This is a genomic window from Siphonobacter sp. BAB-5385, assembly GCF_002261125.1.
Taxonomy (GTDB): Bacteria; Bacteroidota; Bacteroidia; order Cytophagales; family Spirosomataceae; genus Siphonobacter.
On sequence record NZ_NMPS01000038.1, the window covers coordinates 1 to 57,671 of the forward strand.

The window sequence follows — 57,671 nt, forward strand, 5'->3', positions numbered from 1 at the left end:
ACTAAAGCAAAAGCCCCGACATGAATCGGGGCTTTTGCTTTAGTATATAATAAAAAGGATCGCTGACGAAACCTCGCACCTCCTCCAACAACCACTAACAAACAACCATTAACTTTATTTCATCTTATACACTTCGCTTCCCGCCAGCAGGAAACAGCCTAGTCCATAATCCTCAAAATCGGGTACGCTACTGACGGTTACGGGCTGACCATCCTTTGGTTCTTTCCCCGTTCCCTGTACGTAACCCAGAAAACCGTTGGGTTGTACGGATTCCTTGATGAGAGCGTTCCAGGCTTTCACGACGATGGGTCGGTAGGTTTTCGCGGGAATAATGCCCTGATTAATACCCCATGCCATACCGTACACGAACAGCGATGTACCTGTGGCTTCTTTTCCGCCGTAGTTATTCGGGTCGTGTAAGCTGGCGTTCCAGAAGCCGTCCGTTCGTTGAATGGGAGCCAGTGCACTAAGCATATCGACCAGCATGGTTTGGTATTCCTGCCGATGGGGAGCATCTTTCGGAATGATTTGCAGCACGCGTACCAGAGCAGCCACAACCCAGCCATTCCCCCGCGACCAGTAGCAGTCTTCGCCATTGGGCTCTTTGTAGGGCGGCACAAAATCCTTATCCCGCCACCAGAGTTTGTCCTGCGGATTGTACAGACCTTTGCCGCCTTCTACCTCTTTGGAGTGCTTGTACATTTCATGCATCCGCTCGTAGTAGGCCGGATTCTTGGTGATTTGTCCCAGCTTGGCAAATACGGGCATGGCCATCTGAATGGCGTCAATCCAGGTCCAGTCGCTCACTTTCGACGTGGCCATCATGCTGTCGATGCTGGCTTTGATGTCGTGCATGCACTCCGTCTTCTGGGGATTCATTTCATACAGAGCCAGATACGTCTGGCCGCAACACTGGTTATCGGCATTGCGGGTTTTGATGCCACCGCGAAGCCCCCATTTGTGTGATTCGCCCCAGCTGTAGGCATAATCCAGGTATTCTTTCTTACGATCAATGTCGTGAAGAGCCAGTAGCCCTTCGTAGTACACGGCCCGGGTCCAGATGTTACTGGGGCGAGCAATATTGGTTACAATTTCTTTGCCCGTATCCGGCCATTTTTTCATGAAATAGGCATTGGCCCGCTGCATGGGCTCCAGAATATCTTTCGTCTTGGAAAGCTTCTGAGCCTGGAGACTCGTACTGAAAAGAAATACGCCCAGAATGGGCAGGAATTTTAGCTTCATACATCAACAGCGTTTAGCATAAGACGGGCACTCCATCAGGTATCCCTCCTAGCCTGACTTATTTTTTGATCAGATATCGGGTCAGTTTTAATCCTTTGGTGGCCCGTACCCCTTCTACGACCGCAGCGGCGTTGAGCTTCGCTCCGGCGAGTGAGGTATGGGTATGGTCGATTTCGGTAAAATGTTCTTTCGTGACCCGTTCCTGCCCGATTGCTTCGTATTGCTTCGCTACGATTTCGTTGAGATCGATAAACCTGGCCCCCGTTTGCTCGGCTACCTGTTTCGCCCAAAGACCGTAATCCTGCGATCCCCGGGCTACTTTTCCCTCCTTCCAGACGTTTCGCGGTACCAGCGAGAGTACGACCGGAATGGCTCCCTTCGCCTGAGCCTCGGTGATGTACTTTTTCATGTACCAGCCGTAGGTATGAACCGTTTCGGGGCGTTTCTGAATGGGATTGTAAATGTCTTTGGTTTCGTCACCAATGCCCCGGATGGTACCACGAGCCCGGGCCGTATCATCCAAAGCTCCGGCATCGTTATGACCAAACTGCATCAAAACGTAATCGCCGGGTTGCAGGCGGGCCAGAATTTTCTCCCAGCGGCCTTCGGTATGAAAGGTTCGGCTGGAACGACCGCCAATGGCGTGGTTTTCGATGTGAATGCGGGTGGTATCGAAGAACTCAGGCAGAAAATGGCCCCAGCCCCAGAGGCCTTTATCGCCCTTATCGGACCCATTTTTTACGGTCGAATCACCAATCAGATACAGGGTTGGTCTAACCGTAGGCCGGGCAGCCAGAGCAACGATAGCGACCAGAAATAGTAAGCAAAGCCGTTTGAGCGAAGTCATCGTATTAGGTTATAGGTCATTAAATATTGGCTCCATGCGTAACGTAAGAATCCGTCGAGCTGCGTTTCGTCCCGTAGGTTTGCAACCTTCCGCAGGTACGGCATTCATTTTTCTTCAGCCCGGAAAGATGTCTCCGTATGAGCATTGGCTGAAAAGCCTGTTAGCCCTCTTAATTCCCATCCGGCTTCACATTCTCAATGAAAGGACTGGCTGGAAATTTCCATTGTTCATAGGAGGTGGGTCGAGCCGGATCAAACGCCGGGGTATCCTCCGTCAGCTCACTGGCAATATCCAGTTGGGCCGCTTTAATACCACTGATGACACACTGAACCAGCAGATACGCTCCGTAATTACTAAAGTGCGTATTGTCGTGAATATCCTTTGTCACGCCGGGCAAGGTCCCCGCTGGTACGTGGACAAAAGCTTTTTCCGAATCCTGCGGTCCCAGTGCTTCCCAGAGGGTTTTGCTCATCGCATTCAGGTCGATCAAGGGTACGTTTTCCTCCTTTGCCGTTTGTCGCATGGCTTCGGGAAAATCGCCGAGCGTATTGATGATACGCCCCTGTTGGTCAAAGTTTCGGCGGTGCATGGATGTAACCAGCACGGGTTTCGCTCCCTTTTCCCGAACCGCCTTGATGTACTGTTTGAGCAAGTCCTTATACCCTACAAAGGGTTGTAAATCACTCTGTTTCTGATCATTATGAGCGAACTCTATGAACAGATAATCATTGGGTTTGATTACGCTCAGTATTTTCGCCAGTCGTTTTTCCGCCAGAAAACTCCGCAGGGATTCCCCCGATTCGGCGTGATTGGCCACAACGATTTTTTTAGGCCTGAAAAAGCGGGGAATCATCTGACCCCAGGCGGCGTAAGGTTCCTGGGCCTGATCGACTACGGTAGAATTTCCGGCCAGATAAATCGTCTGGGCCTTCGTATTCGGACGAATTTCCAAGGCGGCCACTTTCGGTAAAACGTCCGTAAATTCAAACGTAAGCTGGTCGTCCCACTGGAAGTATCCCTTTTCACGCGGTTTCAGTCGTACGGAATCGGTATCCGTGATTCGGGCGGTACGGACATTCACCGTGAACGTTTTCCAAACGAATTTACGGGGTTTGGTTTCTACCTTTTCCAGCATCAACCGTCGGTTTTCTGCCTTAACCGTCGTGTAGGAAACATCTTTTTCATCCCCCAGCAAAAGTTTCACGTCATACGTACCCTGGGGAAGCTTGACGGAAAAAAAGAAGGGCTGCGTACTCGTCACGTAATCGCGTATGTAGCGAACGGCGTATAAACCCTGTACCGGAGAACCCGGCAGAAATCCGTACCCCCGCTCAGGCGTGTACTGCATTTCAGGCGTCACCTTCGTATAACCACGAGCCACCGGGCCCGCCCCAAAGTCAAAGCGGTACGACTGGGCCATTGTCGTGGTAACACCGAGCGAAAGAATACCCAAAAAGGCTAATCGAAACATAGAAAAATGATAATAAATACAAGAATACATGCAAAAGCGATCCCTTAGCAACCCGTACTATCAGGGCTGCGGGTTTTGAGTTTATCCAGACCTTTGGAAGTATACCTATGAAAAGCGTTAGACTGAACGGGTACAAAAGTCCGTTTAATTACTTCAATAGCAACATTTTCTTTGGGATTGAACACGGATGCTTGCCAGTATTTTTTCGGACGGTATACGAACGGCCGCTTTTCAACTGAATTTACCCGTTTCGTTCAACTTTGGAAGCGTCCGTTTCTGTAACTGAAATGGCTAAGTAGTTTTTATATAGCATTCGAAGGCCTACTAACAGCAACCCGTGCTGCTTCCCGGTTTCAGACAGCCGGAAATCTATTTAGTAAGTGTTGGTATTTTTAATGATTAGTATAATCTAGTGTAGCCACTAATTAAGTCTCTGTTGCATCAAGCCGTTCGTTTATCTGGAAGAGTAATGAAGAGAAACAAACCTGTTATTTTTTCAGTAAATATCATTTAGCTATCAGTTAAATTAATAATCTTAATTAAAATTAGTATACTGAAATTCCGTAATACCTTTTAGTTTAAATCAATTTTCTAACAACTAAATTCTCACTATTAATTCCCACTCATTTTCAATAATTTAATGCGTTATATAGAACATGATCAGTGCATTAAAACTTACCTTTTACACAGCACTTATGATAGTTACAAGTATACGGTTGTTAGTATTAAAGAAAATCCCAACAACCGTATAACTGATTAAAAACATTTTAAGAAATCCATATACAGAGGGACGCTTCTCTCAACCCATTCCACCGAGGTATTATACTCAATGCCGTAGTAAGCAAAAAGCGGCTGATAATCGGCTTTCACGTATTCAAAAGTCAACTCGAATGGACGGGTTAGCTCTTCTAGTGTATATTTGTACCGCTCTCCCGGAGCGAATTCGTGCTCGTCACCCCCTAAGGATATGGCTAGTGCTATTTTCTTACCCGAAACTTTATACCCGCTTTTACTCCCATACGCCCAGCCATGCGTCAAAACTTCATCCAGCCATTTTTTGAAAAGTGGAGGAGAATTAAACCAGTAATAGGGAAACTGAAATATAATTTTATCGTACTGCTCCAGCATTTTCTGTTCGGCTTCAACATCAATTTTCTCATCCGGGTACCTTTCATACAACGAATGAACTACGTATTGTTCAGGAAATTTATTCAACTCTTCCATCCATCGCTTATTAACAACTGAATGGTTAAGATCCGGATGAATAACGATCACTAGTGTTTTCATGACAGGCTTATTTTAAAGTACTCTGGCAAAGTAAAGAGCAATTCATTTAAGTATGCATAACAACACCCCATTGTGAGACACTATAAAAAATGTAAGTAATGACCAAGGTTAAAGCAGCTTCAACCAATTTTGCGAATAAAACTGCACTAGCGGAGGAATGTCCGGAGGTGTATGCTGCCAACATTATTGGCGGACAATGGGCACTGGTCATCTGTTCCTGGTTAATCAATGGTAAGCTGAGATTTAGCGAACTCAAAAAACGGTTGCCCAACATCAGCGAACGGATGCTGACGCTACAACTACGAAAATTAGAGGAAGATCAAATGGTCACGCGAACCGTCTACGCCGAAGTTCCGCCACGCGTGGAATATGAGCTGACACCCATTGGCTACGAATTGAAGCCCATCATTCAGCAACTCGAAAAATGGGGACAGAAACACAGGCAACTCAAGGATGCTAGGGACTCTTTTTGACGATGCTGTAGTACACCCTTTCAACTTGTACTTTTACTTTCCCATCCACCCACTCGTAGCCCAGATCACTTAAGCTAGTCTTCTTTTTTAAACAAAAAGTAGTAGGACCTGTTTATTTAGCAGCTATATAGATGACGTTTTCACACCAAGGACACACAAATGGACATTAAACAAATTTTTACCAACAACCAGGACTGGGTTCAGAAGAAGCTAGATATAGACCCTTCCTATTTCAATGACTTATCTAAAGGCCAAACGCCGGACATTCTTTACATCGGTTGCTCCGATAGCCGCGTATCCGCCGAAGAACTGATGGGTTTATCTCCGGGTGATGTCTTTGTGCTCCGGAACATCGCCAATATGGTTCCCAATACCGATCTGGGCGTAATGTCGGTGATTAACTACGCGGTAGATCACCTCAAAGTCAACCACATTGTCGTTTGCGGTCACTACTATTGCGGTGGGGTGCAGGCAGCTATGAAATCCGCTGACTTGGGAATCCTGAATCCATGGCTAAGAAATATTCGTGATGTATACCGAACTCACAAAGAAGAGCTCAATAAAATTGAGGACGAAGAAGCACGGTATAAGCGACTGGTAGAGCTGAACGTAGAAGAACAATGCATCAATGTTCTGAAAACGGCTGAAGTACAGAGAGCCCGTCGGGATCGGGATCTTACGGTTCATGGCTGGGTCTTTGACGTACACTCGGGTAAACTGATCGATCTGGAAATCGACTTTATCAAGTTACTGGAAAATATCCGGGAGATTTATCATCTCGACTAAAATAGACGGGATTGCTTCCCTTTATAACAACATTTTTCAAACAGCTCCATCCTGATGGAGCTGTTTCTGTTAGTACCCCAGTAGTTTAAATCCTTACCAGGCAAAAGCCTCGGTCGATGCCGGGGCTTTTGTTTATAAATCAATATGGCAGTTAATCCACTCGCCATCGAGCTTAGCTCCGAATTTCTTGTAGAATTCAATGGAAGGTTCGTTCCAGTCCAGTACCTGCCACATCAGACCCGAGCATTGGGTTTGCCGGGCTTCTTCCACGGTGGCTTCGAGCAGTCGCTTGCCTAAACCGTACCCGCGATACGCTTCTTTGATGATCAGATCTTCGAGGTACAGCCGTTTGCCTTTCCAGGTCGAATAACGGTAATAATACAGCGACATGCCTACTACTTCACCATTCACTTCCGCTACAATGGTACCGTATAAGGGTTGCTCGCCAAAGCCGTCTTTCAGTAACTGCTCGGGTGTATTTTTGACTTCCTGTAAAGCTTTTTCGTATTCCGCCAGCTCTACAATTAATTGATAAATGGAAGGTACATCTGCGGGCGTCGCCCGGCGAATAATCGTACTCATGCGAAGCGGTTTGGATTTACGGTTTTCAATAGGCGTCGTTGTACATTTTCAGGTTTGATGGAAGTTTTAGTTTTCAGTGTATTCGATGACAAATGATGCCTGAACGCCCTTGCCAGCCACTGAAAACTAAAAACTCTAAACTGAAAACTTAGAACCCTACCCCTGACTATAGGCTTCCCATTTTTCCATGACAGCCACGATGTCCGGGGCCAGGTCGGAGTCAAATTGGAGCCATTCTTTCGTTTTCGGATGTTCGAAACCGATGGATTTAGCGTGTAAGGCCTGTCGGGAACATAACGCGAAACAGTTTTCAACAAACTGCCGGTACCGGGTAAAAATGGTTCCTTTCACGATCCGGTCACCACCGTACATGGCATCGTTGAACAGCGGATGTCCCAGATACCGCATGTGAGCCCGAATCTGGTGCGTACGACCCGTTTCCAGATTGCATTGAACCAAACTCACGTACTTCAGGCGTTTCAGCACTTTGTAGTGGGTAACGGCAGGTTTTCCGTATTCCCCATCGGGATACACATCCATCACTTTCCGATCCCTGGAGCTACGCCCGATATGACCGCGTATTGTACCCGTGTCCTCTTTCGGTTCACCCCAAACCAACGCGTAATAGGTTCGTTCGATGGTATGCTCGAAAAACTGCCGGGCGAGGTGACTCATGCTGTAATCGTTTTTGGCAACGACCATCAACCCCGAAGTATCTTTATCGATGCGGTGTACCAGCCCCGGACGAATCTCGCCATTCCGTCCCGTGGGCAGGTGTTGAAAGTGATAAATGAGGGCATTCACCAGTGTACCATCCCAGTTTCCGTAGGCTGGATGAACCACCATACCCGCGGGTTTGTAAAGTACCAGTATATCGTCGTCTTCGTAACGAATATCCAGCGGAATATCCTGCGGAATCAGTTCGTTTTCAGCCCGTGGGGGCTTGGGTAAGGAAATGACAATCTCATCCAGCGGTTTCACTTTATAACTGGGCTTGATTGCCTTGCCATTTATTTTAACACCTTCCGCTTCAATACCCGCCTGAATTTTAGTACGGGTGGCATTCGGAATTTTCTCCGTCAGAAACTGATCAATACGGGTCAATTTCTGACCCGCATCCACCAGGATCCGGTGGTGTTCGTATAATTCGTCTTCTAATTCTTCGGGTTCAGTACTCATACCCCATCAAGTCTTTGGTAAAACAAACCCCCACCTTCGGAAAGGCAGGGGTTTTTAATTTTTGTATCAGAAAAGAGCATATTTACTGCCCGGTACGTGCCTGTAAAAGGGTCAAAACCACATCCAGTTTACCAGACATCGTATCTACCTTTTCAGTTAAGACATCGACTCGTTCCGTCAGCGTATCCAGTCGATTCTCTACCTGATCTAGTCGCTGATCTATTTGATCCAACCGAACTTCCACCCGATCCAGTCGGCTCTCTACCCGATCTAACCGAATTTCTACCCGATTGAGCCGGACGTCCACCTCTTCAAGCTTGGTTTCTACCCGATCTAATCGAGATTCCACCCGATCCAGTCGTGCGTCAATCCGGTCAAATCGCTTGTTGACATCCGTCGTTAGCTGGGCTAAACCCGTGGCTATCGTTTCAATTTGCTTGATGTGATCCACGGCCAGATTCTCCAGTTCTTGTACTCGCTCTTCCAAATACATTGAAACTTACAGTCAAAAATATTCATAAATCCTTTCGTGACGGTTCAATTTATTCAGTTGGGCGGTACTTGTATTTTTTTCAGCGTCTGATTATCCTACGCTTCCTTCCAGGCTAATTTCGAGCAGTTTCTGAGCCTCCACCGCAAATTCCATAGGCAGCTGGTTGAGAACTTCCTTGGCGTATCCGTTTACAATCAGAGCAACGGCGGCTTCAGAAGGAATCCCACGTTGGTTGCAGTAAAACAACTGATCTTCTCCAATTTTAGAAGTCGTAGCTTCGTGCTCTACCGTTGCCGTGCTGTTCTTCACTTCGATATACGGGAACGTATGGGCTCCGCATTTATCACCCAGCAATAACGAGTCACACTGGGAGAAGTTACGAGCATTTTCGGCCCGCTTCATGACTTCCACTAAACCCCGGTAGGAGTTCTGCGAGCGGCCTGCCGAGATTCCCTTCGAAACGATCCGTGATTTCGTATTCTTTCCGATGTGAATCATTTTGGTACCCGTATCCGCCTGCTGGAAATTATTCGTAACGGCTACGGAATAAAATTCACCGATTGAGTTATCGCCTTTCAGAATAACCGAGGGGTATTTCCAGGTTACAGCCGAGCCCGTTTCCACCTGCGTCCAGGAAATTTTGGCGTTCGCACCATCGCAAATACCGCGTTTGGTTACGAAGTTATAAATCCCTCCTTTACCTTCTTTATCGCCGGGGTACCAGTTCTGTACCGTCGAATACTTGATTTCTGCGTTTTCAGCAGCAATCAGTTCTACTACTGCCGCGTGTAATTGATTTTCGTCCCGCATCGGAGCCGTACATCCTTCCAGATAACTAACGTAGCTACCTTCATCGGCTACGATCAGCGTCCGCTCGAACTGACCCGTACCTGCCGCGTTAATCCGGAAATACGTGGACAATTCCATCGGGCAACGTACGCCTTTGGGGATGTAACAGAACGAACCATCGGAGAACACGGCTGCATTCAGAGCCGCAAAGAAGTTATCTTTCGCGGGTACTACGGAACCCAGGTATTTCTTCACCAGCTCGGGATGCTCATGAATGGCTTCCGTCATGGAACAGAAAATGATACCGCGTTCGGCCAGATCTTTCTTAAATGTAGTAGCAATAGACACCGAGTCAATGACAGCATCCACTGCTACACCCGAAAGTCGCTCTACCCCAGCGATCCGCTCCTGCTCTTTCAGAGAAATACCCAGGCGTTCAAAGGTACGGCGTAATTCAGGATCAATATCGTCCAACGACTCCACCGTTTTCTTCTGCTTGGGAGCCGAGTAATATTTAATGCTTTGATAATCGACTTTCTGGTAATCGACATTAGCCCAGTTCGGCTCTTTCATTTCCAACCACAGGCGGTAGGCCTTCAACCGCCATTCCAGCATCCACTCGGGTTCATTCTTTTTTGCCGAAATAAATCGTACAATATCTTCGCTAAGCCCAACCGGAGCTTCGTCGGCTTCGATCAGGGTTTCAAACCCGTATTTATATTCGGAACTGGTGATTTCTTCTAGGATATCTGCTTCCTTCGCCATGTTTGCTTGTCAGAGATTTATGCAAAAATATAACAAAACCCGCGGTAGAACGTTCCTCCAGGAGGATAAATTTACCCCTGCACGGGTTCGGCGAAGGGAACGGGCCTTGAAACGCTCTCTTCCAGCGATATAAACGTTTCGGTCCGCTGAATTCCGGCCACTTTCTGAATCTTATCGTGCAGAACTTCCCGCAGGTGCGTCGTATCCCGGCAAACGATTTTGGCGAAAATGGAATAAATCCCGGTCGTGTAATGAATATTTACAACTTCAGGGATTAGCGAAAGCTTTTCGGCTACTTCGGCGTACAAGGAGCTTTTATCTAGGTATATGCCCAGGAAAGCGGAAATATCCCAGCCAAGCTTGGCATGGTCAATCATTAGTGTAGAGCCTTTCACGATGCCCATTTGCTCCATTTTCCGCATACGTACGTGTACAGTGCCGCCTGAAACAAAAATTCGCTTCCCGATCTCGGTATAGGGCATGGTGGCATCCTGCATGAGCAGGCCCAGAATCTTCAGGTCTACGTTATCAATCTCGTAATTTCGATCCATCGGTTCAGTAATTTCATTAATAATTAATCAATAATACGAGCTAAAAATTAATAATATCGTAAATTTTATAAATTTTTACTACAACTCTTGCAAAACGCTTTTGGATTACCGTACCTTTGTCATGTCAAAAGCGACAAGCTGTTCCACACTGTAGGGTGATGAAATTGGCAGCCATGCCCTCCTGTCTCGGGGGTGAAGAGTTCGGGAAAAAATCAGTATAAAGCCGGGCAAGTCCGACTGGGGTTGACCACCAAATTTTGTGCTGCATCTAACCGCTTCGTGGAGGTTCGAATCCTTCTCCTACAGCTCTTAGTACCTTTTATTCCAAAAACATTTACAGGCATCTTTCTCACGGATCTTTCGTCCGTAAGAATTTTTTGCCTATATTATTCGGAATAGCCAAGAAATGGCAGTAGTTTTATTTGGTTTTTAGTTTGTTGATGAAGTGTAATTCTGACACGCAACCTCCCTGGGGATTGCGTGTTTTTTTTAAGCGAAAAATCTACGGTTTTTGGCTTTTGCCAAACGTTTACCAATGCTTTCCCTTTATTTCGCGTCTTTTATTCTTCCATTGTCCGCTTCCTCTGATGATTTCAAATTACGCCGTAGTACTGGGAATTCTGTGTGCCGTATTAGGACTCGTGTTTTATACTTCCACGTTTCCTTCCCTGAAAAAGTTTTACGAACTCGTCCCTCCCGTTTTACTGTGTTACTTTATTCCCGGTCTACTCACCACGGCCGGTTTGTTTTCTCCACAGGTAGTGGGCGATGAGTCAGCTATTTATCATGTCGTTTCGCAGTATTTCCTGCCCGCCACGCTGGTCCTGTTCACGCTTTCCATGGATTTGAAAACGTTGAAACGACTCGGTTTAAAAACTGTAATGGTTTTTTTGGCGGGTATTGTGGGCGTGGTAATCGGCGGGCCCATTGCGGTCTGGATCGTGAAACAGTTCTCTCCGGCAACCGTGGGTGGTGAAGGAGCGGATGCCGTATGGAAAGGTCTGGCCACCATTGCCGGGAGCTGGACCGGCGGCGGAGCCAATCAGGCCGCCCTGAAGGAAATATTCCGTCCTTCCGAAAAGCTGTTTTCGCAAAGCGTTGCGGTGGACATTATCATCGGTGAATTATGGATGGCCGTGATGATCTACGGAGCGGGCAAAGCCTTGGCGATTGACCGCCTGTTCAAAGCCGACGCTTCAGCCATCAAAGACGTACAGGTCCAACTCGAAACCTATCAGGCCCAAAACGAACGTATTCCGCAACTACGGGATTTGCTGATGATTCTGGGCCTTGGTCTAGGGGTCACGGGACTGGCTCACGTCGTTGCCGATACCGTTGTTCCTATGCTGAAACAATACCCCGTTCTGGAACGTTTCAGTCTAACTTCCAAAGTCTTCTGGATCATATCTTTCGCTACCATCACCGGCATCCTATTGTCTTTCACCCCATTACGCCAGCTTGAACACGTAGGGGCGTCGCGGATTGGCAGCGTTTTTCTGTACATACTCATCGCTACCATTGGTTTGAAAATGGACCTTTGGGCTATCGCGGATAATCCGGGCCTGTTTGCCGTGGGTATTATCTGGATTTCCATTCACGGTCTATTCGTTCTAATAGCGGCCCGTTTCCTCAATGCTCCCTTTTTCTTCATGGCGGTGGGTTCACAAGCGGCCATCGGCGGGCCTGCTTCGGCTCCCGTAGTGGCAGCGGCTTTTCACCCTTCCCTGGCCCCGGTGGGCGTGTTGCTGGCCATTTTAGGGTACGCCATCGGTACCTACTGCGGGTATCTGACGGGATTACTGATGCAATGGGCAGCCTATTAAGGAGTACATTGATAGCAGACCGAGCGTAGGTACGAGGCGAAATTTTGTACCTGCTCTAAGGGCTTTTCCCGTAAACGGGCATCTTTTAGGAAAGTGTATTCACTCCTATTTTACTTGCTATGTTTCTTCGTCGTTTGGTACTAAGCATCCTTGGTACGGCACTGGCCCTGGGTACGTACGCTCAGGAACCCTGGTCCGTGCGGATGGCTAACTCCATGCTCGCCCAGGCTGCCGATTCGTCTACGGTACAGGTTCTCAAATCCAACCACTGGAATTACGAACAGGGGGTATTGCTCAATGCCCTCAACCGGGTTTGGGAACGTACGGGCGATGGCAAATACTTTCACTACATCCAGAAAAGTATCGATGCGTACGTCAACGATCAGGGCGACATTCGCACCTATAAATTCGACGACTACAACATCGATAATATTCCCACGGGGCGACTTCTGCTCATGCTCTACCAGCAAACGGGCAAGGAAAAATATCTCAAAGCCGCTCAGTTTGTGCATAGTCAGCTGGAAACGCAGCCCCGTACCAAAGAAGGCGGGTACTGGCACAAAAAACGCTATCCCAATCAGATGTGGCTGGATGGATTGTACATGGCTGAACCCTTTTCTGCTGAGTACGCCCTGATTTTTAAGGAGCCGAAACACTTCGACGACATTGCCAATCAGTTTATTTGGATGGAAAAGAATTCCCGTGATGAAAAAACGGGATTGCTGTATCACGCCTATGACGAAAGTCGCCAGCAGAAATGGGCGGATCCGAAAACGGGGAAGTCGCCGAACTTTTGGGGACGGGCCATTGGCTGGTACGTGATGGCTCTGGTGGACGTACTGGATTATTTTCCGATGGATCATCCGAAACGTCCGGAACTGGTGGCCATTTACAAGCGACTCATGCCCGCCGTAGTCAAGTATCAGGACCCAGCCAGTGGCTGCTGGTGGCAGGTAACTGACAAAGGCGGCAAGGAAGGAAATTATTTAGAAGCGTCTGCTTCGAGCATGTTCGTGTACGGCTTGGCGAAAGGCGTCCGCACGGGTCTGTTGGATGCTTCGTACCTGAAAGCCGCCCAGAAAGGGTACGCGGGTATGCTGAAAGAATTCATTAAAACCGATGATAAGGGACTAGTACACCTCGATAAAACGGTGAGTGTGGGTGGCCTCGGCGGCGATCCGTACCGCGATGGCAGTTACGAATATTACCTGAGCGAAAAGATTCGGCTGGATGATTTGAAAGGCGTTGGTCCCTTCATTTTGGCCAGTATCGAAATGGAAACGATTCCCGAGCTTAGCGTAGGTAAGGGCAAAACCGTAGGACTGGATTACTTCTTCAACAACGAGCGGACCAGCAAAGGTGAGCGTTTTCACTATACCTGGGAAGATTACCGCGACTCGGGCTATTCACTCTGGGGCAGCATTTTCCGGGATTACGGGGCCAAAACGGTATCCGTACCCGAAGCACCAACGGCGGCTTCGCTCAAAAAACTGAATGTCTATATCATCGTTGATCCGGATACGAAAAAGGAAACCCCTCAGCCCAATTACATGACCGAGCTTACGCCAAAGTGATTGCCGACTGGGTAAAAGGAGGGGGTACGCTGGTATTACTGGCGAATGACACGTCCAATGCCGAGATCAAAAACTTCAATATTCTGGCGGGTAAGTTTGGGATTCAATTCACCGACAAAAATGTCAACATGGTGAAAAACAACGTGTACGATCAGGGTAAGTTTGTGTTTGAGGGCAATCATCCCGTATTCGGCGATACGAAAAAAATCTTCGTGAAAGAGGTGGTTACCCTAACGACGAACGCCCCGGCCAAACCCGTACTGACCGCCAATGGCGACCAGATTATGGCCGTAGCTGAAGTAGGTAAAGGCCGTGTCTTTGTTCTGGGCGATCCCTGGATTTACAACGAATACCTCAACGGTAAACGCCTGCCAATGGAATACGAAAACTTCAAAGCGGCGAAGGAGTTGAGTAAGTGGCTGTTGAAGAAGTAGTTGATGGTGGATTGTTGTAAGTTGTTGGTGGTTTTGTAGAGTGAAAGGGGTTTGATCGTATAGACCCATTCAGTTAATCAAACTACCAGTCCTTTGGTTAAAGAATCCGGAAGCTTTACTGCTTTCGGATTCTTTTGGTTTGCACCCTTCCCGGCTTCATCCCTCAAAAAAGCTAGTTCAGTCGCATCAATGATATAAATCAAAGCGAAACTCAAAAGGCTTTGGTATTTTTGCAGGAAATGATTGAACCCGGCCCGACCGGTTTTCTGCGTATGACTGTGCCTCTTGATTCTATACGACTACTCCGACAAAGGCTGGAGGAAATTCTGACTGAACAACTTCCCGAGAACGGCCAGCAATGGCTCTTCTCCCGCGTAGACCGCTCCAGTACTTCGGCCCTGCTCATGGCTTTTGTAGCCGCTCCCCGTTTCACGGGCAAACAACCCGTCTCACTTTCGGCTGAACGTCGGCAGGAACTGGCTGAACTCCGTCCCGAATTCCGGTTACTGGCCTGGCCGCTCGACCGGGTAACGCGGCTTTATCTGTTACTACAGCTGCCCCTGGAAAATCGCGAAGCATTCACTCAAGCGGTCGAAACGCTTTTTGACACCGCTGAAATGAATGAGCTGGTCGCCTTGTACGCGTCATTGCCCGTACTACCCTACCCCGAAGCCTGGCTATTTCGGGCGTCGGAAGCCGTTCGATCCAACATGGGTCTGGTATTCGAGGCACTGGCCTTGGGAAACCCCTATCCTTCCGAACAATTTCCCGAACCAGCCTGGAACCAGCTGGTCATGAAAACCATTTTTAACGATAAATCCGTGGGCAGTATCGTTGGATTGGTGGAACGGAGCAATCCTACCCTGGCCCGGATTCTGGTTGATTTTGCTCATGAACGTTGGGCCGCCGGTCGGTACGTACCCGCCCGGGCCTGGCAAATGGTCGTACCCTTTGTCAACGAAGCGATGTTGCCCGATCTACAGCGTTTGTTTACCTCCGACCGAGCAGTAGATCGGCAGGCCGCGGCTCTCCTTTGCAACGAAACTAACTTCGAACCGGCCCGTGCCTTAGGGCGACAATTTCCGGTCGAACATGCGGAGCAATTGCGTTGGGAAAACTTAGATACACAACTGGCTTAATGGCTTTTACTGTTTTATAATCGATTCTTCGGAATTGTACTGCTTATGTGTCAGCACGAATTAAACCCCTCCCATTTCGAGGAAAATAAAGAAGAAATTACCCACAGCAATTTGCAGTGGAATCAGTACCGCGAGTCGATTCAGGGCATGAAGTTCTTCGACCCGCACGTACACATGACCTCCCGTACTACCGACGACTATCAGGCCATGGCCGACGCCGGAATCGTGGCACTGATTGAACCCGCGTTCTGGCTCGGACAACCGCGTACGGGCGTGGCTTCGTTTAAGGATTACTTTAGTAGTCTGGTGGGTTGGGAACGCTTTCGTTCTTCGCAATTTGGCATCAAACACTATTGCACGATTGGTTTGAATTCCCGCGAAGCCAACAACGAAGCTCTGGCCGAGCAGGTGATGGAAGTTTTGCCTTTGTTCATTTACAAGGAAGGCGTGGTCGGCGTAGGCGAAATTGGCTTCGACGATCAGACGCCCGCTGAAGAAAAATACTACCGACTCCAGCTCGAATTAGCGAAGGAAGCCAATCTACCAGTACAGATTCATACGCCGCACCGGGATAAAAAGCAGGGTACGGAACGCAGTATGGCCATTGCTCTCGAACACGGACTGGATCCCGGCATGGTCATCATCGATCATAACAATGAGGAAACGGTAAAAAGTGTACTCGATCAGGGGTTCTGGGCGGCCTTTACCATTTATCCGTTTACGAAAATGGGCAATGAACGGATGGTTGAGGTAGTACGGCAATACGGTCCCGAGCGGATTATGGTTAATTCGGCCGCCGACTGGGGTATTTCCGATCCGCTGGCCGTTCCTAAGACGGCCGCGTTGATGAAAATGAAAGGTATTTCAGACGAAGCCATTCGCCTCGTGACGTACCAGAATGCACTGGATGCTTTCGGCAAAAGCGGTCAGATTTTTGAAGAAGAATTCGGAGGCGAGATCGATCAGAGTCAGAAATTCAACGGCAATACGATCCTGCGGGGTGGACAGCAACCACGAATCGATAAGGATTCGCTATTTATTAGCTAGGGATTTTTAGTTGTTGGTTGGTAGTTATAAGTTGTTGGCAGACATTTCGTGGCGTAGGCCTTGCGAAACCAGACACCTTAAGTATTCCTTGCCAGGCGTTTTCTCTCTGCATAAAATACGTAGATAAGGGTTTCAGCTTTCGTCATCTACTCCACTCATTCACTAACAACTCATAACGATCAACCAACAACCCTTTTCAAACCTTAAACCAAAGTTAAACTTCAAACCTCAAGCCGTCCATTTGTCAACCCTGTTGATTAAATTGCTAGCCTTTTCGGTTTGACCGTTTCGCATTTCATTCGTTAATCGTATTAATAGCCTACTAAAGTCTTGACCATTAAGCCCTACCTCCAGTTGATGCGGCCCGCCAACATTGTTACGTCCATTGCGGATGTATGGGCAGGGGCCGCCATCGCCGGGGTACTTTCGACTGTATTCGACTGGCAACCTTTTCTTGCCTTGAGCGTTGCCACGATTGGTCTGTACGGCGGTGGTGTCGTTTTCAATGATGTATTCGACGCCCAACTCGATGCCGTCGAACGTCCCGAGCGGCCCATTCCCAGTGGACAAGTACCCATCGAAGCCGCCATTTTTCAGGGTACGCTTTTGCATTTACTCGGCATTGCTGCGGCCAGTCTGTGCAGTACCGAAAGCGGTATTCTGGCGGCGGCCATTGCCGTACTTACCCTGAGTTACAATCGCTTCGCCAAACACGACTCTATCCTTGGTCCCCTCAACATGGGCTTATGCCGGGGCTTAAATCTCCTGTTAGGGATTAGCATCATGCCCGATGCCATGTTTGAATGGTATGGACTTGGATTTCTTCCCATTATTTTCATTGCAGCCGTTACCATGATTAGCCGGGGCGAAGTGCACGGCGGTCATTCGCGGACCATGTTATTCGCGGGGATTTTATTTGCCGTGGTTGAACTGGCTCAACTGTACATCGGTTATAGTCAGGGACATGTACTGGAAACCGTACCGCTGGTTTTGTTACACGCCGTCATGGTATTCAGACCTCTCCTTCGAGCGTATCAGAATCCCATTGGGCCCAATATTGGCAAGGCCGTAAAAGCGGGTGTACTCTCCCTTATTTTAATGAACGCGGCCTGGTGTATGGCTTTCGGAGCCTGGCCCCTGGCCCTGGCTACTTTACTATTGTTACCATTCTCGTTACAACTAGCCAAATGGTTCGCCGTAACATAGCGAGTTGGGAGTTTAGAGTCCAGGGTCTAAAGTTGAAAAAACTCAAAACCCTGGACTCTAAACTCTAAACTCTATAATTTAAACTCAGTCCATGGAAACCATTCAGCAGCGATTTGCAGTCACCTTTTCGTATCCGGTGATCTTCACGCAGCAGTTATTTGATCCCCAGAATGCTACACTTCGGGATTTCCTTAGTCAATACGGCGAACGCGATTTTCGCAAAAAGATATTCTTCTGTATCGATTCGGGTGTTCTAGCAGCTCATCCGACCTTACAAAGCCAGATTACGCACTATTTTGAATCCGTGCCCACGCTTTCGCTCGTTCCCGAATGGCTGATTATTCCCGGCGGCGAAGCGGCAAAAAATGCTCCGGCTCTGTTTGATCAGATCGTCGAGGCCGTCGATCAATACGGCATTGACCGGCACTCGTTCGTGGCAGCCATCGGAGGCGGTGCCGTACTCGATCTGGTGGGTTACGCCGCCGCCGTATCGCATCGGGGCGTCAAACACATCCGGATTCCAACGACCGTACTATCGCAGAACGATTCGGGCGTTGGCGTGAAAACGGTATCAATTACCGGGGTAAGAAGAACTTTCTGGGCACCTTCGCTCCGCCCGTAGCCGTCTTCAACGATACGGATTTTCTGCGTACGCTCGACGACCGCGACTGGCGTTCCGGTATTTCCGAAGCGATTAAAGTGGCTCTCATCAAGGATAAAGTCTTTTTCGAATGGCTTGAAGCGAATGCCAAAGCACTGGCTCAACGCGACGAAGCGACCATGCAATACCTCATTCACCGTTGTGCTGAACTGCACATGCAGCATATCAGCGGTGGCGATCCCTTCGAGAGTGGTTCCGCCCGCCCCCTGGATTTTGGGCACTGGGCGGCTCACAAGCTGGAATACCTGACCCATTTTGAAGTTCGTCACGGGGAAGCTGTAGCCATTGGCATAGCTTTGGATACCTATTACTCGCAATTGACGGGTCGTCTGTCCGAAACCGATACGCAACGCGTCATTCAGGTATTGCACGAACTGGGTTTCGAGCTATATCATCCCGCTCTGGCGGAACAGGATTCCGTCCATCTCATCAACGGATTACGGGAATTTCAGGAACACCTGGGCGGTCGCCTGACGATCACTCTACTCGATGCCATCGGCGTAGGCGTGGAGGTTCACGAAATGGATACTGTACTTATTCAGAAAGCCGTCGTGGCTTTACAGGGGGAAACGGTGTAAATTAGGGTTTGCAAGTGGTGTGCCGTTTGAGAAGGTTTGATTGGTTTCAGGTTTGACGATTGTTTTACTTTTGAATCAACCATTCCCCTTCAACAATCGCAAAACCCCGGAGGGGTTCCCTCTCATTAGCCAGGGGTGAAACCTCTGGTACCCCGGAACCCGGTACCTTTGCACCCCGACCCTCTACCCAGTTCGAACCTCAAACCCAAAAAGATAAGCTATGAAAACTTCCCTGGGTCATCTGACGTACTGTAGCAATATTCACCCCGGCGAACGCTGGGACGATCATTTCTCGGCTCTGCAAACCAGTATTCCACTCATTCGCCAGGCCGTTGCTCCGGACAAAGCATTTGGCATGGGTTTACGCGTGGCGGGTCTAGCCAGCAAGGATTTACTGCTGGAAAGTAACCTGAAGCCCTTTCAGGAGTGGCTGACCGAGCAGAATGCCTACGTATTTACCATGAATGGCTTTCCCTACGGAGGCTTTCACGATACGCGGGTCAAAGAAGATGTTCACGCTCCCGACTGGATTCAGCCCGAGCGACGGGATTACACCATCCGGCTTTTCCAGATTCTCTCGCAGCTGTTGCCCGCGGGGATGCGGGGCGGTATCTCCACTTCGCCGCTCACCTATCGCCACTGGTGGCCAACGGAACTCACGCGAACCGAAGCTTTTCAGCAGGCTACGCATCACATGCTCGAAGTGGTGGTTGAACTGGTCCGAATCAATCAGGCGACCGGGCAGGTGCTTCACCTCGACATTGAACCCGAGCCCGATGGCTTACTGGAAAATTCAGCGGAATTTATTGAATGGTTCAACGGCCAGCTCATTTTTGATGGCGTACCCTATCTCGTACAAAAAGCCGGATTGAGTGAAGCCGAAGCCGAAGCCGCCCTTCGGACGCACATTCAGGTGTGTTACGACGTTTGCCATTTTGCGGTGGAATTCGAAAATCCCGACGAAGCCCTCAATCGTTTTGAAGCCGAAGGTATTGGCATTGGAAAAATCCAGATCAGTTCCGCTCTGAAAGTTGATTTTGAAAATTACGTTTCGGAGAAAATGGAGCTATTGAGTCGGTTCGACGAGCCGACGTACCTGCATCAGGTGGTAGCCCAGCACCAGGGAACGCTCTTAAAATACCCCGACCTCAACGAGGCTCTGTGGGACGGTACGCCCACGGGCGAATGGCGGATTCACTACCACGTTCCGCTGTTTGTGGAGCAGTACGGCCTGCTGAATTCCACCCGCGACGACATTGTGCGGGTACTGAATCGGCAGCAACGCAAGCCCTTTACTGAACATCTGGAAGTAGAAACGTATACCTGGGGGGTTCTGCCACCCGAATCGCAGTTGCCCATCGAAGAGTCGATCATCCGGGAACTGAAATGGACGCTCGCCCAGGTGGAAGGTAATGTACGTAATCTGAATTAAGCGGATTCCTGTTTCAAGAAAATCATGCAAAAAACCGTCGTAATAGATGTCGTAGGGCTTAGTCAGAGTGTGATTGGCGAGTATACGCCATTTCTGAGTAACTACCTCAAGACGAGAAACATACAAACCATTACCCCCGTACTACCTGCCGTTACGACGACTTCGCAAAGCGTGTACGTAACGGGAAAATGGCCGAGTGAAAATGGTATCGTTGCCAACGGCTGGTATGACCGCGAAGACGCCGAAGTAAAGTTTTGGAAGCAGTCCAATCACCTGGTGAAAGGCGAGAAAATTTGGGAAGCCGCCCGTAAAGTGGATCCTTCGTTTACGGTTTCCAAGATGTTCTGGTGGTACAACATGTATTCCTCGGCGGACTGGTCTGTAACGCCCCGGCCCCAGTACCACGCCGATGGCGTGAAGGCTCCCGACTGCTATAGCTACCCGCCCGAACTACGGGATCAGTTACAGACTAAACTTGGTCAGTTTCCGCTGTTTAGTTTCTGGGGACCAAACGCCAATATTAAATCTACGCAATGGATTGCCGATGCCTCGTTATTCGTAGACGAGCAACACAATCCTACGTTAACGCTGATTTACCTGCCACACCTGGATTACTGTTTACAGAAATACGGCGTCGATTTCTCAAAAATTCAGAACGAATTAGGCGAGATCGACCGTGTCCTGGAACAGCTCATCACCCATTACCAGAAGAAAAACGCTCGCATCATTCTGCTTTCGGAATACGGCATCAACGATGTAAATCGGCCTGTCCACCTCAATCGTATTTTGCGGGAAGCGGGTTTGATTTCCGTTCGCCAGGAACGCTGGTATGAATTGCTGGATGCCGGGGTATCTGAAGCCTTTGCAGCCTGCGATCACCAGATTGCTCACGTGTACGTGAAAGACAAATCCCGGATTCCCTTCGTGAAACAGCTGTTGGAAAAAGTACCGGGCGTGAAATGGGTACTCGACGAGGCGGGCAAACGCGAACACCACATTGACCACGACCGGGCGGGCGATCTGGTCGTGATGGCCGAAACCGATAGCTGGTTTACCTATTATTACTGGTTCGACGATAAAAAAGCCCCGGATTACGCTCATCTGGTGGACATTCACCGCAAACCCGGTTATGACCCTGTGGAGATGTTCATGGACCCGGCCAATCCACTCATTAAACTGCGGGCGGGGTATAAGCTGGCTCGCAAACTCATGGGCTTCCGGTATCTGATGGATGTCATTCCCCTGGATGCAACGCTGGTCAAAGGATCACACGGTGCGGTACTGGCTCCTAAGGAGTTTCATCCGGTCCTGATTACGGATCAGCCCAGCGGCAAAGATCAGCTCGTGGCTACGGATGTGTACGATGTTATCTGGCAGCATCTGAACAACTAGAAGAATTTTATTTACGCTTTAGGAGTACCCCGGACCCATACTCCGGGGTACTTTTTTTGTGCGTTTAGCTTATAAGTCTAGTATAACTGGATAATTTTCTATAGAAAAATTACAAATAAACATTTCAATAATTATAATATTATTTCTAATCTTGTATCTACTAAGCTGATCCTCAACTCTTACTCTTCGAGTTATGGCACAAATCAAAGCATACCTTACGTTTGGTGGAAACTGTCTGGAAGCCATGAATTTTTACCAGCAATGTTTCGGCGGTGATTTCGACTGTATGACCTACGAAAACTCTCCCATGCAGATTCCGGACGACGCAAAATCGAAGATCATGCACTCGCGGCTGGTGAGCGATACGCTGGAACTGATGGCCGCCGACGACGTTCAGCATAAATCGGTCCGCTGTGGTAATATGGTTACATTGAATGTCAACTGTAACTCAAAAGATGAAATCAAACGCATTTTCAAAGTTCTGGCCCAGGGCGGTCGGGTAACCATGCCCTTACAGGATACCTTCTGGGGTGCGAAGTTTGGAACGCTTACCGATAAGTACGGCATCAAATGGATGCTTAATTGTGATTAGGGTTCATCTTCAACCTGCATTTCCAGCGATCAAGGCTCTTGATCGCTTTTTTGTGCTTTATCAACAAATGATCAAGTTATTTAACCAAATTTCATCAAATACATAAATTTTAATTCATTTTCGCATACATTTGAATACAAAACATAATCAAATGTATGGAGGATTACCTGAAAGGTCGGGGTGCCCAGCTCAATACAGCCAATCGTTTTCTGAAACAACGTTACGAGGAAGAGCCCAGCGAAGTGCTGCAACCGTCACCTCAAACGCAGTTCATTCCGGAGACGCCTAAGAAAATCATCAGTACGTTCAACAGCCCGGATTTACCCATGGGCAAATCCATCAACCCTTACCAGGGCTGCGAACACGGTTGTATTTACTGTTACGCCCGCAATTCGCACGAGTATTGGGGCTACTCGGCGGGACTGGATTTTGAAACGAAGATTATGGTGAAGCGAAACGCTGCTCAATTGCTGGAAGAACAATTTCGAAAAGCAGCATGGGTACCCACGCCCATTGAACTTTCGGGCAATACGGATTGCTACCAACCTGCCGAACGCAAATTTGAGCTTACGCGAAGTTTGCTGAAGGTCTTCGCCAAATACCGTAATCCCGTGAGCATGATTACTAAAAATGCTCTGATCTTACGTGATCTGGATGTACTCTCCGAACTGGCTGCTCACCAACTCGTTCACGTTTACATTTCGATTACTACGCTTAATGAAGAGTTACGGCAGACCATGGAGCCGCGTACGGTTACGGCTCAAAAACGACTACAGGTCATTGAACGACTGACGGCGGCGGGTGTACCTGTGGGCGTGATGACCGCTCCCATCATTCCGGGCCTCAACGACCATGAAATTCCGAAGCTGATTGAAGCGGCCGCAAACGCCGGAGCCCTTACGGCGGCCCTGACCGTCGTTCGGCTGAATGGAGCGATTGGCGAGTTATTCGAGGACTGGATTCGGAAGACCTTCCCCGACCGGGCCGATAAAGTACTGAATCAGATTCGGGATTGTCACGGTGGGCAACTCAACGACAGTCGCTGGAACGTACGCATGATGGGCCAGGGTAAAATAGCCGAGCACATTCATCAACTTCACCGCATTTCGCGGCAACGGTACATGCCCAACCGCCAGATGCCTGCGTACGACCTAACGCAGTTTCGGCGGGAAGGTATGCAGATGAAGCTGTTTTGATATTTTGTTATTGGTTGTTAGTTATTTGTGGGTCTAGACACAAAAAAAGGCTACAAAACGATGTTTTGCAGCCTTCTGTGTATGCTTATCGAACAAGCTTATTTCGGAGTTACAACCAGATTAAGGTATGCACCATCCTGAACAGGAGAACCTAAGCTTTTTGCTTTGTCGATGATCTGTGCATCGATACCCGTAGGATTCTTCACGTTCAGTATATACTTGAACGTTGCTGTTTTATCAGTTACTGATTCAGCAGAGTATTTCAAGACAGCCCCTGAAGTAGAAGTCATCGTAATAGTCTTGTTGTCTGAAGCTAAGGCCCAGGTCCCCGTCGTGTTGGCACCGTCTAGATCGTTCCGCTGAAAAGTCCCATCAGATTTAAAGGTAACCGAAAATGAACCGAAGTCGTACAGATTTGCGGAACCCCCTCTAGCGTATATAGGAAGTTGTTTGATAACACTATTAACATCGTAGGCAACTACGCTTTGGCTTTGCCAAGTCTTAATCAGGGCTGCCTTCGTGTTATTCGTTCCCCCGTCATTCGTGTTGTCGTCGTCTTTTTTGCAACCAAAAATGAAGGCGGCTGATAAAGCCAGTAACATTAAGCTTTTTTTCATGAGATTGTTTGTGTTCGAAAGTCGTTCCGTTTCTGGCGGGTAAAACGACGGACTTCCTGGGTTTGTTTACAATGCGTTAATGGAGCTAAAAAACAGTACAAGGATGCGAGGGCAAACGCAGCAAACCGCCACGAATATAGCTTAACTTCTGATGTTCAGGGACGTATCGCACCTAAATTCTTTGTTTAGTGAGCCTCCAGCCAGTTTTGCCCTACGCCCATGCCTGTTTCCATTTTTACCGACAAGGGCAAGGCATGCACCATCAGCTCATTTACGTGCTCCCGCAGATAGTCGAGTTCGCTTTTATGAACGTCGAAAACCAATTCATCGTGTACGGTAAGGATCATTCGGGACTTTAATTTTTCCCGCCGAATAAAATCCTGCACTTTCACCATGGCGATTTTCATGATATCCGCCGCCGTTCCCTGAATTGGAGCGTTGATGGCGTTGCGTTCGGCGTAGCCCCGGTCGGTCTGGTTGCCCGAGTTAATATTCGGCAAATACCGCCGACGGCCCAGAATGGTTTCAGCGTAGCCCGTCTCGCGTACCTTGGCCATACTTTCGTCCATGTATTCCTTTACCGCCGGAAATTCCCGGAAATAGTTGTCAATCAATTCCTTGGCTTCAGTCCGGGACACTTCTACCTGTTGAGAAAGACCGAAGGCCGAAACGCCGTAGATGATCCCGAAATTGACCGTTTTCGCCTTACGTCGCATGTCGGCGGTGACTTCTTCTAACGGTACGTGGAAAACCTTGCTCGCCGTTGCCCGGTGTACGTCCAGGCCCTGATTAAAGGCTTCCGTCATACTGGCATCCCCCGAAAACGCCGCCATGATGCGTAATTCGATCTGCGAATAATCGGCGGACAAAATCACGTGATCTTCATCGCGGGCAATAAAGGCTTTCCGAATTTCCCGTCCGCGTGGCGTACGAATCGGAATGTTCTGCAAGTTTGGATTCGTGGACGACAGCCGGCCCGTAGCCGTTACGGCCTGGTTGAAACTGGTGTGCAGACGACCCGTACGCGGCGAAAGCAGGGCGGGCAGAGCATCCACGTAGGTGGATTTGAGTTTCTGTAATTCCCGGAAATCCAGAATCTTTCGTACGATTTCGTGCTTTGATTCCAGACCTAGCAATACGTCCTCCCCCGTCATATACTGACCCGTCTTGGTTTTCTTCGCTTTGGGATCGAGATGCAGTTTTTCGAATAAAATCTCTCCCAGCTGTTTCGGGGAAGCGATATTGAATTCCTGTCCGGCCAGTTCCCAGGCCCGCTGTTGCGTATCCCGCAAATCCACGTCGAGTTGCTGGGAAAGCTCTTTCAGAAAACCGACGTCGAGTCGTACGCCTTCGGCTTCCACTTCAGCCAGTACGCGGGCCAGCGGCATTTCCACCGTTTCAAAGAGCGAAACCAGCTTCGGATTTTGCTGGAGTACGGGGTTGAGTACCTCCTTGAGTTGCAGGGTAATATCGGCATCCTCAGCGGCATACTCCTTGATTTTCTCCATATCCACGTCCCGCATATTGCCCTGATTCTTGCCTTTTTTACCAATCAGTTCTTCGATGGCTACGGGCGTGTAATTCAAATACGTTTCGGCCAGAATATCCATGTTGTGCCGTTTTTCGGGCTCAATCAGGTAATGGGCCAGCATGGTATCGTAGAGTTTTCCTTTGACTTCCACGCCGTAGTTGGCCAGAACCGTCAGATCGTATTTGATGTTCTGAGCGATTTTTTCGACGGCTTCATTTTCGAATACGGAACGAAAATCTTCCAGGATGACGAGAGCTTCTTCCCGGTTGTCCGGAACGGGTACGTAGAAAGCTTCGCCCACCCGGTACGAAAAAGACATCCCGATCAGATCCGCTTCAATGGCTGACAGGGCCGTTGTTTCCGTATCGAAACAGATGGCATCCTGCAGATTGAGGTAATGAGCCAAAGATTTCCGCAGTTCCGGGGTATCGATTAACTGGTAATCGTGAACGGTATCATGCACTGTCCGACGAACCGTAGTGGTCTCCCACTGCCCCGCTACTTCCGACGTAGCTACGGCGGCTACCGGAGCGGCTCCGAACAAATCCATCTGAGCCGTTGGGGCTTTGGATTTGGCCGTTTTTGGGGTCTCGGCGGGTGCCGGTTCTTCGCCCAGCAAGCGTTTGCGAAGCGTACGGAATTCCAGTTCATCAAGTAAGGCTGACAGCGCTTCGCGGTTGGGCTCGCAGAGTTCCAGAGCTTTTTCATCGAATTCAATCGGCACATTCTGCTCAATCAGGGCCAGTTCTTTGGACAGAAGTCCCTGCTCGGCGAACGCACGGACGTTTTCCGCCATTTTGCCCTTCAACTGGTCTACGTTGGCAATCAGGTTTTCGACTGAACCGTATTCAGCGATCAGTTTCACCGCCGTTTTTTCGCCAATCCCGGGGATACCGGGAATATTATCGACGGCATCGCCCATCAGTCCCAGCAAATCCACGACCTGATCGACATTACTAATGCCCCAGCGTTCGCAAACCTCTTTGGGACCCATGATCTCCACGTCCTTCCCCATAAAAGCGGGCTTATAGAGCTTCACGTGTTCCTCTACCAGTTGTCCGTAATCTTTGTCGGGGGTCATCATGTATACCTCGTATCCACCCACTGCGGAAGCCTTTTTGGCCAGCGTACCAATGATGTCGTCGGCTTCGTAGCCTTCCATAATCAGTACCGGAATGCACAGAGCTTCGCACAATCGTTTGACGTACGGAATGGCAATCGTAATATCTTCGGGTTGCTGTTGCCGCTGAGCCTTGTATGCCTCAAAACGTGTATGGCGGAAGGTGGGCTTCGCCGTATCAAAAGCCACCCCCAAATGCGAGGGATTTTCTTTGCGTAATACCTCGAGAAGCGTATTTGTAAAACCAAAAACAGCACTGGTATTCAGTCCGGTAGACGTAATACGGGGCGTTTTGGCAAAAGCGAAGTGAGCCCGGTAAATGAGGGCCATCGCGTCCAGGAGAAATAGTTTTTTCATGCAACCGCTGCGTTTCTTGCCCGCAAGTTAACGCTTCGTGGCAGGCTTTCGTCACTGGTACGATTATTGCGAAAGAGGAATTTTCGTTAGATTGGATGATTGTTTCAGCCTCATCCGTTTACCTATGTTTTGCACCATGGAAAAACCGTATCAGATCCTGGCCATTTCGGGCAGCCTGCGGGCCGCCTCGACCAATACACAAATTTTAGAGAAAATTTCCCAGTGGGTACCTGATACCGTTTCGTGGCAGATCTACGAAGAGCTGGCTCAAATTCCTCCCTTTGATCCGGATTATACAGAATATCCGGCGGCCGTCGAACAGTTCCGTACGCAGTTGCTGGCGGCAGATGCACTCGTCTTTTGTTCTCCGGAATACGTATTCGGCGTACCGGGAGTTTTGAAAACCTGCTGGACTGGACCTCGGCGTTCTCTTCCGGCGAATGGCATGAAAAACCTACGGCGGTGATTACGGCTTCGATACTGGGTGAAAAAGCCCACGAATCGTTGCGACTCACTTTAGGCATCCTGGGAGCCCGTATTCTGGAAAACACCAGTTTACTCATTTCGCACGCCCGTACCAAGATGGATAAGCCGGAAACCGAAGCCGATCTGAAAGCCGTCTTGAATGCTCTGCTCCAGGAACTCACGGAAAAACCCGTCTTACAGTAAGTTTTCAATGGCATACAAAAAGCCCCAACGAATGGCATTCGTTGGGGCTTTTCTATTTTCTTGCTCGTTAGTTCACTTTCTGGATGGGAGGCAGCTTGGACTCGTCGAATTTGATCGCTCCGCAGGACCCGCAACCTTTGGCACAACCGCCGGTTTTTCGCAGGCTGAACTGCTTTCTGAACTGATTCCCCAGGTACGCCAGGGCACCGACGAATAACATTCCGATGACGAGTGTTTCCATGCTTTCTTCTGTCTTTGGGCCTATAACGTTCAAGTCAAACCTTTTTGTTCGGACTAAGCCATACTTTCGCTAATCATGTCAATCAATTCCTGATGAATGCGGCCGTTGGAACTGATGATTTCGCCGCCAAAGAGGTAGTTTTCTTCGCCTTTGAAATCAGTAACCGTACCACCGGCTTCCTGTACCAGCAAGATACCAGCCGCAATATCCCAGCTATTGATGTTGTATTCAAAATAACCTTCAAACCAGCCCCGGGCCGTATACGCCAGATCAAGAGCAGCCGAGCCGATTCGACGGAACCCGTGCGATTCTTTCGTAATCCGCAGAATCATGTTCATGTACGCTTCGGTCTTCTGATTCTGACGACTCGGGAAACCACAGGCCAGCAGGCTGCTCTGCACCCGGTCTACTTTGGATACTGACAGGCGTTCTTTGTTCATCCAGGCTCCGCCGTCTTTCCAGGTATAAAACATTTCATCCCGAAAAGGCTCGTAAATGATGCCCGCTACGGGTTTGCCACCCTGCAACAGTCCAATGCTGGTACAGAATTGCGGATAGGCGTGCAGAAAGTTCGTCGTGCCATCCAAGGGGTCAATGACCCATACAAATTCCTGATCGGTGGCCTGCTCTACTGTCCCTTCTTCGGTAATAAAACCCGAGCCGGGCAGCAAGCCCGAAAGTCCTTCCACCAGCCGACTTTCCGTTTCCTTATCGACGTACGAAACGAGATTGAAATTTTCGCCGTATTTATGCTCGATTTTTGTGGGATCGAAGTGTTTGAGTTCCGCCAGCATAAATTCACCGGCAGCTTTCGCCAATTGGGTTACTTCGAGGGTAATTTTCTCAAAACTCATGCGGTCTTTTGGTTTAGCTATGGGAGCAACGCAAGTATGGCGGTTTGCGTTTAGGTGCCCGTTGGCAAAGTAACACTTATTCGTACGAACATTTTCGCTGAAAGAAAGCATTTCTTTGCGTCAAACCGGCTTTTCCGCCGTGGTCAACTGGATAGGGCATTATTTTTTTAACGCCTCCTACATTTGCAATCAGCATTTCACCCCTTCAATGTATGGCTTCTATTTACACCCCCAAACAGCAGCGTTACCTGCTCGTTTTCAGCCTTGTGGTCATTACGGGCTTTATTATCGCCGGTCTACGACAATATATTACGGCTTTTTTCGGAGCTGGTATTCTGTATGTCATTTTCCGCCCCTGGTTTACGACCCTTGTTCATAAAAAGAACTTCAATCGGACGCTCGTTACGATTGGCTTGCTACTGTTTTCCATCATTGTCATCATTATTCCTTTTCTGGTATTAAGCCTGCTGTTGATTGGCCGGGTTCGCTATTACAGTCAGAATTACCAGGATATTCTCAAGCTGGTAAAACGACTGGAAGACCTGACGGGCTTTTCCATTACGGATGAAGACAATATTCAGTCGCTTATTCAGCAGGGAGCCAGCTGGGCCAGTCAACAGTTTCCTTCTATTATCGGCGGTACCCTCGACGTACTGATCATTCTGGGTTTGCTGTTTTTCACGATGTACTATATGTTCAAGCAGGAAGAGCAATTCCTGGGTGGACTGCGGCGATACCTGCCTTTCGACGACGATACCGACGATGAACTCGGGGAAAGTCTGAAAAATATGGTGAACGCCAATATTCTGGGTCAGGGTCTGATTTCTTTGATTCAGGGGGTATTGACGGGACTTACCCTTTGGGTTTTCGATATTCCGGACGCGGCGTTCTGGGGTACAGTTTCGTTCTTTCTGAGTTTCATTCCCGTATTGGGCACTCCGCTGGTCTGGGGTCCGGCCGGTTTAATCGCCATTTCCCAGGGAAATACGGGGCAGGGCGTCGGTATTCTGCTCGTTGGGGTTATTGTTTTAACCAATGTCGATAACGTCCTGCGGATTGTTCTGGCTAAACGCATGGGCGATGTGCACCCCCTGATTACGCTGGCGGGGGTAGTACTCGGCGTTCCCTTGTTCGGTATCCTGGGTCTGGTCATTGGTCCGTTACTTATTGCCTACCTGATCGTACTTTTCAAGGTGTTCGAACGAACCAATAAGCAGTTGATCAAAGAAGAAAAGCGGGAAAATAAAATCATCCAGCAGCAGGCTACCCTCGAACAGCCCGATACGCCCATCATTCCCGATCATAAACTTTTGTAAGTATAGCAGCAGTCACCTCCCGTGATGATCGGCCCGGTGACTGCTGTTTTTTCTATCCTTCCCTAACTACCGCATGAAACCATTTCTTGTCTTACTATCCTTTACTTTGATTACCCTTATTGGCGTGTGGCTCTCGTCGGGAGCCTGGCATTTGCGTTTTGCGGCTAATGTGGGTATGAGTGTCATGTTACTATTCACGGCTCTGGGCCACTTCGTCTTCTGGAAAGGCATGTCCCTGATGTTGCCTCCGTTTATTCCCTTTCGAAAAGTTATTGTCTGGGCCACGGGGGTTCTGGAAATAGCCGCCGCCATGGGTTTGCTCTTCCCTACCTTTCGCCATACGACGGCCGTTTGGCTCATTATTTTCTTTATCCTGATTTTTCCGGCCAATGTGTACGCAGCCCTGCAACGCGTGGATTACCAACGAGCAACCTACACCGGGCCCGGTACGGACTATCTCTGGTTACGGACAGGTTTACAGTTTTTCTTCATCGTCTGGGTCTGGTTTTTCAGTTGGTAGCCGTTCTCGAATGAAGTCGATCCATAAGGCTACGATCCAGTATTCATGAAAAAGAGACGCGATTTACAGGTCGCGTCTCTTTTTCATTATTTAGCCTTCCATTCCAGGGAAAGATTCGGTAGTTGTAAATCCCGGTGCGGCGTGGGTGGCTCGTGTAATTGCCAGCTTAGCGTATTACTCGGTTCGAGTTTTATCCGCTGGAGTCGTTTGCGGTACATGACCTGCGGAACCTGATCGCTGATCAGAACGGGTACCTGATCGTGGTAGCGGTTGTAGAGTTTAACCAGCAACTGGTTGGTTCCAGGCCGTACTTTCAGGAGTACCACGTCCCGCGTCGAATCCGTTTTCTCAGGGTTGTTGTGCAGTAACAGCGGTTGTCCGTTCAGCCAGACCCCTACGGCATCCCCACTTCTGATGTCTACCAGTACGGGCTGAGCTTTATCTGCCGTAATTTCCTGCAGTACAAACCAGCTTTGGGAAGGCTGAGCGGGTAGCTGATGAGTTTCGCCTTTCTTCCAATCCGTCGCCTGCCAGGGTTTTCCACTGGCGAGCCAGCTTCTGGAAGGATCAATGGGAATGACGCTCGTCCAGCCAATGCCAGTATTAGCAACCTGATTCAGATAGAGGGGTCCCCAGGTCAGCTTGCCCGTCTGCGGAATGGGTACTTCTTCCGCTTCATCCAGAATGACGGGTTGCGATTCACCATTGACCTGCAAATCAATACTACGGCCTTTTTCTTCCTCGGTGAATACTACTGTGGGCGTTATTGAAGTGGCCTTGGGTAATTCGATCTGCCAGGAATCTTTCACGACCGTTCGGTAATACGTGTTATAATCGACGCCGCCTATGCTGTAGTGATGTTCGGCATTATCGTGCTGGAGTACTACCGTTTTCTGCGTTGGATCTACCGTCAGTACGCGGGCAGGCGGTACGCTGTAGCCGTTCGCAAATTCCAGCATAAGTACCGGAACGTCTTTCACCGATTTGATTTCTGCTGGTAACATGATTTGAATATTGTTCCCCATTCGCTTGTACGAAGCCGTTTGTTGCGGTTGTCCCAGTACGTGAATGATCTTGACGGCTCCGGTGACATTAGGCAGCGTAATGGTACGGCTGGCGGGCATTTGCAGCAGCGACAGGTACAGTTTATTCGTTCCCGAAGCCGTTACCTCCCCCCATTTGAAGGGCGTAGGAAAGGGATCGGGACTGGTGCCGTATACGGCTTCTCCGTTCTGCCGGAGCCATTTACCGATCTTAAGTAATACGTCCCGTTCAAATTCCACGACGGTGCCATCGCCCCGTGGACCGATGTTCAGCAGATAATTTCCACCGCGACTGACTACTTTCAGTAAACTAGCCAGTTTTTCTCGGGCCTTATCCTCCACCGAACCGTGTTCCTGCCAGGAGCGGTACCCCCAGGTTTCGTCGTAGATGGAAGCAGGGGTTTGCCAGGGCGTAGCGATTTTGTAGTTGGGATATTCATTGTCACCCATGACACAGAAATCACCCGCCTCGTTGCCCAGTCGTCCGCTAACCATACAATTGGGTTGCAATTGGTGAACCAGCTCCCGGAGCTCGCGACTTTGCTGGGGCGTTTGCGAACCCATGTCAAACCAGAGTTCGGAAATGGGTCCGTAATTGGTGAGCAGTTCGCGAATCTGATTTTTGTTGTATGCGTGGTGAGCCGCCGGAATCGGATCGGAATTACTACTGGAAATGGGGTACGCCGCCGGAAAATGCCAGTCGATGACCGAGAAATACAGTCCGAATTTAAGTCCGTTCCGCTGACAGGCCTCGGCCATTTCTTTCACGACATCGCGGTGATAGGGGGTGGCATCCACCATATTGAATTTCGTGTAGGCCGATTTGAACAGGCAAAAGCCGTCGTGGTGCTTCGAGGTCAGTACGATGGAACGCATGCCCGCCGCTTTCGCCAGCAGGGCTACCGAATCCGGATTCCAGAGTTTAGGGTCGAACGTTTTGGCGACGTTCTCGTACGTATCGCTATACAGACCCGCGGCGTGAGCCCGAATTTGCTCGCTATACCCTCTGGACACGGGCTTGCCTTCCCATACGCCGCCTAAAACGGAGTACACCCCCCAGTGAATGAATAGGGAGTACTTGTCGTTCTTCCAGGTTTCCAGGGCTTTAGAGGACTGCTGAGCTAAACTGGCAAGCGTGGTACAAAAGAAAATGAGTAGTAGGTACAATCGTTTCATACAGACCGGTTGAAGGGGTTAACGTTTCTCTAGCAATAATCGAAAGGTCAGATCATTGTTTTGATTAGGCCGTGAATTACTGATTTATTTCCGGGGATTGGAATATTTCTTTTCGCGTCTGCTACTCGCTTTATCCTACTAAGAGCAGTCTTTTTAATCGTGATTATGAAACTGATTCGCGTACTTCTATTTCTGTTTCTCCTGGTATCTTTTGCTTCATTGACTGTCGCTCAGTCGGTTGAATATCCGTATCCGGTTCAATATATCAACCTCCATCAGGAACAGAAAACGTTTCGTATGGCCTACATGGACGTACCGCCTGTGGGCAAAATGAACGCTAAGACGGCCCTACTTTTTCACGGAAAGAACTTCAACGGCGTGTACTGGCGGGATGTTATTGCTTTTCTGCGAAAAGCTGGCTATCGGGTAATCGTACCCGATCAGGTAGGTTGGGGCAAATCCGATTTCCCGGACCTGCATTACAGTTTCCATGCTTTAGCCACTCACAACAAACGACTACTGGATTCGCTCGGTATTGATCAAGTCACCCTGATTGCTCACTCGATGGGCGGCATGCTGGCGACGCGGTTTACACTGATGTACCCGGAAACAGTCCGCGAACTGATTCTGGAAAATCCAATCGGACTGGAAGACTACCGAACGATCGTCCCTTACCTACCCCTCGACGAAGCTTACCAGAACGAACTTGCCGCCACCTACGAATCCTACAAAAAGTACCAGCAGAGCTATTATCCGCAGTGGAAACCCGCGTACGAAGAATGGGTACAGGTGCAGGCCGCCGCTTTGAAAGACCCGCGATTCAAACAGATTGCCTGGGTCAATGCCCTCACCTATCAGATGATTTACGAACAGCCGGTTTGTTATGAATTCAAAAATATCCGCGTACCGACCTTACTGATTATTGGTCAGGAAGACCGCACCATCGTAGGCAAGAATCGGGTACCCAAAGATCGGGTGAATCAGTATGGTCAGTACCCGGCCTTGGGAAAGCGTACGCAGCAGCAAATACCGGGCAGCAAGCTCGTAGCTCTGCCCGGCGTAGGACATATTCCGCACGTACAGGATTTGGAAGCGTATCGAAAGGCTGTATTAGACTTTGCGAAGTAAACGAGAGGTGATACACCATCCAGCAACGCCACCCCTATTACAAATAATCTAAAAACCCCGGAGGGGTTTCATGTGCATAGCCCGGGATGCAATCCCGGGGCCAAATTTTTCCTGGGATTGCATCCCAGGCTATTCAGGTTGAACCCCTCCGGGGTTATTAGGATTTTCGCTACGAGAAGGGCTTTAATCTTTTTTAGTGGCTGGATCGAACACCATTCCTGTACATAAGCAGTAGCGTCCTTCCGTCCGATCCAGAATATCGTGGTTCTTGCAAGCCTGACATCCTTTCCAGAAGCGACCATCGTGGGGCAAAGCCTCGAAGGCTACGGGTTGAAAGCCCAGTCGGGTATTTACTTTCATAACCGCTGTTCCGGTAGTAATTCCAAAGATTTTAGCCTGCGGAAATAGTTTTCGGCATAATCGAAACAGCTTCCGTTTGAGTTTTTCGGCCAGTTTCATGCCCCGAAATTCCGGAGCGACGATGAGACCGGAATTGGAAACGAACTTACCCTCTTCGTACACATCCCAGTAACAGAAACCGGCCCAGGTGCCATCGGCGTACGTCGCTACGATGCCTTCGTGTTCCTGCATTTTGGTCCTTATGTACTCCGGCGAACGTTCGCCGATCCCCGTACCCCGAGCCTCGGCACTTTCCTTCATGGCGATACAGATTGTGTCGGCGAAGGCGACGTGTCGGGCCGAGGCTACTTCAATTTTAAACGCTTCTTTCATGACCTTAGGGCAGCGAATTGGAAATCTGTCGAATGTATTCACTACGTAATTGTAAGGGCATGAGGTGAATGAGCACTTCCGCACTTTCATCGTGCCGATCCAGCAATGAGGCCAGACTGTATACGTAATTGGCACAAACCGCGTTTCTAATCTGATGGCTCCCGTCAGCAAGCAGTTCGTCCGCGGCTACAAAACAATGTTTGACGGCGATAAAATCGTGGTGGTCCGCAAATCGATGCGTCAGCTCGCTCAGCAGAGCCATCACTTTACAGGGGCCTAGTTCGGGCGAAATCCTCGCCAGATCGCCCTGAGCTTCGGGTACCCGGGTCCGCACCAGCGGAACCACATCGGCATTGCGTATTTCCATACTTCAGGTAAGTTTTTGCCTTTCTGGATACCAAACCAATGCCAGCCGATCAGCCTTTTCCCGAAACAGCTGATCGTCAGTCAATTATTAAAAGGAGTACTACCTTCGCCTTTCCACTTTGATAGGATGAAATTTTCAAAATGAAAAAAAAGCGTGGCTCGACCTCCCAATCGTGGCTACTTTTGAAGTTTGTACGTAACGTCTCATTCCCGTGAAAAAACTCTTTGCTCTGCTCTGCCTGTTCAGTTCCGCTCCGCTCTTTGCCCAGGAATATTTACCTTCCGTAGATCGTATTTCCAAACATATTCACACGCTGGCTTCCGACCAGATGAAAGGCCGCGGTACGGGTAGTAAGGAAAATGATAAAGCCGCCCAGTACATTACCAAAGAATTTCGCAAACTCGGTCTACTACCGATGGGTTCCGAAGGCTACTGGCAGCCCTTTACGGCTAAAGTGAAGCGGGTCGTTGTAACGGACAGCCTGAGAAAAGCGAAAAACGTAATCGGGTTTCTGAACAATCGGGCTCCACATACCATTGTCATTGGTGCTCATTACGATCACCTCGGTATGGGTCGTCAGGGTAGCTCGCTGGAAAAAAATCCCGAAGGAAAAATTCATAATGGAGCCGACGATAACGCCTCGGGTGTAGCGGGCTTACTGGAACTGGCCCGGTACTACACTCAGAATGGGGTGAAAGAAGAATACAACTTTTTATTCATTGCTTTCGGGGCTGAAGAACTGGGCTTGCAAGGTTCCCGCCATTTTCTGGCTAACCCAACCGTACCGCTGGATCAACTCAATTTCATGGTTTGCATGGACATGATTGGTCGGTACAACCCCGATCGTGGCGTGGGCGTTGGTGGCGTTGGTACGAGCGATACCTGGGCCAAAGTATTCGAAGGGGTGGAAGCTTCGGTAAAGTTCTTTACGGATCGGGCAGGTAATGGCGGATCGGATAATGCCGCGTTTTACGCCAAACAAATTCCCGTTTTGTTCTTCCACACGGGTGGCCACGATGATTATCACAAACCCACAGACGACGTAGAAAAAATCGATTTCAAGTCCGAAGTAGGTATTCTTAATCTGGAAATAAAGATCATTGACAACGCTTTGAAGCAACCGAAGATGAGCTTCACGCCCGTTAGTTAGTTTATTAGTTTAGTTGTTGGTTGTTTGTTATTAGTGGTTGTTGATTGTCGTTGGTTTATAGCCGATGGCGTAGGCCAAAACATCAAAGTTGTTGGGTGTTAGTATTCAGTTATTAGCTTGTACCTAAGAACTTCTTTGACCAAAAACATCAACTAACCACCAACAACCATTAACCAACAACTATCCCCCGGTAGTACGCCGGATGGTTTGTTCAATTTCGTCCCATCCTTCATCCGGAATCATTTCCAGAGCACTAAACTGCCCGGCCCCTTTCAGCCACTCGCCGCCATCGATCGTAAAATCCTGTCCGGTGATGTAGGCCGAATAGTCCGACATCAGGTAAGCGGCCAGATTCGCCAGCTCCTGATGCTCACCAACTCGTCCCAGGGGTACCCGACTTTCCGGTTTGAGTAAGTCAGCAACGGGTTCAGGTACGAGTCGGTCCCAGGCTCCTTTGGTGGGAAAAGGTCCGGGAGCGATGTTGTTAAGTCGGATCCCATGCCGGGCCCACTCCACCGCCAGCGAACGCGTCAGGATACGCACCCCCGCCTTGGATACGGCTGAGGGAACGGTATAGCCCGTACCCGTAAAGGCGTAGCTGGTGATGATACTCAGGATGGTTCCCGGCTGCTTTTGCTCGATCCAGTGCTTACCCGCCGCCAGCGTAAAATTCACCGAACCCTGTAGAACAATGCCGATAACGGTTTCGAAGGCTTTGGCACTTAACCGTTCGGTTGGACTAATGAAATTACCCGCCGCGTTGTTGACGAGTCCATCAAGACGGCCAAAGCGTTCGAGCGTTTTCGAGAGTACGTTTTCGATTTGATCATACTGCCGAACATCGCAGGGTACGGCAAGTACCTGTCCGCCGGTAGTTTCCATCAACTCCCGGGCCGTAGCTTCGATCACGGCCTGTTTGCGGGAACAAATCGTAACATTCGCTCCCAGCCTTAGAAACTCCCGAACCATGGATTTGCCCAGGCCGGTACCACCGCCCGTTACCAGAATGGTTTTGCCCGTTAATGTTCCTGGGGTAAGCATGGGCTGGGTATAGAGATGCATAGGTTTAGTATTACGTTCTTTGTTCGTATTGAAGGCAGGCAGGACCCTGCCGAATGGTAGGTACAAGTTTGGAAACTTGCACCAGTCGCCCTTTTTTAATCGAGCCCTTAACCCAGAAGGGGTTTCCTGTCATTAGTCACGTATCCAGTGGGGGGAATCTAAACAAAACTTCCCGAAAACCGGAAGCTTTCGGGAAGATACATAAACGCCTGAAACTATTCTGAATCAATACTTCATTGGCAGGTGAATTTCGGCAATCATGCAGCGGGCCGAGCCACCCCCGTTGCCTTCAATGATGCTTAAGTCGGTATGTAAAATCTGGCAGTAGTCATCCAGCGAATCAATTTGCCGGGCGGTCAGACTTTCGTAGGCCTTCGTAGACATCATCAGCACCTGTTCGCCTTTGTTCGTGCGTACCTGCAGCATATTCCCCGCAAAGTGTTTCATCTGTTCCAGCGAGATTTCAACCACCTGCCGACCCGAGGTTTCGAGCGAACTCCGCACCATAAACTTCTCGTCCGGATCCGGAATGGCGTCCAGACAAACGACGGCGAACAGATCCCCAATGCACATGAGGACGTTGGTATGATAAATGGGCCGCCCCATTTCATCTTCCGCATTGAACTTGACCACCTCGTAGTTCATTTGTAGAGCAAAGGCATCGAGTACTTCTTCGTGCGTCCGGGGCGAGAGGCAGGCGTACGCAATTTTGTACTTGCGGTCCAGCACCATCGAACCCGTTCCTTCCAGAAACTTCCCTTCGTTTTCAAACGCCGTCAGGTCCACGCGACGATTGATGTAAAACTGCTCTTCGATTTTACGCAGAATATCTTCCCGGCGTTCGAGTCGACGGTTTTCCGCCTGCATGGGATACGTAATGACCGTTCCGTTGAAGTGAAAACTGACCCAGTTGTTCGGGAAAATAGAGTCGGGTGTATGCGGCTCCTCTGTATCATCAATTACCAGTACGTTCATTCCTTTGGCCCGCAGCAGCCGTACCATTTCATCGAATTCTTCGAGGGCTTTAGTCTGAGCAATAGCCTTGGTCTGATCGGCTACGCTTAGGCTCTGAAAGGCGTTAGACGAGGCCGTCTGTTCGTTGAACCCGAAGCGTACGGGCCGGATCATTAATAAATTAGAGGTGGACTGTGTTCTCATGGTTTGCGTTTGCCTGTACTACAGAAAGGCTCGTTTCAGGTACTAGGATTATTACTTTCTTAAAATGGGCATCGACATGCAGTGCGAGCCGCCGCGAGCCCGGGATAATTCGGCACTGGGTAACAAAATAAACGTGTCCGTCAGGGTTTCGGGCGAGCTGAGGCCTTTTTCAAATTCCTGGATCAGATCCGCAGCCCGAATAATCCGAAAGCCTTTCTGCCGAAACGCTTCCAGTGTTTTATCGTTCCGGTCGTAGCCAATCACTACGCCTTCTTTTAGTGCTAACAGGTTACAAGAGTCGGTCCACTGCTCGCGGGCTCCGTAAGGGAACTCGTTATTTCCCGAAAAAATGAAGGTAACCTCCTCTTCGCGACAGCCCAGATCTTCTACGCTAATCTGCGTGAGCAGTTCCTCCAGGCTGGCGAGTTCTTTGGGCGAAGTACCATCTTTATAGAACTGAACAATCTTCACATCTTCGTCCGCTTTGGGCGGAATGAGTCCGCTCATGGTCGGGTCAATCTGATCCTCCGCGTGCCGACCCTGTTTCAGTAGCGAGCCGAGCACGACCCAGACGTTTTTCTTGACCTGCGTACAGACCGTGTCCAGGTGCATGTAATCCCGCTTGAATGGAATCCGGACGACCGTAATTTTATCAACTACATTTTTTTCGAACAGAATCTTGATCGACTGCTGAGCCGCAAAAACGGTCGTTCGCTCTGATACCCCAATGACGAGGTGATTGGGAGCCACCATCATCACATCCCCGCCTTCGAGCGTGGTCTTGTTGTAATTTTTCTCGTTGTCGGGCAGGAGAAAGTACAACTCATTGTCGGGCAACTCGATGATTTTTCCGCGTAGGGGTTCAAAAATCGGGTGCGTATAGAAAATGTACTGAGCCAGCAGAGCTTCGCGGGTACGGGCCTGTTTAGCCGGTTTGTTCAACAGCAAATGGTCATTGATGGTGATGCCAATATCCCGCGTAAAAATAAGATTGGGTACGGGAGAAAAGAGCATTTCTCCGCTGGGTGTAGTCCCCGAAATCAGCGTTTTCGCCAGGTCTACGGGCGATAACTCATTTAATTCGGCCTGGGTACTGTACCACTCGTGCTCTACGGCACAAATCGCCGCAATGAGCTTGGTCTTGATGGCTTCCTGTTCCAGAATATCGGCCAGTAGTTTCTGGAACTCAATGACTTTGTCGGAATTGAAATACTCCGAGTGATCGGGTTTATAGAAGGAACGTTTCGGATCGGCGTCAATCTGGGCAATCTTTCCCTTTACTTTTTCCGGATCCAGAAAGTACAGTAGAATTTTTACGTAATAATCGTACTCATCTTTCCGCATGGTATCCAGATGAACGATATCCTCGAAAAGCCAATCCTGAGCTTTGGAAGGTACCACCTTCCCTAACCCGGAATCGGGACTGTGAATGAGTAGCCGCTGAAGCGTGCCTACTTCACTGGCGACAAAAATGGGTTGCATACGGTTTACTAGTTTGGGGTTTTACTCGGGAGTTGCTATCAGCCCATTGCGTCCGTAAACGCGGGCTTTGTTTGCCTATTCATCGACCATTCTCCCCGCAAAACTTGATTACTCGGCCCGCAAGATAGAGGCTTCCCGGACACTTCAAAAACAAGAAATTCGGCCTTTCGTGCCAAAACAGGCCCTATTTCGTTTAAACCCAGAAAAAATTTTCAAATCCCTTTTTCTTCCCTTTCGCAAAGAGAACCAATCCGTTGAAAAGCAAGTTATCCCTTCATAGACAGCATTCTTTTGCGGAAGAACCTGTACCTTTGCACTTTGAAACATTTACCTTGACATAGCAGCTATGCTTAAAATAGAGAACCTTCAGGCATCCATTGGAGAGAAGCAGATTCTGAAAGGCATCAATCTCGAAGTGAAACCCGGTGAAGTTCACGCCATTATGGGACCCAACGGCTCGGGCAAGAGTACGCTGGCCTCTGTACTGGCTGGACGCGAAGACTACGACGTAACCGGAGGCACGGTCCAATTTGATGGCAAAGATCTGCTGGAACTGGCTCCCGAGGAACGGGCCGCAGAAGGCATTTTTCTCGCATTTCAGTATCCGGTAGAAATTCCCGGCGTTTCGACGACGAACTTTCTGAAAACGGCTCTTAATGAAATCCGTAAATACCGGGGCGAGGAACCCCTGGATGCCGTCAGCTTCCTCAAACGCATGAAGGAAAAGATGAAACTGGTCAATATCGATCAGTCTCTGCTGAGCCGTTCACTCAACGAGGGCTTTTCCGGCGGTGAGAAAAAACGGAATGAAGTATTCCAGATGGCGATGCTCGAACCCAAACTGGGTATTCTGGATGAGACGGATTCCGGTCTGGACATTGACGCCCTGCGTATTGTCGCTGAAGGCGTAAATACCCTACGCGATGGCGAGCGTTCGTTCATTGTCGTTACGCACTACCAACGCTTACTCGATTATATCGTTCCTGACTTCGTACACGTGCTTTACAAAGGCCGTATCGTGAAATCCGGCACGAAAGAACTGGCTCTGGAACTGGAAGAAAAAGGCTACGACTGGATCAAGGCAGAAGTGGATGCTCTGGTCTAACCCAAGCGTACGCTTTCGTCGAGTTTATTTCTAAACGTGTTATTCATTCGAATTCGTTACGAATGACGATCCACCAACTTTAATGACTACTCCGATTGATTTTAAAGCCCAGTTGATTGCCGAGTTTCAGTTGAATGAAACGCGTATGAACGGCGAAAGTCGCAGTTCGCTACACCAGCGGCGGCGGCAGGCCCTGACGCGTTTTGAGCAGCTGGGATTCCCAACGATCAAGCACGAAGAGTGGAAATATTCGAACGTTAAAAATCTGGTCAATCAGGCATTTAATATTACGCCGGTGGCCTCTATTACGGACGAAGATCTGGTTTCCCTCCAAATACCTAATCTGGCAGGAAATATTCTTTACTTTATAAACGGACAGTATCGGCCCCAGCTTTCGACGATCGTTTCGCCTTCGGAAGAAGTGGAGATTCTGCCCTTTACCGAAGGATACAAAAAGTATCCCGAACTGGTAGAAAAACATTTTGCCCAGTACGCCGACGATTCCAAAGATGCCTTCACGGCTCTGAATACGGCGTTTGCTCAGAATGGAGCGTTCATTTACGTACCCAAAGGCAAAGTGGTTGAAACGCCGATTATTCTTCGTTTCATTTCCGATGCCCGTACCGAGAATGTAGCCATCCAGCTCCGTAACCTGATTATCGTTGGGGATCGGGCGGAGGTAAAAGTGGCGGAATCGTTCCGTACGCTGGGTGAGTTTTCTTCCTTTACCAATACGGTGACCGAAGCCTTCGTGGGCGAAGAAGCTCATTTCGATCACTACAAGGTTCAGGACGAAACGCAGAAAGCCTATCACATCGGCACTACGCAGGTACAACACAGCCGGGCCAGCCAGACGCACGATACGACGGTAACGCTCAACGGCGGCTGGGTACGGAACAACCTGAACCTGGTCCTGAACGGTGAACACGTAGAAGCTCACCTGAACGGTCTGTATCTGCCCAACGGCAGACAGCACATCGATAACCATACGCTGGTTGATCACGCCATGCCCAATTCGTACTCGAACGAATTGTACAAAGGCATCATCTTTGATCAGGCTACGGGTGTTTTCAACGGCAAAATCTTCGTACGCGAGGATGCTCAGAAAACCAATGCCTACCAGAGCTGTAAGAACGTACTAGCTTCCCCTGAAGCTACGATGAATACCAAGCCCCAGCTGGAAATCTACGCCGACGACGTGAAGTGTTCGCACGGTACGACGACGGGTCAGATGGACGAAGAGGCTCTCTTTTACCTGCAATCCCGCGGAGTTCCCAAAGAAAAAGGACGGGCTCTGCTGATGCTGGCCTTTGCCGAAGACGTGGTCGAACGAATCAAAATTCCGGCCATTCGCGAGTACCTGGAAAATGCCCTCGCCAAGAAAGTAGGCGAAGTGTAATCTATTGGCATACGGTAACAAACGGACCGAAACGATGGCTTGTGTTATTCACCCTTCGTTTCGGTCGTTTTTTTAGATTCGCTTTTTTCCGAAAGTGAATGCGTAGTTTCCACGCCCAACCGAAACTCTTTTCCTAAAATCTTGATTATATCTAAGATTGACGGAGAAACGATTCCCACCATGATGACCACAACCTCCACGATTCCTTTTGACATCAAACGCATACGAGCCGACTTTCCGATTCTGGATCAGGAAATCAATGGCCGTAAGCTGGTCTATTTCGATAACGCCGCGACTACGCAAAAGCCGATTCCGGTGATTGAAGCCTTGATGAATTACTACCGGGGTTACAATGCCAATATTCACCGGGGTATTCACACGCTGGCGGAAAAAGCGACGGCTGATTTTGAAGCCTCACGTCGGGCCGTTCGGGATTTTCTGAACGCTCCTTCGGCGGAAGAAATCATCTTCACGTCAGGTACGACCATGAGTATAAACCTTGTGGCTCAGACCTACGGACGGCACTTTCTCAAAGAAGGCGACGAAATTATCATTTCCGGACTGGAGCACCACTCCAACATCGTTCCCTGGCAAATGCTGGCGGGCGAAAAAGGCTTGACCATCCGGGCTATTCCTGTACTGGAAAATGGTGAACTTGATCTCTACACGTTCGAAGGTATGCTCTCTGAACGCACGAAGATTGTAGCCGTCAACCACGCTTCCAACTCCCTGGGAACGGTCAATCCCGTCAAGGAAATCATTGCCAAAGCTCACGCAGCCGGTGCCGTGGTTCTGATTGACGGAGCACAGGCCAGTAGCCACCTTGACATCGATGTGCAGGACCTGGACGCGGATTTCTACGCTCTTTCAGCTCATAAAATCTACGGTCCGACCGGACTGGGTGTGCTGTACGGAAAACGGGCTTTGCTCGAAGCCATGCCCCCCTACATGGGCGGTGGGGAAATGATCAAGGAAGTGACGTTCGAGAAAACAACGTACAACGACCTGCCCTACAAATTCGAAGCCGGTACTCCCAATATTGCCGATGTGGTAGCCCTGAAAGCGGCAATTGACTACATCACCAGCATTGGCAAACCGAACATCGCGGCTTACGAACATCAGTTGCTGCAATACGCGACCGAGCAAATTGGTCAGATGGACGGCATTCGGCTGATTGGTCAGGCGAAGGAAAAAATTTCGGTACTGTCTTTCGTACTGGAAGGCGTGCACCATCAGGACATTGGGATCATTCTTGATCAGCAGGGCATTGCCGTGAGGACGGGTCACCACTGTACGCAACCTGTCATGGACCGTTTCTGCATTCTCGGAACAACCCGTGCCTCATTTGCGATGTACAACACGATGGAAGAAATCGATAAATTAGTCGCCGGTTTGCAGCGAGTGAAAAAGCTCATGGCGTAATTTAGTTGATGGTTATTGGTTGTTCGTTGATGATTTCCACTGATTCGATCAACTTAAAACTACCAACCACTATCAACCAACAACTACCAGATATGACTATTAACGAAACCCAGGACGAGATCATCGAAGAGTTTGAATTGTTCGACGATTGGGAAGGGAAATATGAATACATCATTGATCTTGGCAAGAAACTGACGCCCCTGGACGAGCAGTATAAAACCGAGGATCATATCATCAAAGGCTGTCAGAGCCGGGTATGGCTCCACGCAGCACTGCAGGGCGACCGGGTTATCTTTACGGCTGACTCCGACGCGATTATCGTTAAAGGTCTGATTTCCATGCTGGTGCGGGTATACTCGGGTCACACGCCCGATGAAATTGTCAATTCGGACCTGTACTTCATGGAAAAAGTAGGTTTACAGCAACACCTGGCCCAAACCCGTTCCAACGGGCTGGCGTCCATGGTCAAGCAAATGAAAACCTACGGTCTGGCGTTTAGTGCCTTACAGAAGAACTGATTAGTCTTCAGTTTTCGGTTGGCAGTTTTCAGTTTATACGAGAAAACTGAAACGCAAGCTACTGAAAACTGAAAACCATAAACTGAAAACTAAAAATGACTGAATCCGAATTACGGGACAAGGTAGTAGCTGCCCTGAAAACCGTATATGACCCTGAAATTCCCGTGGATGTCTACGAGCTGGGTCTGATTTATGACATTAAAATCTTTCCGGTTAATAACGTTTATGTACTCATGACGCTGACCTCGCCGGCTTGTCCTTCCGCGGGTGAAATTCCGGGAGAAGTAGAACAGCGAGTACGCGAAATCGAAGGCGTATCCGACGTATCCGTGGAATTGACCTTCGATCCTCCATACAGTCAGGACATGATGTCCGACGTCGCCAAATTGGAGTTAGGATTCATGTAATCAGTTGTTAGTTTAGTGTTGTTGGTTATTAAGATTCTAACAACGATCAACTTCCAACTAATAACTATAATACGTCAACCAATAAAAGTCTAATCACTTAATAAATCATCAAGCAATGTCAATGTACCCTGCTGAATTAGTAATGCCGATGCGAATGGATATCGCGGAAGGTGGTTTCAAAGAATTACACACGGCTCAGGAAGTAGACCAAACGATGGCGGAAGCCGAAGAAGGTACTACGCTGGTATTCATCAACTCCGTATGTGGTTGCTCGGCCCGTACGGCTCGTCCCGGTGTGAAATACGCAGTGAATAACTCTCAGTTCAAACCCGATCGTTTAGCTACGGTTTTTGCGGGTGTGGACATGGAAGCTACGGCGAAAGTTCGCGAGTACACGTTACCTTATCCCCCTAGCTCACCCGCGATTGCGTTGTTCAAAGACGGTGAACTGGTACACTTTGTCGAGCGTCACCACATTGAAGGTCGTCCGGCAGAAGTAATTGCTCAGCATCTGGAAATGGTTTTCGAAGAATTTTGCAGCCCTGCTGAAGCCTAAGAAAATCAACGCCTCTGGCGGATAAAATAAAAAGTAGCCCTTCCGAGTTAATATCGGAAGGGCTTATTTTTGCTGGGAAGTGTTTAACTTCGCCCCATCCGCCCATTGGCAGGTCTATTACGCACGCATGAAAAAAATACGCGTCTTTTTCAGTACGCTCTGGAAAATCATTACGTTTCCCTTCGTCTGGATCTTTAGTAAGCTCTGGAGCCTGATTCGTATGCTGCTGGCACGAATCATCGGACAGCCCTATGTACGCTTCGAAACCAATGTATCCGACTTCTGGCTACACCGGGTTCGGGCTCCGTACCGGGCCTTCCGCCGCAAACATCCCTGGCCGGGTCGCATTGCCAGTTTTGGTATCAATCTCGTCGTACTGCTGTTGGTATACTGGTTTGTACTGGAAACGAACTTCCTGTACCTCACCGGCGAAACCCCCAGTACCGAAGAACTTGCCAACCCTGACCTGGCCGTAGCCTCCGAAATTTACACGGCGGATGGTAAACCCATCGGTCGCTTTTTCACCGAAAACCGTACCCCCGTACGGAACTTCGATGAACTTCCCAAACACATCGTCGATGCCCTGATTGCTACCGAAGATGCCCGCTTCTACGAACACGGCGGTATTGACTGGCCGGCCATGGGTCGTGTGGCATACGGAGTTCTTACACGTAATCAACGCGGCGGTGGTTCGACCATCACCCAGCAGGTCGCGAAAAACCTCTTTAAGATTCGTAAGAAGCAGGGCATTGGCCGTAAAGGTTTGCTTGGCTCCATTCCGGTTTTGGGTCTATTTGTCATTAAGTCGAAGGAATGGCTTACGGCCATGAAACTCGAACGACAATACTCCAAACAGGATATTCTGCTGATGTACTTCAATACGGTCGATTTCGGTTCCAACACCTACGGAATCCGGACGGCGGCCCGCGTGTATTTTGGCAAGCAACCCCAGGACCTGAGTGTACAGGAAGGTGCGGTACTGGTCGGTCTTCAGAAAGCAACAACTACCTATAACCCGTTCCTGAATCCGGAACGATCCAAAGAACGCCGGAATGTGGTACTCGCTCAGATGGCCAAGTACGGCTACCTGACCGCCGCTCAGTCGGATTCCATTGCAGGCCTTGATCTGGGCGTGCGTACCGACCGCGAAAAAGCCTTGCAGGAAGAAGAAGCGGTGGGTTACGAAGGCTATTTCAAGAAATACATTGCCGAAGCCGTGGCCAAATGGGCCGAGGCCAACGACGAACGCGTGGATTTGTACACCGATGGTCTGAAAATCTACACGACGATCGACTCCCGTATGCAGTCGGATGCCATCAAAGCTCTGGTTAGCAACATGCGGAAAACCCAGCGGGAATTTAAAGGTCACTGGGGCTCACGTAATCCCTGGATTTACGAGAATGGTCAGGAAATTCCCAACTTTCTGGACTCCGCGGCGAAACGCACGGAGGCCTACAAGGCCCTGGCCAAACGCTACCCTAATCAGCCCGATTCCGTCTGGTATTACCTGAAAAACAGAAAACATCCGGTACGCGTTTTTGCCTGGAATGACAAAGCCCGGACCGATGACGAACCGCAGATTACCCGTGCTGAACAGGAGTTTTCCTCACTGGATTCTCTGTCGTACTACAAACGGATGCTACAGGCGGGTATGTTCGCGATGGATCCCCAAACGGGCTATATCAAGGCCTGGGTGGGTGGTCTGGACTACAATTATTTCAAGTACGATCACGTACGACAGGCCAAGCGTCAGCCCGGATCGACCTTTAAGCCGATTATGTACTGCTCGGCGATTGATGGCCCCCGGAATTTGAGTCCCTGCTATCAGGTGAAAGATCAGCCCTTCACGAAAGTGTACGAGGAAAAGGGTGAAGTCAAAAAATGGTCGCCCCAAAACGCGGAAGGCTATTTCACCTATCGTGACATGACGTTACGCGAAGCCATGGCCCGTTCCATTAACTCGGTAGCCGCCCAGGTAACCGATCTGGTTACGCCCGATACGGTAGCCATGTACGCCCATAAGCTGGGCATCAAGAGCCGGATTCAGCCCGTTCCTTCGGTAGGTCTGGGCTCAGAAGACGTGTCTTTGTACGAAATGGTACAGGCCTACGCTACGTTCCTCAACGGCGGGTTCCGGATTGAGCCGCAACTCGTCATCCGCATTGAAGATCGCGATGGCGAAGTACTGGCCGACTTCAAAGATACCGCTGTGAAAAACCGTACGCAGGTCATTCGTCCGGAATCAGCTTTTCTCTTGCGTAACATGTTGCAGGGCGGTATCACGGGCGGTGGTACTTCTTCCCGACTGCTCTGGCAATTCAACCCCAAAGGCGTATCCCGGCAAACGCTGTACGATTCTTTTGGGGGTAAGACGGGTACCACATCCAACTATTCCGACGGCTGGTTCATGGGCGTAACCACCGATCTGGTAACGGGCGTCTGGGTCGGGGGCGATGACCGAAGTATTCACTTCAAAGGTCGACGCGGGGAAGGAGCCCAAACGGCCCTGCCGATTTATAAGGATTTCATGCTGCGTATTCTGAATAGCGGAGCGTATACCCTTAAACCATTCCCGACCGAACAGGAGTTGAATCTGATTGTTACGAAGGAATACAAATCCTGCCAGACCTGGTACGCTCCGATTCAAAGTGATACCACGAATTACTTTGAAAATGATTCGCTGGAAGATCTCTTTGCTCCCCCCATCGTGGAGCCCAGACCCGACAGTACCCTGAATTTTAATTAAACGCATGATTGATAAATATCAGATTTCCGAGTACTTCAAGGGCTTGCAGGATCACATTTGCCAGGAGCTGGAAAAAGCCGATGGGAAGGCCCAGTTCCGGGAAGATCACTGGGAACGTCCCGGCGGCGGCGGCGGTCGCTCACGGGTCATTGCCGATGGAGCCGTACTCGAAAAAGGAGGCGTAGGATTTTCCGCGGTATCGGGTGAAATCCATCCGAAGATGCGGGCTTCGCTGGGTGTGGAAGAAGGAACGGAATTCTTTGCTACGGGTGTTTCGATTGTACAACATCCGGTGAATCCGAATGTACCCATCATCCACATGAACGTCCGGTACTTTGAGCTTTCGACGGGAAGCTGCTGGTTTGGCGGGGGCATCGACTTAACCCCCCATTACGTCAACGAAGCGGATGCCCGCTGGTTTCATCAGCAATTGAAAGCAGCCTGTGACCGCTTTTCACCGGAGTACTATCCCAAATTTAAGAACTGGGCGGACGACTATTTCTTTTCGCCGCACCGCGACGAAACGCGGGGTATTGGAGGAATTTTCTACGACTATTTAAAACCCTCCGATACGCAGAGTAAAGAACACCTGTTTGCATTTACAAAGGCTATTGGCGAATCGTTTGCACCGATTTACACCAGCCTGATGTTGAAACATCGGGACGAGCCTTACACCGAAGCTCAACGCGACTGGCAACTCCTGCGGCGGGGTCGGTACGTTGAGTTTAATCTGGTCCATGACCGGGGTACCAAATTCGGTTTGGAAACCAACGGTCGTACGGAATCCATTCTCATGAGTTTACCTCCCCTGGCCCGCTGGGAATACGATCATCACCCCGAGCCGGGCAGTGCCGAAGCTCAGACACTGGCCTGGTTACGCAAGGGCGTAGACTGGGTATAGTCCTATTTCGTTTTTTTTAGAACCCCGGATTCATTCCTGCTTTAGGTAATGGATCCGGGGTTTTCCCTTTTTTGGCTTCCGTATTCTCTACAGTTCATTCTCCGTTTTATACACTTCAGCCCGTATTGCTGGCATCTGGTTCGGCTTGTTCTGGAATGGGCAGTAACGTTCAGCCATTTTTGTAAGGTCGCTGGCGGAAACCTCTCTATATAGGCCACTATCGCGTGAGATTGAATCCAGCGACTATTCCCCTGTTTCCTTCAACCTGAAATTGTTTTGTTTATCATGAAAGCCCTCAAAAAGTACCTTGTACTGGGACTGTGTACCCTTACGCTTACCGGTTCGCTGAGTAGTTGTGCCACCGTTTTCGGCGGACGCATTACCGATCATCAACGACGTAAACCGGGAGCGGGTGAACCCCAGCGAGCCGTTCGTACCGGTGCCCTGATTGCCGATATTATTTTATTCTGGCCGGGACTCATTGTTGATTTTGCCACGGGTGCTATTTATAAACCCAATCGTAACGTTCAGGCAGCTCAACAAACGCCGCCAACCGCCCAGCCCGCAAAAGCTTCTCGTTAGTTTTTTACGCTCGTCCCCCGTGTGTGAGGAAAGGATGAGTGGCGTATCCAGTCGCAAAACGTTCAACCGACAACCATTTTTACCTTCAACGATCTGATTTTATTCATTGCTGCATTGCCCGGATTCGTTACGGTGATAACTTGTAACGAATCCGGGCAACCGCTTTTGGGGCCCGTTTCTTTTCCTCAATGAACGCAATGAAATACGGTATCTTCCTGGCCGGTCTGGCGATGAGTGGTCAGGTGCTGGCTCAGACCCCTTCTTTAACCGAAGCTCAGGCTTCCCATTTAGCGAGCCTGCCCCTGCATTGTATCACGCAGGTACTCCCCAACAAGCCCAATCATACGTACGAATTTGAGTCGGATCTCCAACTGACGCCTCAGCAATTACACCCTTCCTTCTACGGTTGTCTGGACTGGCATTCCTCCGTACACGGGCACTGGATGCTGGTACGATTGCTGAAAACGTTTCCAACATTGCCGGAGCAGTCGGCCATTCGGGCTGTGCTGGATTCAAGTTTTCAGGCCTCACGCCTACAGGCGGAAGCGGCGTATTTCGATACTTACAAATTGGCGAAAGGCTTTGAGCGTACCTACGGCTGGGCCTGGTTGCTGAAACTAGACGAAGAGCTGCAAACCTGGAACGACCCGCAGGCGAAAGTCTGGCACCGGAATCTTCAGCCCCTCACGGCCAAAATCCTGACGCTCTGGAAAAACTTTCTACCCAAACAAACCTATCCGAATCGCACGGGCGTGCACCCCAATACGGCTTTTGGTCTGGTGTTTGCCCTGGATTACGCCCGCACCGTCAAGGATACGGCGTTTGAAAAACTGATCATTCAGCGAAGCAAAGATTACTACGGCGGCAATACCAACGCACCGGGTTATCAGGAACCCGACGGTACGGATTTTCTGTCGCCTTCGCTGGAAGTCTGCGATCTGATGCGTCGGGTTTTGCCGGCCAAGGATTTTCTGAACTGGTTCGATCGCTACTTAAGCAAGGAAAGTCTGAACACGGTGACCAAGCTTCCTTTCGTAAGCGACCGTACGGATTATTCCATCGTTCACCTCGATGGTCTTTGCCTGAGCCGGGCCTGGTGCATGAAGGGCATTGCTTCTGCCCTGCCGAAACAGGATAAACGTCGTCAGTTGCTGCTTGATAGTGCCAGCGAACACCTTAGTAAAACATTACCGCACGTGGCAGCGGGCAATTACGGTGGCGAACACTGGCTGGCTTCCTTTGCCGTATACGCGTTGAGTGTAGAGTAAATGATTCTATTTCGACAGACTGGCGGGTAAATCATATAGCAGCCAGTCTTTCTTACGGATAGAAGAAGCTTTGCTTTTCACCAATTTCACAAAATCGGCGATACCGATGGGTTCGTTGCCGTTCGGATGAATCAGAACGATACTCCCGTTCTGGGGTATTTGTCCTTTCGCCAGCCAGGCGTCGCTTCCGAGCGGTAACAAACCCAGCTTGAGGATTTCGTCGAAAATGGATCGGTCTGAAATCAGGCCGGGAAAGCGAAAAAAGATGGAAGGCAGTAATCCGTGAGTAATCATGGCCTGTTCATTTTGTAACACTTCATCCTGAATGTTTGTACCGTTTTTTAACAGGAAATTGCGGGTCAGGGGTAGCTTCGGATTGAAGTAGTGGTGAAAGGAATGGTTCACCCAGGTAATGCGTAAGTCACCGCGTTTTTCGAGGCTTCTCAGCCATTCCAGGTCATCTTCGTGGGTTTGAATCCAGAGTCCGGTAATGGTGATGGTAAGCGGGATGGGTTTCTCTTCGGGTTCGAAGGCGGCGATGAGGTCTTCGAATACGGAACGGGTTAACGGTTTATGGGAAGGACATAAATCCATCGTTAGACTAAAGCCTTTTTCGTTGACATTGGTACGTTCGATTCCAGCGTCCTGCAAAGGCCCCGCTCGTAGCTGCTCCTGCTTCAACGCCCGACCGTAAGCAGTACCCGCGATGGTACGGGAAACCGCCTGCGGTTCCAGCGGCTGTACGACCACGTCCGGTGCGATGGTTGTCTCCAGCGTTTTCGGATTGACCATCCAGTAATAGTTTTTTCCTTCCTGCTGCCAGCGACGTAACACGAGCTGACTATTGCTTTGTCCATTCCAGACCTGGTAGTTGGTCAGTTGACCATACGCCGTAGAGACGCTTAGTACCGATAGGGTAAAGACAGACCGAAGAAGTATTTTCATATCCTTGGGGAATTCGTATCAGTTAATTAGTGGCTGAATTTATTAATAGCGGATGCTTCGTTTTCAGCGTGGAGCTATTTTATGCAAAAAAATGGCTGGTTGTATATGCTATAGAGCAATTACGAAGCGTGTAAAGAGCGGAGTAATGATGTCCACGGGTGTAACCGATGTCCATGGGTTACACCCCTCCGGGGTTCGGTAATAGCCTTGCTCTCCACTAACTCGTATTCCTTCGCTGTTCTTGCTGTTCCTGATTTGTAATCAGTAACCTACCTGTTGTGGATTTTCAATTCATGAAATTATAAATCCGAAAGCTGCGAAATGGGCACTGCTACCCTTCTTTCAAACGATCACCCCAACTCTGAAGGAGTTCAATATACATAACCTCGTATGCGAGGTGCTTGACCAGCCAGGTAGGCACAGCCTACCAACTTACACGTCCGTAGCAAATGCTACGGACAACGCGTCCGCTGACTCTATCGGATTTCTAAAATAAATCTGGAATGGATAGGCCCTTGGAAATTGTCAGAGGGTAGGAACACGTTTTGAAACTTATCACTTCACTTTTTCAAACGAACACTCAACCCCGAAGGGGTTCAACAGCAATAGCCCCGGAAATGCGGGGGTGCTTGCACCCGCCCCCCTATGCCATGCACCGTAACCCGGAAATCCTCCTCCAGACAAGCCCTCTAAACAAACAACCCGAGGCCTGAAGCCTCCGGGTTGTTGTAGGTCGACTAAATCTCGCACTACTGCACCGGATCGAAAGATCCGCCCCAGGTGTTATTCTGGATGAGTCTCGGGTTATTATCGATCGCCGATTGTGGAATGGCAAAGAAGTAATATTCCGGCTTCCAGTTGATCGTATACCGCGTATCCATATCCTTGAACGAGATCGTAAAGTACTTTTGATACGCCTCGTCCAGATTGATGTTGTTACGATTATTCGCAAAATCAGCGGGTACACCGGTCGTTTTCAGGTTGATGATTACTCCGGTTCGGCGTTTACCGTTCAGCGTTTTTTCGATCAGTTTCCAGCGTCGCAGATCCCAGAAACGTTTTCCTTCGAAGGCAAACTCAATCTGGCGTTCGTGCAGAATGGCCTCAAAGAGTTCCGACCGGGTCATGTTTTCCTTTAATCCGTACAAACCATTGGTACCCGCTTCGATCCCGGCCCGTTTCCGAATGGCTTTCAATTGCGTGTAGGCGTCGTCGAGTCGGTCTGCCCCTACCGCACTTTCCGCCAGATTCAACAGCACTTCGGCAAAGCGAATTTCCATCCAGTCCGTACCCGCGAACTGGACTTCACCAATCGCGAGGCTGGGGTTAATGGCCTTCCGCGTATAAAAACCCGTGTTACTGGCCCGTTGCTCGACGGTTTTTCCACCGGCAAAATACGTCCAGAGGCGGTAGTTCGTATTCCCATTCAAGGGCCAAGTGGCACCGTTGTAGGCAATGGTTTTTCCAAAACGAGGATCCCGGTTTTTGTAGAACAGCGTGTCCGAATACGCGTACTTCGACGATTCGCCGGGTTTCTTACCATCCAGCATGGGGAAAGCTTTGACCAGTTCCCAGGAAGGCTGGTTCGAGCCACCGCCCGTGCCCGTATAAGAGGGCCGGGTCGAGTTATCGTACCCGTTATTTTTGTTCAACTGACCGCCCGAGTTCGTATTAAAACCCGTAATGAAAACGGCTTCCGGGTTATTTACTTCCTGGAACCACATCTGATCAAATGAGTCGTTCAGTTTGTAGCCACTGGCCGTCAGAATCGCGTTGGCTTGTACGCTGGCATCGTACGCCGCCTGCCACTTGCTCTTGACGTCGCCGGGATTGAACTGCGGACTAGCCGCGTACAACAGCACCCGGGCCTTGAGGGCCGCGGCGGCTCCTTTTGTAATCCGGCCCCAATCGGAGGTAGTCCAGGTATTGGGCAGGTACCGCATCGCCGAATCCAGGTCGGCTGTAATCTGCGTATAGGTCTCCGTTGTCGTGTTGCGGGGTACAAAGGTTCCTTCCTTCGCTTCCACGCCTACCGCATACTGCGGCGTTAGGATCAGCGGTACGCCCCCGTAGATCCGTACCAGATCGAAATACCGCCAGGCCCGGAAGAAAAAGGCCTGAGCTTTCATCCGATTTTTGGTGGAGGGTTGCAGGGCCCCTTTGCTGACCTCTTCCAGGAACATATTCAACTGCCGGATTTTGGCGTAGTTGTTGGTATTGCTCAGGGCCGTTCCAAAATCAGCTACGTCATTCGGTTGAATGGTTCCTTCGAAGTATTTGCTTTCTCCGTAAGACTCGTCCGATAAGTTACTGGACGTCCCCCAGGTCCCGCCCCAACTGGGCAGGTTCTGATCATAGAGGTAGTTCAGACTCAGGTTCGTTAGTGTAGAATCGTTGTAAATCAGTTCCGGCGGCGTGGAACCCAGGTCGGTTTTATCCAGAGCTTTCTCGCAGCTGGTCATCAGCCCAAGCAGACTGCCCGCCACCATCAGTTTATGTATACCTTTCATTGCGTTCGTCAATTAAAAACCCACATTCAGACCCAGCGAAAACGACCGGATGGTCGGATAGGAATCGTAAGCTCCCTGATACGTTTTATACGTGTAAGGATTGTAAAAATTAATCGGGTTGATCGCTACCAAAAACACGCTCATGCTACTGATTCCCATATTTTTAGCTACAGGAGCGGGTAATGCGTAGTTGATATTCAGGTTTCGCATCGCGAAGCTGAAGGAATTTCTAAACCAGAACGACGAAGCCACACTGTACGAATCTTCGTAGAACGGGTCGGGATACGCGGCGTTCGGGTTTTCCGGTGTCCAGTGATCCGTCCAGAAGGAAGGGCGGTTTACCGTGGGGCGGGCCCGGGAACGAGCGGAGCCTTCTACCATAGCCTGTCCACCAAAACTACCACCCATCACTGCGGCCAGCGTAAAGGACTTGTACGTCGTGCTTACGTTGAAACCAAAATTGTAATGGTTGTCTTCTTTGGGCGTCAGGAAGTCCATATCCACGTCTTTCGTGATTTTTCCATCGGGTGCCGTAAACTGACCCGAAGCATCTTTGGGACCGCGAATGTCTTTGTAGTACAGCATCCCGGGTTTGGGCACGACGCCGAAGATGGTATAACCGGGATTGGCTTCCAAGTACCGATCCACTTCGTCCTGCGAACGGAACATGCCTTCGTACACGTAGCCCTGTAAGCCCATATCGGTTGAGCGGCCTGTAGGGTCTTCGTAGGTACCTAGCTTGCCGCGTTCAACGTCTACCCGAATGCGTTTGTTGTCACTCCAGGCCAGGAAGGTGTTGATTTTATACGACCAGTCCTTGTTGATTTTGTCCGAATAACCCAGGGAAAGTTCGAAGCCAAAGCCATTGACAATCGAGAAGTTTTCGGAAGGCAGCGTCGCCCCTACCGTCAGCGGTACGGAAGAAGACAGGGCCGTCAGCATATTGTAGCGGTGATCGTAAAAGCCATCCAGCGAAAACGACAGACGATTTCTGAAAAACTGAGCATCGATCCCGGCGTTGTATTTCATATTGTCATCCCAGCGAATACCCCGGTTAGCCATGATGTTGTTGGGTACGACGCCCAGGGGACGATCGCTATTTCCACCGAATACGGCTCCTTTCCCTACCTGAATCGAGTAGCTGTTCAACCAGTTATAGGGCTTGGTAGCATCCCCACCGGATAAACCTACGGATCCACGGATTTTCAGGAATTCGACAAAGGATACGCCATTTTTAAAGAAGGGTTCTTCGGACAGCACCCAGCCCAGGGACAGGGAGGGGAAGAAACCCCAGCGATATTCGGGGGCAAAGTTGGTCGAACCATCGTACCGAAGGGCGACTTCGGCCAGGTACTTATCGTCGTAATTGTAATTGATCCGTCCGGCGTACGACAGCGTCCCAGCCTCCGTTTCGGTTTCCTCGGCGGTTTGGGCACCGGTGGCGTAACGCATGTTGTCTAAGCCGCCAATGATGGGGTTTTCCCGCAAACCGGCCAGCATATCCGTCCGGCGTTCCGACTGCTCGAAAAACGCAATCCCGGATACATGATGTTTCCCAAACTGACGGTCATAATTCAGGTAGCCATTGAACTGATAGCTATCGACGTAACCCGGATTCAGACGAATCTGGTCGCCATTTCTCAACTGAATCGGATTTCCTACGATATCCCCGCCTACGATGTGCCGATGTTCGCCCAGCATACTGAAGTTATAGACGTTGTAGCGGGTACCGTACTGCTTACCGAAGGAGTTGTCCATGGTCTTGCTATACAACACCCGGGCCTTTAATCCTTTGATAAACGGGATATCGTACTCCAGGTTAGCCATCACATTCAGCCCCGTATTCCGGGTCGCCGTGTAGTTATTGGATCGCTGAATTTCGAAAAAGTGGAAGGATTCCAGGTTGTTCTGGTTCCCGCCGGGTTGCAATACGGGCAGACCGTTAACGTACGGAGGATTGAACTGTGACGTGTACAATAGCCCCCGCATATCATTTTCGGCATTTTCTCCCCCCTGCTTCAGGTAGTACATCCGACGCTGCGACAAGTCTCCACTCAGGATAAATCCGGCTCTCAGGTTTTTGGTTACCTTGATGTCCGTACTGGCCCGGAACGTCCATTTGTTCGCATTGATATTGTCGAAGTTGGCATTCTGGTAGTTGTACGATACCCCGGCGTAATACGTAGCCCGCTCCGATCCTCCGCTGACGTTTACCGCATGGCGGGTTAGTGTCGCAGGTTTCCAGGCCATATCCAGCCAGTTGTAATTGTTGTTGCGGAAATGGTCCAGCTCGTCCTGCGTATAGTAAAGCGGATCATTGGCTGGTTTACCCTGCGTCCGGTAGTAATCGTTCAAATACGTGGCCTGCTCGTACCCGTTCATCATCGAGGGCAGACGAATGGCATCCGTAATCCCAATAGAACCGCTGTAATTTACTTTCGGTGCTCCGGCTTTTCCGCGTTTAGTAGCGACCACGACCACCCCCTGATTGGAACGGGCTCCGTAAATGGCAGCGGCGGCGTCCTTCAGTACCGATATGGCTTCGACTTCCGAAGCATCCAGTACGTTGAAATCATCTTCCGTACGAACGACGTTGTCAATGACGTAAAGCGGTCGTACCGTTCCCCCATCTTTAGCCAGTACAATCGGGTTCCGAACGGTTATCCCGCCATTATCGCCGGGCCGTCCGGTTCCCCCCGAGACGTTTACGCCGGGCAACTGGCCCTGCAAAGCCGCTGACAAGCTACCCACCGGCAGTTGCTGAATGGCTTTCATGTCTACCGGAGCGACAGCCCCCGTCAGACTTACCTTCTTCTGCGTACCGTACCCTACCACCACAACCTCATCGAGAGCGGCATCGTTATCTTCCATTTGCACCAGAAAGTTCGTCCGTTTGGCTACGGCTACTTCCTGGGTTTTATAGCCCACGCTACTGAAAATCAGGGTCTCCTCACCCGTAGGCAGGTTCAGTCGGAACACCCCTTTTGCATCGGTAACGGTACCGGAGCTGGTTCCCTTAATGGCCACACTCACGCCTACCAGAGGCATACCTTTCGCGTCCTGAACGGTACCCGTCGTATTAATAAATGCCGAGCTTTGCTAGCCGTAGGATGTTTGAGTTTAGGTTCCGCATAGGCATAGTCTACGCATCCCACAAAACCGGGCAATAATGTACAAATGACCCTTACAATTTTTTTCATAAGATGTTTGAAGCGTAAAGAAGTAGCATCGTATTATGGCAGGAAGTGTT

The 57,671-nt window shown here is 49.7% G+C and carries 50 protein-coding genes and 1 pseudogene; 29 read left to right on the plus strand and 22 right to left on the minus strand.

The genetic code is table 11. The features are described from left to right. Positions 1-114: 114 nt before the first annotated feature. The 4 genes from BWI93_RS03205 to BWI93_RS03220 all read right to left on the minus strand — a co-directional run bounded on the left by BWI93_RS03205 (position 115) and on the right by BWI93_RS03220 (position 4,847). Positions 115-1,242 (minus strand): glycoside hydrolase family 88 protein, encoded by a 1,128-nt coding sequence (locus BWI93_RS03205; RefSeq protein WP_094808725.1) that lies wholly within the window; start codon positions 1,240-1,242, stop codon positions 115-117. Positions 1,243-1,300: 58 nt separating this feature from the next. Then, on the minus strand, positions 1,301-2,089 hold the full coding sequence (locus tag BWI93_RS03210) for a rhamnogalacturonan acetylesterase (protein WP_094808726.1): 789 nt from the start codon (positions 2,087-2,089) through the stop codon (positions 1,301-1,303). A gap of 169 nt (positions 2,090-2,258) precedes the next feature. Continuing rightward, positions 2,259-3,560 carry a rhamnogalacturonan acetylesterase gene (locus tag BWI93_RS03215; protein ID WP_094808727.1) on the minus strand — a complete coding sequence of 434 codons (1,302 nt, stop codon included), beginning with the start codon at positions 3,558-3,560 and terminating at the stop codon, positions 2,259-2,261. Positions 3,561-4,316: 756 nt separating this feature from the next. Continuing rightward, positions 4,317-4,847, minus strand: coding sequence for an NAD(P)H-dependent oxidoreductase (locus BWI93_RS03220; RefSeq protein WP_094808728.1), 531 nt, complete (start codon positions 4,845-4,847; stop codon positions 4,317-4,319). A gap of 98 nt (positions 4,848-4,945) precedes the next feature. On the opposite strand from BWI93_RS03220, the gene BWI93_RS03225 reads away from it, so the two are divergent. Beyond that, positions 4,946-5,320 carry a helix-turn-helix domain-containing protein gene (locus BWI93_RS03225; protein ID WP_094808729.1) on the plus strand — a complete coding sequence of 125 codons (375 nt, stop codon included), beginning with the start codon at positions 4,946-4,948 and terminating at the stop codon, positions 5,318-5,320. A gap of 159 nt (positions 5,321-5,479) precedes the next feature. Further along, entirely contained in the window at positions 5,480-6,106 is a 627-nt protein-coding gene (locus BWI93_RS03230) for a carbonic anhydrase (RefSeq protein WP_094808730.1), read from the plus strand. A gap of 132 nt (positions 6,107-6,238) precedes the next feature. Here the strand turns inward: BWI93_RS03230 and BWI93_RS03235 are convergent, their stop codons facing one another. The 5 genes from BWI93_RS03235 to BWI93_RS03255 all read right to left on the minus strand — a co-directional run bounded on the left by BWI93_RS03235 (position 6,239) and on the right by BWI93_RS03255 (position 10,465). Further along, on the minus strand, positions 6,239-6,688 hold the full coding sequence (locus BWI93_RS03235; protein ID WP_094808731.1) for a GNAT family N-acetyltransferase: 450 nt from the start codon (positions 6,686-6,688) through the stop codon (positions 6,239-6,241). A gap of 156 nt (positions 6,689-6,844) precedes the next feature. After that, positions 6,845-7,867 carry an RluA family pseudouridine synthase gene (locus tag BWI93_RS03240; protein WP_094808732.1) on the minus strand — a complete coding sequence of 341 codons (1,023 nt, stop codon included), beginning with the start codon at positions 7,865-7,867 and terminating at the stop codon, positions 6,845-6,847. Between the two features lie 82 nt (positions 7,868-7,949). After that, the gene (locus BWI93_RS03245; protein ID WP_094808733.1) at positions 7,950-8,360 is read right to left on the minus strand and encodes a hypothetical protein; all 411 of its coding nucleotides are present in this window, start codon (positions 8,358-8,360) and stop codon (positions 7,950-7,952) included. A 90-nt stretch (positions 8,361-8,450) separates the two neighbouring features. Then, the gene (gene sufB / locus BWI93_RS03250) at positions 8,451-9,914 is read right to left on the minus strand and encodes a Fe-S cluster assembly protein SufB (protein ID WP_094808734.1); all 1,464 of its coding nucleotides are present in this window, start codon (positions 9,912-9,914) and stop codon (positions 8,451-8,453) included. Between the two features lie 71 nt (positions 9,915-9,985). Continuing rightward, positions 9,986-10,465 carry an Lrp/AsnC ligand binding domain-containing protein gene (locus tag BWI93_RS03255; protein ID WP_094808735.1) on the minus strand — a complete coding sequence of 160 codons (480 nt, stop codon included), beginning with the start codon at positions 10,463-10,465 and terminating at the stop codon, positions 9,986-9,988. 587 nt (positions 10,466-11,052) lie between these two features. Here BWI93_RS03255 and BWI93_RS03260 point away from each other — a divergent pair. From BWI93_RS03260 to BWI93_RS03305, 11 genes and pseudogenes are all read left to right on the plus strand, one after another. Then, positions 11,053-12,288, plus strand: coding sequence for a DUF819 domain-containing protein (locus BWI93_RS03260; protein WP_094808800.1), 1,236 nt, complete (start codon positions 11,053-11,055; stop codon positions 12,286-12,288). A 119-nt stretch (positions 12,289-12,407) separates the two neighbouring features. Continuing rightward, positions 12,408-13,862 carry a glycoside hydrolase family 105 protein gene (locus BWI93_RS03265; RefSeq protein WP_369679090.1) on the plus strand — a complete coding sequence of 485 codons (1,455 nt, stop codon included), beginning with the start codon at positions 12,408-12,410 and terminating at the stop codon, positions 13,860-13,862. Next, positions 13,859-14,296: a hypothetical protein gene (locus BWI93_RS29380; RefSeq protein ID WP_369679091.1), complete on the plus strand. Its 438-nt coding sequence runs from the start codon at positions 13,859-13,861 to the stop codon at positions 14,294-14,296. The genes BWI93_RS03265 and BWI93_RS29380 overlap by 4 nt, the downstream gene beginning before the upstream one ends. 272 nt (positions 14,297-14,568) lie before the next feature. Beyond that, positions 14,569-15,435 carry an EboA domain-containing protein gene (locus BWI93_RS03270; RefSeq protein ID WP_141217337.1) on the plus strand — a complete coding sequence of 289 codons (867 nt, stop codon included), beginning with the start codon at positions 14,569-14,571 and terminating at the stop codon, positions 15,433-15,435. Between the two features lie 45 nt (positions 15,436-15,480). Continuing rightward, positions 15,481-16,482: a TatD family hydrolase gene (locus tag BWI93_RS03275; RefSeq protein WP_094808737.1), complete on the plus strand. Its 1,002-nt coding sequence runs from the start codon at positions 15,481-15,483 to the stop codon at positions 16,480-16,482. Between the two features lie 330 nt (positions 16,483-16,812). After that, a complete protein-coding gene (gene eboC, locus BWI93_RS03280; protein WP_255157693.1) occupies positions 16,813-17,688 on the plus strand; it encodes a UbiA-like protein EboC in 876 nt (291 codons plus the stop codon). A 91-nt stretch (positions 17,689-17,779) separates the two neighbouring features. Beyond that, positions 17,780-18,927 (plus strand): annotated as a pseudogene (locus tag BWI93_RS03285) (3-dehydroquinate synthase). Positions 18,928-19,147: 220 nt separating this feature from the next. Next, a complete protein-coding gene (eboE, locus tag BWI93_RS03290) occupies positions 19,148-20,359 on the plus strand; it encodes a metabolite traffic protein EboE (RefSeq protein WP_094808739.1) in 1,212 nt (403 codons plus the stop codon). Positions 20,360-20,383: 24 nt separating this feature from the next. Beyond that, positions 20,384-21,751 (plus strand): alkaline phosphatase family protein, encoded by a 1,368-nt coding sequence (locus BWI93_RS03295; protein ID WP_094808740.1) that lies wholly within the window; start codon positions 20,384-20,386, stop codon positions 21,749-21,751. A gap of 193 nt (positions 21,752-21,944) precedes the next feature. Continuing rightward, positions 21,945-22,343 (plus strand): VOC family protein, encoded by a 399-nt coding sequence (locus tag BWI93_RS03300; RefSeq protein ID WP_094808741.1) that lies wholly within the window; start codon positions 21,945-21,947, stop codon positions 22,341-22,343. A gap of 155 nt (positions 22,344-22,498) precedes the next feature. Further along, positions 22,499-23,539: a PA0069 family radical SAM protein gene (locus BWI93_RS03305; RefSeq protein ID WP_094808742.1), complete on the plus strand. Its 1,041-nt coding sequence runs from the start codon at positions 22,499-22,501 to the stop codon at positions 23,537-23,539. Between the two features lie 98 nt (positions 23,540-23,637). Here BWI93_RS03305 and BWI93_RS03310 read toward each other — a convergent pair whose 3' ends face one another. Together BWI93_RS03310 and polA are read right to left on the minus strand one after the other, a co-directional pair. After that, entirely contained in the window at positions 23,638-24,156 is a 519-nt protein-coding gene (locus BWI93_RS03310; protein ID WP_094808743.1) for a hypothetical protein, read from the minus strand. A 185-nt stretch (positions 24,157-24,341) separates the two neighbouring features. Then, positions 24,342-27,164, minus strand: coding sequence for a DNA polymerase I (gene polA, locus BWI93_RS03315; RefSeq protein WP_094808744.1), 2,823 nt, complete (start codon positions 27,162-27,164; stop codon positions 24,342-24,344). A gap of 136 nt (positions 27,165-27,300) precedes the next feature. On the opposite strand from polA, the gene BWI93_RS03320 reads away from it, so the two are divergent. Then, a complete protein-coding gene (locus BWI93_RS03320; RefSeq protein ID WP_176454116.1) occupies positions 27,301-27,630 on the plus strand; it encodes an NADPH-dependent FMN reductase in 330 nt (109 codons plus the stop codon). Next, a complete protein-coding gene (locus BWI93_RS03325) occupies positions 27,627-27,833 on the plus strand; it encodes a hypothetical protein (protein ID WP_094808746.1) in 207 nt (68 codons plus the stop codon). The genes BWI93_RS03320 and BWI93_RS03325 overlap by 4 nt, the downstream gene beginning before the upstream one ends. A gap of 67 nt (positions 27,834-27,900) precedes the next feature. On the opposite strand, the gene BWI93_RS27385 is transcribed toward BWI93_RS03325, so the two are convergent. Then, positions 27,901-28,074: a FeoB-associated Cys-rich membrane protein gene (locus BWI93_RS27385; protein WP_104712415.1), complete on the minus strand. Its 174-nt coding sequence runs from the start codon at positions 28,072-28,074 to the stop codon at positions 27,901-27,903. 53 nt (positions 28,075-28,127) lie between these two features. Next, complete coding sequence (locus tag BWI93_RS03330; protein WP_094808747.1) at positions 28,128-28,928, minus strand: inositol monophosphatase family protein; 801 nt, start codon at positions 28,926-28,928, stop codon at positions 28,128-28,130. 212 nt (positions 28,929-29,140) lie between these two features. Between BWI93_RS03330 and BWI93_RS03335 the strand changes: the two genes are divergently transcribed. Together BWI93_RS03335 and BWI93_RS03340 are read left to right on the plus strand one after the other, a co-directional pair. Beyond that, the gene (locus BWI93_RS03335) at positions 29,141-30,244 is read left to right on the plus strand and encodes an AI-2E family transporter (RefSeq protein ID WP_094808748.1); all 1,104 of its coding nucleotides are present in this window, start codon (positions 29,141-29,143) and stop codon (positions 30,242-30,244) included. Positions 30,245-30,317: 73 nt separating this feature from the next. Next, on the plus strand, positions 30,318-30,764 hold the full coding sequence (locus BWI93_RS03340; protein ID WP_094808749.1) for a hypothetical protein: 447 nt from the start codon (positions 30,318-30,320) through the stop codon (positions 30,762-30,764). 86 nt (positions 30,765-30,850) lie between these two features. On the opposite strand, the gene BWI93_RS03345 is transcribed toward BWI93_RS03340, so the two are convergent. Continuing rightward, positions 30,851-32,983, minus strand: coding sequence for an alpha-L-fucosidase (locus tag BWI93_RS03345; RefSeq protein ID WP_094808750.1), 2,133 nt, complete (start codon positions 32,981-32,983; stop codon positions 30,851-30,853). A gap of 165 nt (positions 32,984-33,148) precedes the next feature. Here BWI93_RS03345 and BWI93_RS03350 point away from each other — a divergent pair, with 165 nt between their 5' ends. Beyond that, positions 33,149-34,111 carry an alpha/beta fold hydrolase gene (locus tag BWI93_RS03350; RefSeq protein ID WP_094808751.1) on the plus strand — a complete coding sequence of 321 codons (963 nt, stop codon included), beginning with the start codon at positions 33,149-33,151 and terminating at the stop codon, positions 34,109-34,111. A gap of 183 nt (positions 34,112-34,294) precedes the next feature. On the opposite strand, the gene BWI93_RS03355 is transcribed toward BWI93_RS03350, so the two are convergent. Both BWI93_RS03355 and BWI93_RS03360 read right to left on the minus strand, forming a co-directional pair. Continuing rightward, positions 34,295-34,843: a GNAT family N-acetyltransferase gene (locus BWI93_RS03355; protein ID WP_094808752.1), complete on the minus strand. Its 549-nt coding sequence runs from the start codon at positions 34,841-34,843 to the stop codon at positions 34,295-34,297. Between the two features lie 4 nt (positions 34,844-34,847). Next, positions 34,848-35,210: a hypothetical protein gene (locus BWI93_RS03360; RefSeq protein ID WP_094808753.1), complete on the minus strand. Its 363-nt coding sequence runs from the start codon at positions 35,208-35,210 to the stop codon at positions 34,848-34,850. A 211-nt stretch (positions 35,211-35,421) separates the two neighbouring features. Here BWI93_RS03360 and BWI93_RS03365 point away from each other — a divergent pair, with 211 nt between their 5' ends. Beyond that, positions 35,422-36,360: a M20/M25/M40 family metallo-hydrolase gene (locus BWI93_RS03365; RefSeq protein ID WP_369679092.1), complete on the plus strand. Its 939-nt coding sequence runs from the start codon at positions 35,422-35,424 to the stop codon at positions 36,358-36,360. A gap of 180 nt (positions 36,361-36,540) precedes the next feature. On the opposite strand, the gene BWI93_RS03370 is transcribed toward BWI93_RS03365, so the two are convergent. From BWI93_RS03370 to BWI93_RS03380, 3 genes are all read right to left on the minus strand, one after another. Beyond that, the gene (locus BWI93_RS03370; protein WP_094808754.1) at positions 36,541-37,422 is read right to left on the minus strand and encodes an SDR family oxidoreductase; all 882 of its coding nucleotides are present in this window, start codon (positions 37,420-37,422) and stop codon (positions 36,541-36,543) included. Positions 37,423-37,647: 225 nt separating this feature from the next. Then, on the minus strand, positions 37,648-38,580 hold the full coding sequence (ctlX, locus tag BWI93_RS03375; protein WP_094808755.1) for a citrulline utilization hydrolase CtlX: 933 nt from the start codon (positions 38,578-38,580) through the stop codon (positions 37,648-37,650). 51 nt (positions 38,581-38,631) lie between these two features. Then, complete coding sequence (locus tag BWI93_RS03380; protein ID WP_094808756.1) at positions 38,632-40,062, minus strand: arginine deiminase family protein; 1,431 nt, start codon at positions 40,060-40,062, stop codon at positions 38,632-38,634. A gap of 346 nt (positions 40,063-40,408) precedes the next feature. Between BWI93_RS03380 and sufC the strand changes: the two genes are divergently transcribed. From sufC to BWI93_RS03430, 10 genes are all read left to right on the plus strand, one after another. Further along, complete coding sequence (sufC, locus tag BWI93_RS03385; protein WP_094808757.1) at positions 40,409-41,167, plus strand: Fe-S cluster assembly ATPase SufC; 759 nt, start codon at positions 40,409-40,411, stop codon at positions 41,165-41,167. Positions 41,168-41,249: 82 nt separating this feature from the next. Next, positions 41,250-42,566 (plus strand): Fe-S cluster assembly protein SufD, encoded by a 1,317-nt coding sequence (gene sufD / locus BWI93_RS03390; protein ID WP_094808758.1) that lies wholly within the window; start codon positions 41,250-41,252, stop codon positions 42,564-42,566. Positions 42,567-42,746: 180 nt separating this feature from the next. Then, positions 42,747-43,988 (plus strand): cysteine desulfurase, encoded by a 1,242-nt coding sequence (locus BWI93_RS03395; protein ID WP_094808759.1) that lies wholly within the window; start codon positions 42,747-42,749, stop codon positions 43,986-43,988. A 92-nt stretch (positions 43,989-44,080) separates the two neighbouring features. Beyond that, positions 44,081-44,506 (plus strand): SufE family protein, encoded by a 426-nt coding sequence (locus BWI93_RS03400; RefSeq protein ID WP_094808760.1) that lies wholly within the window; start codon positions 44,081-44,083, stop codon positions 44,504-44,506. A 95-nt stretch (positions 44,507-44,601) separates the two neighbouring features. Beyond that, positions 44,602-44,913: an SUF system Fe-S cluster assembly protein gene (locus tag BWI93_RS03405; RefSeq protein ID WP_094808761.1), complete on the plus strand. Its 312-nt coding sequence runs from the start codon at positions 44,602-44,604 to the stop codon at positions 44,911-44,913. Positions 44,914-45,034: 121 nt separating this feature from the next. Then, on the plus strand, positions 45,035-45,469 hold the full coding sequence (locus BWI93_RS03410; protein WP_094808762.1) for a BrxA/BrxB family bacilliredoxin: 435 nt from the start codon (positions 45,035-45,037) through the stop codon (positions 45,467-45,469). Between the two features lie 127 nt (positions 45,470-45,596). Beyond that, the gene (locus BWI93_RS03415) at positions 45,597-48,215 is read left to right on the plus strand and encodes a penicillin-binding protein 1A (RefSeq protein ID WP_094808763.1); all 2,619 of its coding nucleotides are present in this window, start codon (positions 45,597-45,599) and stop codon (positions 48,213-48,215) included. A gap of 4 nt (positions 48,216-48,219) precedes the next feature. Further along, on the plus strand, positions 48,220-49,116 hold the full coding sequence (gene hemF / locus BWI93_RS03420) for an oxygen-dependent coproporphyrinogen oxidase (RefSeq protein WP_094808764.1): 897 nt from the start codon (positions 48,220-48,222) through the stop codon (positions 49,114-49,116). A 285-nt stretch (positions 49,117-49,401) separates the two neighbouring features. Further along, positions 49,402-49,698 carry a hypothetical protein gene (locus tag BWI93_RS03425; RefSeq protein WP_094808765.1) on the plus strand — a complete coding sequence of 99 codons (297 nt, stop codon included), beginning with the start codon at positions 49,402-49,404 and terminating at the stop codon, positions 49,696-49,698. A 197-nt stretch (positions 49,699-49,895) separates the two neighbouring features. Continuing rightward, positions 49,896-50,966, plus strand: coding sequence for a DUF2891 domain-containing protein (locus BWI93_RS03430; protein ID WP_094808802.1), 1,071 nt, complete (start codon positions 49,896-49,898; stop codon positions 50,964-50,966). A 6-nt stretch (positions 50,967-50,972) separates the two neighbouring features. Here BWI93_RS03430 and BWI93_RS03435 read toward each other — a convergent pair whose 3' ends face one another. From BWI93_RS03435 to BWI93_RS03445, 3 genes are all read right to left on the minus strand, one after another. After that, the gene (locus BWI93_RS03435; protein WP_094808766.1) at positions 50,973-51,911 is read right to left on the minus strand and encodes a polysaccharide deacetylase; all 939 of its coding nucleotides are present in this window, start codon (positions 51,909-51,911) and stop codon (positions 50,973-50,975) included. Between the two features lie 749 nt (positions 51,912-52,660). Further along, positions 52,661-54,421, minus strand: coding sequence for a RagB/SusD family nutrient uptake outer membrane protein (locus BWI93_RS03440; protein ID WP_094808767.1), 1,761 nt, complete (start codon positions 54,419-54,421; stop codon positions 52,661-52,663). A 12-nt stretch (positions 54,422-54,433) separates the two neighbouring features. Continuing rightward, positions 54,434-57,505 (minus strand): TonB-dependent receptor, encoded by a 3,072-nt coding sequence (locus BWI93_RS03445; protein WP_255157699.1) that lies wholly within the window; start codon positions 57,503-57,505, stop codon positions 54,434-54,436. Positions 57,506-57,671 lie beyond the last annotated feature (166 nt).

Excerpts from the sequence above, each read along its gene's own strand:
- BWI93_RS03255 (WP_094808735.1), bottom strand. The coding sequence starts at position 10,465 with ATGGATCGAAATTACGAGATTGATAACGTAGACCTGAAGATTCTGGGC.
- BWI93_RS03395 (WP_094808759.1), top strand. The coding sequence starts at position 42,747 with ATGATGACCACAACCTCCACGATTCCTTTTGACATCAAACGCATACGA.
- BWI93_RS03360 (WP_094808753.1), bottom strand. The coding sequence starts at position 35,210 with ATGGAAATACGCAATGCCGATGTGGTTCCGCTGGTGCGGACCCGGGTA.
- BWI93_RS03260 (WP_094808800.1), top strand. The coding sequence starts at position 11,053 with ATGATTTCAAATTACGCCGTAGTACTGGGAATTCTGTGTGCCGTATTA.
- BWI93_RS03205 (WP_094808725.1), bottom strand. The coding sequence starts at position 1,242 with ATGAAGCTAAAATTCCTGCCCATTCTGGGCGTATTTCTTTTCAGTACG.
- BWI93_RS03295 (WP_094808740.1), top strand. The coding sequence starts at position 20,384 with ATGCAAAAAACCGTCGTAATAGATGTCGTAGGGCTTAGTCAGAGTGTG.
- BWI93_RS03410 (WP_094808762.1), top strand. The coding sequence starts at position 45,035 with ATGTACCCTGCTGAATTAGTAATGCCGATGCGAATGGATATCGCGGAA.
- BWI93_RS03230 (WP_094808730.1), top strand. The coding sequence starts at position 5,480 with ATGGACATTAAACAAATTTTTACCAACAACCAGGACTGGGTTCAGAAG.
- BWI93_RS03340 (WP_094808749.1), top strand. The coding sequence starts at position 30,318 with ATGAAACCATTTCTTGTCTTACTATCCTTTACTTTGATTACCCTTATT.
- BWI93_RS03240 (WP_094808732.1), bottom strand. The coding sequence starts at position 7,867 with ATGAGTACTGAACCCGAAGAATTAGAAGACGAATTATACGAACACCAC.
- BWI93_RS03345 (WP_094808750.1), bottom strand. The coding sequence starts at position 32,983 with ATGAAACGATTGTACCTACTACTCATTTTCTTTTGTACCACGCTTGCC.
- BWI93_RS03400 (WP_094808760.1), top strand. The coding sequence starts at position 44,081 with ATGACTATTAACGAAACCCAGGACGAGATCATCGAAGAGTTTGAATTG.
- BWI93_RS03270 (WP_141217337.1), top strand. The coding sequence starts at position 14,569 with ATGACTGTGCCTCTTGATTCTATACGACTACTCCGACAAAGGCTGGAG.
- BWI93_RS03435 (WP_094808766.1), bottom strand. The coding sequence starts at position 51,911 with ATGAAAATACTTCTTCGGTCTGTCTTTACCCTATCGGTACTAAGCGTC.
- BWI93_RS03425 (WP_094808765.1), top strand. The coding sequence starts at position 49,402 with ATGAAAGCCCTCAAAAAGTACCTTGTACTGGGACTGTGTACCCTTACG.
- ctlX (WP_094808755.1), bottom strand. The coding sequence starts at position 38,580 with ATGAGAACACAGTCCACCTCTAATTTATTAATGATCCGGCCCGTACGC.
- BWI93_RS03310 (WP_094808743.1), bottom strand. The coding sequence starts at position 24,156 with ATGAAAAAAAGCTTAATGTTACTGGCTTTATCAGCCGCCTTCATTTTT.
- eboE (WP_094808739.1), top strand. The coding sequence starts at position 19,148 with ATGAAAACTTCCCTGGGTCATCTGACGTACTGTAGCAATATTCACCCC.
- BWI93_RS03220 (WP_094808728.1), bottom strand. The coding sequence starts at position 4,847 with ATGAAAACACTAGTGATCGTTATTCATCCGGATCTTAACCATTCAGTT.
- sufC (WP_094808757.1), top strand. The coding sequence starts at position 40,409 with ATGCTTAAAATAGAGAACCTTCAGGCATCCATTGGAGAGAAGCAGATT.
- sufB (WP_094808734.1), bottom strand. The coding sequence starts at position 9,914 with ATGGCGAAGGAAGCAGATATCCTAGAAGAAATCACCAGTTCCGAATAT.
- BWI93_RS03415 (WP_094808763.1), top strand. The coding sequence starts at position 45,597 with ATGAAAAAAATACGCGTCTTTTTCAGTACGCTCTGGAAAATCATTACG.
- BWI93_RS03380 (WP_094808756.1), bottom strand. The coding sequence starts at position 40,062 with ATGCAACCCATTTTTGTCGCCAGTGAAGTAGGCACGCTTCAGCGGCTA.
- BWI93_RS03350 (WP_094808751.1), top strand. The coding sequence starts at position 33,149 with ATGAAACTGATTCGCGTACTTCTATTTCTGTTTCTCCTGGTATCTTTT.
- BWI93_RS03235 (WP_094808731.1), bottom strand. The coding sequence starts at position 6,688 with ATGAGTACGATTATTCGCCGGGCGACGCCCGCAGATGTACCTTCCATT.
- BWI93_RS03210 (WP_094808726.1), bottom strand. The coding sequence starts at position 2,089 with ATGACTTCGCTCAAACGGCTTTGCTTACTATTTCTGGTCGCTATCGTT.
- BWI93_RS03300 (WP_094808741.1), top strand. The coding sequence starts at position 21,945 with ATGGCACAAATCAAAGCATACCTTACGTTTGGTGGAAACTGTCTGGAA.
- BWI93_RS03370 (WP_094808754.1), bottom strand. The coding sequence starts at position 37,422 with ATGCATCTCTATACCCAGCCCATGCTTACCCCAGGAACATTAACGGGC.
- BWI93_RS03440 (WP_094808767.1), bottom strand. The coding sequence starts at position 54,421 with ATGAAAGGTATACATAAACTGATGGTGGCGGGCAGTCTGCTTGGGCTG.
- hemF (WP_094808764.1), top strand. The coding sequence starts at position 48,220 with ATGATTGATAAATATCAGATTTCCGAGTACTTCAAGGGCTTGCAGGAT.
- BWI93_RS03330 (WP_094808747.1), bottom strand. The coding sequence starts at position 28,928 with ATGAGTTTTGAGAAAATTACCCTCGAAGTAACCCAATTGGCGAAAGCT.
- BWI93_RS03215 (WP_094808727.1), bottom strand. The coding sequence starts at position 3,560 with ATGTTTCGATTAGCCTTTTTGGGTATTCTTTCGCTCGGTGTTACCACG.
- BWI93_RS03405 (WP_094808761.1), top strand. The coding sequence starts at position 44,602 with ATGACTGAATCCGAATTACGGGACAAGGTAGTAGCTGCCCTGAAAACC.
- sufD (WP_094808758.1), top strand. The coding sequence starts at position 41,250 with ATGACTACTCCGATTGATTTTAAAGCCCAGTTGATTGCCGAGTTTCAG.
- BWI93_RS03430 (WP_094808802.1), top strand. The coding sequence starts at position 49,896 with ATGAAATACGGTATCTTCCTGGCCGGTCTGGCGATGAGTGGTCAGGTG.
- BWI93_RS03355 (WP_094808752.1), bottom strand. The coding sequence starts at position 34,843 with ATGAAAGAAGCGTTTAAAATTGAAGTAGCCTCGGCCCGACACGTCGCC.
- BWI93_RS03305 (WP_094808742.1), top strand. The coding sequence starts at position 22,499 with ATGGAGGATTACCTGAAAGGTCGGGGTGCCCAGCTCAATACAGCCAAT.
- BWI93_RS03320 (WP_176454116.1), top strand. The coding sequence starts at position 27,301 with ATGGAAAAACCGTATCAGATCCTGGCCATTTCGGGCAGCCTGCGGGCC.
- BWI93_RS03265 (WP_369679090.1), top strand. The coding sequence starts at position 12,408 with ATGTTTCTTCGTCGTTTGGTACTAAGCATCCTTGGTACGGCACTGGCC.
- polA (WP_094808744.1), bottom strand. The coding sequence starts at position 27,164 with ATGAAAAAACTATTTCTCCTGGACGCGATGGCCCTCATTTACCGGGCT.
- BWI93_RS03225 (WP_094808729.1), top strand. The coding sequence starts at position 4,946 with ATGACCAAGGTTAAAGCAGCTTCAACCAATTTTGCGAATAAAACTGCA.
- BWI93_RS03275 (WP_094808737.1), top strand. The coding sequence starts at position 15,481 with ATGTGTCAGCACGAATTAAACCCCTCCCATTTCGAGGAAAATAAAGAA.
- BWI93_RS03245 (WP_094808733.1), bottom strand. The coding sequence starts at position 8,360 with ATGTATTTGGAAGAGCGAGTACAAGAACTGGAGAATCTGGCCGTGGAT.
- BWI93_RS03335 (WP_094808748.1), top strand. The coding sequence starts at position 29,141 with ATGGCTTCTATTTACACCCCCAAACAGCAGCGTTACCTGCTCGTTTTC.
- BWI93_RS27385 (WP_104712415.1), bottom strand. The coding sequence starts at position 28,074 with ATGGAAACACTCGTCATCGGAATGTTATTCGTCGGTGCCCTGGCGTAC.